Origin of the sequence: Streptomyces sp. NPDC001796, from assembly GCF_042892355.1 — a bacterium.
GTDB lineage: Bacteria > Actinomycetota > Actinomycetes > Streptomycetales > Streptomycetaceae > Streptomyces.
On the sequence record NZ_JBIAUC010000025.1, the window covers coordinates 57,672 to 102,998 of the forward strand.

The window sequence follows — 45,327 nt, forward strand, 5'->3', positions numbered from 1 at the left end:
GGGCTGCCGACTGCGCGGTCGGGAGGGCGTACCCCGGCGGCGCCTACGCCGAGGAGCGGCACGGAGCGGTCATTCTTCGCGCGCCCGGGCCCCGGCACGGGTCCGATCCGCGGTGACGAGCCGCTGGGGATGGCGGCGGAGGTACTCCCCCTCCAGTTCGGCCATCCGGCGGGTGTGAGCCTCCAGCGCGTCCTCGGAGCCGTGCAGGAAGGTGTCGTGGCGGGTGCGGTGTACGGTCTCCAGTTCCCGCATCAGTCGGTGATCGTTGAGGGCCGAGGGGTCCAGGCCTGCCTGGTCGCCCTCGGAGCGCTCGCCGTCCGCCTGGGAAGGGGTGGTCTCGCTCATCAGCTGCCTCCGATGAAAACCCATGTCCTCACCTTGTCCGCAACGCCTTCTCGGCATGCTGAAGACGCAGTTCCTCCAGCGTCCGCAGCTGCCGCCGGGCTCGTTCGATCAGGTCGTCGAGCTGCTGCCGGTCAAGACGCCCGTCACTCTCCGCCAGTCGGCGCAGCATGCGCCATCCGGCGGCCTTTCCCTCGACTCCGAGCTGGAGGAACTCGAGCTCGACCACCGAGGTCAGCGGAGAGCGGCGTAGGAGGCGGCCGTTCGGCTTCAGGCGTCCCGCCTTCTCGGCCGCGTCCGCTGCCAGGATCTTGTACCGGCGTGCCGGAACGCCCAGTCGGCTCATGATGTCCAGCAAGGTCGCCCGGTCCTGGGCGATCTCGTCGGCGATCGGCCGCAACGCTTCGGCGAGCGGGGAGTCGCGCAGTGCCCGGACCATGTAGTGGATGCGCCGGCTGCCGATGGTCGACCCTGCCAGGTGGTCGTTGAGGTAGATACCGAGCAGGTCGATCCGTGCCTGCCTTTCGGCGTTCTGCGTGCCGGCGCCGGCGCCGGCGCCGGTGCCGGTGCCCTGGCCGACGTCACTCATCCCGGCTCTCCAGGGGCGACCGGACCGGCCGAGGGCCGCAGCGACAAGAACTGAGCATGGCTGGTTTCTCCCCGACTGTCGTACCCGCTGATGGCCATGAAAAAGACGAGTACCCGCATCGCGGCATCCCACGTGTGACGCCAGCGCGCCCGTCGCGTGTGTTCGACAGCAGCGGGCGGCGCGCGAGTGCGTCAGGCCGGCAGTGCGGCGAGCCAGTCGGTCAGGAGTCGGTTGACCTCATCGGGCCGTTCTTGCTGGATCCAGTGGCCGCAGCCGTCGAGAAGGTGGGAGGAGACCAGGCCCGGCAGGGTGACCGGGTACGCGTCGATCGCGTCGGCCAGCCATGTCGTGGAAGCATCCAGGTTGCCCCCGATGAACAGGGACGGCTGGGTGATGGGGGCACCGTCCAAGGCAGCGAGGTCCTCCCAGTCGCGGTCCATGTTCCGGTAGCGGTTGAGCGCTCCGATCAGGCCGGTCCGTTCGAACTCCCCGGCGTAGACGTCGAGGTCTCGCTCGCTGAGCCAGGCGGGCAGTCGGCCGATCGGGAACCGTTCACGCATCGTCCCCTCCCTGCCGACGAAGTGCGGATCGGGAGCACCGGGCGCGGGCATGGTGTCGCCGGACAGGGCCGCGTAGAGCCCCGCGAGCCAGCCGCGAACATCGGGTTCGATCTCGGCCTCGGCGCGGCCCGGCTCCTGAAAGTACGAGACGTAGAACTCCTCATCCCCGCCCATCCGAGCGAAGACGTCGCTGGGGCGGGGTCCGCCGCGCGGGGTGTAGGGCACGCTCAGCAGTCCCGCTGCGCGGAAGACCTCCGGCCTGAGCAGGGCAGAGTTCGCGGCGATGGCCGCGCCCCAGTCGTGGCCGACGACCACCGCCGACTCCTCGCCCAGGGCGTGCACCACCGAGACGTTGTCCTCCACCAGGTCGACCATCCGGTACGCATCTGTCGCGGACGGCTTGGAGGACCGGCCGTAGCCGCGGACATCGATGGCGACTGCCCGGTATCCCGCCGCCGCGAGCTCCGGCAGCTGGTGGCGCCAGGAATACCAGGACTCGGGGAAGCCGTGCACGAGCAGCACGAGCGGCCCAGTTCCCTGCTCCGCGATGTGAATACGGCCTCCCGGCGAGGACACCAACCGGTGTGTGACCTCAGCGACGTCTTCCGACATGCGTCTCCTCCAGGGCCGTTGGTCTGCTGTGCGCCCAACGATCATGCGCAGGACGCCGCCCTGAAGGCGAGTTCGTTTGCTGATTCAGCAAGCCCGGTCCTCTTCGCTGCCTCCGTATCCCGTGACGAGCCGTCAGTGGCCAAGAGGGCGTCGTGACATGCGGCTTCCAAGTCGGCCTCGAGCCCACGTCGACCGTGTTGCCCCCGCCCCATTGTGCCGTGCCCCGCACCCCCTTAATGTTCGACTTTGCCTGAGTCTGTTTGATGTTGATTGCTCAGACGGTATGGAGGCCGCAGTGCGAAGTAGTCGGATCGGTTCCGAGGCTGCGAGACCCGGCCGCTGTCGATGGTGGAGGGCGGTCCTCGCGAGTGCCGCGACCATCGCCCTGGCCACGGGCATGGCCGCGCCCGCCACGGCGCAGGACCCGGGCCGGCAGGCACCCGCCGCCGCGCCCGTCGCGGGCCCGGGGGCGCACACGGTGAGTCTCGACGGCTACTCGTTCCTCGTCGACGGCAAGCGCACATACCTGTGGTCCGGCGAGTTCCACTACTTCCGGCTCCCGAGCCCGGACCTGTGGCGCGACATCTTCCAGAAGATGAAGGCCGCCGGATTCAACGCCACCTCGCTGTACTTCGACTGGGGATACCACTCGCCGAAGCCGGGTGTGTACGACTTCAGCGGGGTGCGCGACGTCGACAAGCTGCTCGACATGGCCAAGGAGGCCGGGCTCTACGTGATCGCGCGCCCGGCGCCCTACATCAACGCGGAGGTCGACAGCGGCGGCCTGCCCGGCTGGATGACCACCAAGGCCGGGCACAACCGCAGTGACGACCCGCAGTTCCTGAAGTACGCGGACGAGTGGCTGACGCAGATCGACCGGATCATCGCCCGCCACCAGATGACCAACGGCACCGGGTCGGTCATCGCCTACCAGGTCGAGAACGAGTACTACAACGGCTCGACCGCCGGCCGCTCCTACATGCAGCACCTGGAGGACAAGGCCCGCGCCGACGGCATCACCGTACCGCTGACCGGCAACAACAACGGCACCTTCAACTCCGGAACGGCAGCGCTGGACGTCGACGGCCCGGACTCGTACCCGCAGGGCTTCAACTGCTCGAATCCCTCGAAGTGGAACGGCGTCCCCGACATCAGCTATGACCACCCGGCCGGCAAGCCGCTGTACTCGCCGGAGTTCCAGGGCGGCGCCTTCGACCCCTGGGGCGGGCCGGGCTACGACAAGTGCGCCCAACTCATCAACGACCAGTTCGCCAACGTGTTCTACAAGCAGAACATCGCCGTCGGCGCCACCGCGCAGAGCTTCTACATGACCTACGGCGGCACCAACTGGGGCTGGCTGGGCATGCCGGAGAACTACACGTCCTACGACTACGGCGCCGCGATCCGCGAGAACCGCCAACTGGACCCGAAGTACTACGAGGACAAGCTGATCGGGTACTTCACGCAGTCGGTCGCCCCGCTGACCAAGACCGAGTCGATCAAGGCCACGCCGCCGGACGACTCCGCGATCGTCGACACCGCCCGGATGAACCCCGACACCAAGACGCAGTTCCACGTCCTGCGGCACGGGAGCTCCACGTCCACGGCGGTCGACAAGACCCACATAGCGCTGGACTTCAACGCCCAGCCGTCCGCGGACACCACCTACACCTGGGACGACCCCGACTCCGCGCTGCAGTACACCGGTTCGTGGTCGCACGTGGCCGACCAGAGCTACACAGGCGGCGACTACAAGCACACCGAGTCGTTCTCCAACAAGACCGGTGACACGGTCACCGTCCCCTTCGACGGCACCGCGATCCGCTGGATCGGGTCGAAGACCAACAACCACGGCTACGCCGACGTCTACCTCGACGGCGCCAAGGTGGCGACGGTCGACGACTCCGGCAGCGAGAACCAGGCGGTGATCTTCCAGAAGACCGGCCTGACTCCCGGGGCGCACACGCTGAAGATCGTCGTTGACGGGAACCACAGCTCGGGGTCTTCGGACAACTACGTGGCCATCGACGCCATCGACGTGCCGACGGCGGACACCGCGACGCCGACGTACCCGGTCGTGCCGCAGCAGCCGGGGACCGCGATCACCCTCGACGGACGCGACTCGCATGTGATCGTGGCGAACTACCGGCTCGGGGACGCGCAGCTGCAGTACTCGACGTCGGAGATCATGACCAACGCGACGATCGGGAACCGGGATGTCGCCGTGCTCTACGGCAACCCGGGGAGCGACGGCGAGACCGTCCTTCGCTACTCCTCCAAGCCCACCGTGGTCACCAGCGACGGCTCGGCCACGACCACCTGGGACGCGGCCACCGGTGACCTGCGGCTGAACTACACGCACAAGGGCCTGATCCGCGTCAGCGTCAGCGGCGGCGGAAAGCGCCCGCTGCTGCTGCTCATCGGCGACAAGGACACGGCGAAGACCTTCTGGCGTCAGGACACGGCGACCGGCCCGGTGCTCGTGCGCGGCACCCATCTGCTGCGCACGGCGACCAGCCTGGACGGCGGCAACACCCTGGCGCTCACCGGCGACAACGCCGATGACGAGAACATCGAGGTGTTCACCTCCGCCGGCCGCGTCACCTGGAACGGCGGCGCGTTGGCAACCCGGGCCACCGACACAGGGAGCCTCACCGGGAAGATACCGGTGGCTGCGCCGGTACACCTGCCGGCGCTGACGAACTGGAAGCATGCCGATGAGTCCCCCGAAGCGGCCCCCGGCTTCGACGACTCCAACTGGCAGGTGGCCGACAGGACAACCACCAACAGCGTCTCCGGCGTCAACTCGCTTCCCGTGCTCTACGCGGACGACTACGGGTTCCACACCGGCAACACCTGGTACCGCGGCCGCTTCCGCGCCACCGGCAAGGAGACGGGCGTCCACCTGGTGTCGGACTCCGGCGGAAAGGCACAGGCGTTCTCCGCCTGGCTCAACGGCACCTTCCTGGGAAGTTCCACCACAGGCAGCGCCGACTTCGCCTTCCCGGCCGGTTCGGTGAAGTCGAAGGGTGACAACGTCATCTCCGTGCTCACCGTCAACATGGGGCACGAGGAGGACTACAACTCGACCAACGGCAACAAGACCGCGCGCGGCCTGACCAGCGCCTCCCTCGTCGGGGCGCCGCTGACCGCCGTCTCCTGGCGGCTGCAGGGCGTACGGGGCGGCGAGGACCTGCAGGACACGGTGCGCGGCCCGCTCTCGACGGGCGGCCTGTACGGCGAGCGGGCCGGCTGGTCCCTGCCGGGCTACCCGGACGGCGACTGGAACCGGGTGTCCCTGCCGACGACCGACACCCGCCCCGGCGTCTCGTGGTACCGCACCGACGTCAACCTGGACCTGCCGCACGGCCAGGACACCTCGCTCGGGCTGACGTTCACCGACGACCCGGCACGCAAGTACCGTGCCACGATCTTCGTGAACGGCTGGCAGGTCGGCAACTACGTCAACTACCTCGGCCCGCAGAGCGCCTTCCCGGTTCCCAACGGGATCCTGGATCCGAACGGCCGGAACAGCATCGCCATCGCCGTGTGGAACCTGGACGGCAGCACCGGCGGGCTGGGCAAGGTCGCGCTCACCGACTACGGCAGCTTCGCCTCGTCCCTGCGCGTCGCGCAGAACGACAGCCCCCGCTACAACCCCCGCACGTACGCGATGCCGAAGCGTCCGGGAGCGGATGTCACCCTGGACGTGCCGAACACCGCTCAGCCAGGAGAGGCCTTCACGGCCGAGGCGACGGTGCAGGTGCCGAAGGACAAACCGTCCGCCTCCCGGCTGACGGCCTCGCTCTCCGCGCCCGACGGCTGGAGCGTGAGTGCCACGAGCCCCATGTCCGTCCAGCGCCTGCAACCGGGCGGATCGGCCACCTTCACCTGGAAGGTACAGCCGCCGACCGGGGCGCTGCCCTCCTCCTCGGCCCTCACCGCCGCGGTGCACTACCTACAGCAGGGGCGACAGGCCGCAAGCGGTGACGAGCGCATCGTCGGCGGGATCCCGCCGACGCCGCCGGCCGGGAAGAACGCCGTGAGCGACCTGCCGTTCTTGTCGTCGACCAACGGCTGGGGTCCGGTGGAGCGCGACAGCAGCGTCGGCGAGCAGGCGGCCGGGGACGGCCGTCCGATCACCATCGCCGGTGTCGGCTACCCGAAGGGCCTGGGCACCAACTCGATCAGCGACGTCCAGCTCTACCTCGCCGGAAAGTGCTCGCGGATGACGGCGTACGTCGGTGTCGACGACGAGACAGGCGGTGCGGGAACGGTGACGTTCTCCGTGATCGCCGACGGCAGGACCTTGGTCACCACGCCGACGATCCGCGGCAAACAGGCCGCGGTGCCGATCGACGTGGACGTCAGCGGCGCGCAGGTGGTCGACCTCAGGGTCGGTGACGCCGGCGACGGCAACGGCAACGACCACGGCGACTGGGCCGTGCCGACGCTGACCTGCGGCTAGACGTGCGGCCGAGCGGACACCTGTGACAGTCGGTCCTGGCTGTTGTGGTCACAGGTGTCCGTCGGGGCCGGCCGGCAGGGCGCCGTGGGCGCGATGACCCGGCGGGCCCCGGGCAGCGCGGCGCGAAGGACATGGCGTCGCGGCTAGGCTCGGTGACGTGGAGCAGGTGGAAATCGTTCAGCTGCTGGTCTCTCCCGTGCATCGTCTCCAGGGCCGTCCGAGCGAGGGTGTCCCGGAACTGCCGCGGGAGGAACTGGCGGCCACGGCGCAGGTGCGCAAAGGGCTGGGCATCGTGGGCGACCGGTACTTCAACCGTCCGGCCCATCGCAGTGCGTCGGTCACCCTGATGGCGGCCGAGCGCCTGCCGCAGCCGGTCTCGGGAGAGGCCGACCTGTGCCTGACCCGGCGCAATGTCCTGCTGCGCGGCGTGGACATCGACGCGTACATCGGCGAGACGGTCTTCCTGGACTGCGGCACTGGACCCGTGGTGCTGGCGGTCCGCAGCGCCGCCAGGCCGTGCGCGTGGATGGACAGCACCATCGGGCCCGGCGCGCAGCGGGCGTTGCGCGGCGGCGGAGGCGTTCGCTGCCTGCCGCTGTCCGACGGGATCCTCACCGTGGGGCCTGCTGCGTTCGGGGTGTGCACGGACTCCGGCGAGGAGTGACGAGCACGGCTTCGGACGTATGGCGGCCGGGCCCGCCGATTTTCGGTCGGCGGGCCCGGCAGTCGGTGTGCTGTTGGTTCGGTGATCTGCCTCCGTGCTGGTCAGTTGACGCGCACGAGCTTCCAGAGCTGGTCGTCGACGCTGATGTCGTTCCATTGGATGACGGATGCGCCGTTGGCGGTGGAGGACTGGGCGACTCCGGCGAGCAGACCGCTGCCCCCGTTGACGAGTCTTGTAGAGCCGCCGCCTGCGCTGGTCAGGGTCCACCGTTGCGAGGCCGCGGTCGAGGACGTGTTCTGGAGGCCGAGTCCTTCTACCTCGCGTCCGACCCGAGCGTCGTCGCCGCCTCCAGCAACGCCCCGACCTCGTCCTACACGGCCCTGCAGAAGAAGGCGTACGACATGATCTCGGGCGCCAAGAACCTGACGCAGTTCATGGACCGCGACAGCCGCCCGGACTTCACCTCCACGGTGATGCAGCCCGCGCTGCAGAACTTCGTCCGTGACCCCAAGGGCGTGGACGGCATCATGTCGTCCATCGAGCGCCAGAAGAAGACGATCTTCGCGTCCTCATGAGCACATGGGTCGGCTCCTGGTGGTGATGTCGGCCCAGTGGATGGAGTGCCCGTCCTCCTGACGGTCACCGTATGCCTCGGCGAGCAGCTCGATGATCAGGAGTCCGCGGCCGTGCTCGCCGTCGGTGCGCTCGGTCGCCCGGCCGCCGTCCGGGACGGTGGGACCTCCGTCGGACACCTCGATGTGCACCTGCCCGGCGGTGGGGTCGCAGCACAGTGCGAGGGCCAGGGGCGGCTGGGCGTGCCGTACGGCGTTGGTGACCAGTTCGGAGACGGCCAGCAGCACCGAGTCGGCCACCTCGTCGGTGACCTTCCACTGGGTGAGCAGGTGCCGGGAGATCCTGCGGGCTTCCCGGGCGGCCTGTGGACGGTGGGCAAGGGACCAGGTGCGGCCGGGTGTCGACGTGTGCCGGGTTCCCGTCTGCTGGGGCAGGAGACCTGGAGGACAGACGTACATCGCGGCCATCACCTTCTTCGAGCACGTGGTGCCGTCGGTCTCGAGCGCTGGTTGGGTGGACGTCACCACCTTCCCGTGGATCCGTGCGGTGTGTCGTCGTGGCCAGCGCCCAACCTCTTTACCGGCCAGCGGGAATACACGGGCCGCAGTCAGCACCCAACGGGCAGTCGCCACCTTCGCCCCGGGGGAGTGCGGAAGGGCTGTGTGCGCGGAAGCGGGAGTGGCCCGGTGGCCTTCTCCGGAGTTCGCGCTCTCTCGTGGTTACTGGGGAACTGTAGGAGAGTGGCGATCGACCTGGAAGAACGCACTTCACGGTGACCGAGGAACCTGATGGTGACCGAACGACTGCTCAAGAGCCTGCCCGAGGAGGCGGACCTGAGGCGCGCGGACTCGCTGGCGCGGGAGATCTTCTCGGACGTCGCCAACAAGTGGGTGTTCCTGATCATCGAGGCGCTCGGCGAGCGCACCCTGCGCTTCAGCGAGCTGCGGAGCGAGGTCGAGGGCGTCAGCCACAAGATGCTCACCCAGAACCTGCGCATGCTGGAGCGCAACGGCCTGGTCGACCGGAAGGTGCACCCCACCGTGCCGCCGCGGGTCGAGTACACCCTGACCGAGCCGGGCCGGGCCTTGCGCACCACGGTCGACGCCTATGTGCGGCTGGACCCACGAATACCTCGGTCACATCGAGGACGCGCGCCGTCGCTTCGACGCCTGACGGGCCCGCATCACCACGCATACGTTCTGCGCGCTCCTTCGGTGGCGGGGGCGGGCCCGTGCCCGGCGCCTCCTCGATGAGATGGTCCGCCGAGGTCGCCGCGGGGTGCCCAGCGGCTGAAGGTCGCCGACAATGGGAGGCGTGACGGGAAGGGACCGGGACCCGCGAACCTGGGTCCGGGCGCAGTGCCGACTGACGGATCGGTGATGAGGGATCTGCGGGTGGTCCTCGCCGACGATGACGTGCTGCTGCGCGAAGGGCTGGCCAGCCTGCTGCAGGGCTCGGGCTTGGCCGTGGTGGGGCAGGCCGGCGACGCTGCGCAGCTGCTGGAGGTCGTCCGGCAGGAGGAGCCGGAGCTGGTGGTGGTGGACATCCGGATGCCCCCGGACCAGGCCACGGAAGGGCTCGAGGCGGCGCGCACCATCCGCCGGGACTTCCCCGAGACGGGCATTCTCGTCCTGTCAGCGCATGTCGAGGTGGAGCACGCGATGGAGCTGCTCGGCGACGGCCGCAGGATCGGTTACCTGCTGAAGAGCCGGGTCGGTGATGTCCAGGAGTTCCTGGAGGCGCTGGAGCGGATCGCCAAGGGCGGCTCGGTGGTGGACCCCGCGCTGGTCCAGGAACTGGTGTCCGCCCGCCGCCGGGAGGACCCGCTGGCGGTACTCAGTGAGCGTGAGCGCGAGGTCCTGGCCCTGATGGCCGAGGGCCGGTCCAATGCCGGCATCGCGCGCCGTTTGTGGGTCACCGAAGGCACCGTGGAAAAGCACGTGCGCAGCATCCTGTCAAAGCTGGGCCTGCCGGAGACCGACGACGACCATCGCCGCGTCCGCGCCGTGATCACCTTCCTGGAGGCCCGGTGACCGGGGCGTCCCGGCGACCGTCATCCCGTCCCGGCGAGCAGGTCGTGGATGGCCACGCCGGACAGCTCCGTCTTGGCGAGGAATCCCAGCGCGGGACTCGCCACAATCAGGTCGGCGTACTCGTCCTCCGCATGACTGGAGATCAAGATCACCGGGGGCGGCGAAGGGCCTGTCTCGTGGCGCAGCCGATCGGCCAGTTCCAGGCCGCTCTCGCCACCGAGGTCGATGTCCACCAGTGCGATGTCAGGCCTGAGTTGCGTTGCCTGCTGCAGCGCCTGTGCGCTGTCCGACGCCACGCTCACGACCATGATGCCCTCGCCCTCCAGCAGGCAGCGGGCAGCGTTGAGGAAGTAGGGGCTGTCATCAACGATCATGCAGCGCAACATGTGTCCAGGATCTCAGCGAGGACACCCGGCCGGCATTCCTGCTAGCTGTATTTCGTGACTCCTCCCCCTCATGGATGAGGGGGCTTCTCGCTATGCCGGTGCGGCTTCGCGACGGACCAGCCCGGCCCGTAGGACATTGACAGCGCCCACCGTGTCCGCGTGCGCGTTGTGGCCGCAGGCGACGCAGTGGAACTTCTCCTGTGCGGGCCGGTTCCCCTTGGCGGTGTGCCCGCATTCGGGGCACCGTCGGGAGGTGTTGCGGGGGTCCACGGCCATCACTTCCCGTCCGGCGCACTCTGCCTTGGCGGTGAGGATCTGGAGGAACACCCCCCATCCGGCATCGTTGATCGACCGGTTCAGCCCGGTCTTCGCGGCGGCCCCGTTGGGCAGGAAGCTGCCCGGCCGGTCGGGGTCCGGCTTCGGGGCCGGGGCCTTGCTCATGTTGCGGATCTTGAGGTCTTCGTGCGCGATGAAGTCGTGTTTGCGTACGAGGTCAAGCGCGGTCTTGTGCGCGTGGTCCAGGCGCTGTCGGCGAACCTTGCGGTGAAGCCGGGCCGCCTTCTCCACGGCCTTGTGACGGCGCTTCGAGCCGCGCTTGCAGCGGCTGAGCGCTTGCTGTGCGGCTTCGAGCTTTGCGGCGGCTCTCCGGCCGTGTCGGGGGCTGGGCACGAAGCCACCGTTTGAGTCGGCAAGGAAGTTGGCTATGCCCATGTCGATGCCGGCTACGCTGCCCGTCGCCGCAAGCGGCTCAGGGGCTGTCTGCTCGGCGGTCAGGATGACGTACCAGCGCTTGCCTTCGCGCTTGACCGAGACCGTCTTGACCTTGCCCACCACGGGCCGGTGCTGGTGCACCTTGACGTGCCCGACGCCCTGAAAACGGACACGGGTCACGGGGTCGTGCGGCGTGGAGTCCCACCGGCAGCCGTCCCCGTCCTTGGGGAACTCCACCGTGTCGAACCGCTTTCCCGGCCGGAAACGTGGATAGCCCGGCTTGTCTTTGGCCTTGATGCGGCGGAAGAACGCGGCGAACGCCTTGTCCAACCGGCGAAGCGTCGCCTGCTGCGACGAGAACGACCAACGGCCCTGACGCTCCGGATCGAACGCCCGGATGTCCTTGAGCTGCGCGGACTGCTGCCCGTACCGGATCGTCGTCTTCGAGACGTGCCGGTAGGCGTCACGGCGCTCCTGGAGCGCAGCATTTTAGAGGGAGCAGTGATCACGCAGCATCTCGACGAGTGCGCCTTGCTGGCCCACGGTGGGCCGCATAAGGAACTTGTACGCACGGATCATCCGGCCCACCCCCCCTTTTCGGCCAGCCTCGGCGATCATACGACGCTTGGTGTATGTCACCACGCTGGATCCCAAACCCCGATATGCGCACGGGACGGCACGTCGCCCACAACCTCCACGCTCACTTGGTGTTCGTCACCAAGTACCGGCGAGGCGTCTTCGATGACGCCTTGCTGAAGCGGTGCGAAGAGATCATGCGGGAGGTGTGCGGCAAGTTCGTGGTGGAGCTACGGGAGTTCAACGGGCGAAGCCGATCACGTACACCTGCTCGTGCACTACCCGCCGAAAGTCGCCCTGTCGAAGCTGATCAACAGCCTCAAGGGCGTCAGCTCCCGGTACCTCCGGGCCCAGTACACCGGCCGGATCAACCGCATCGGGATGGGATCGGTGTTCTGGTCCCGCTCCTACTTCGCGGGTTCCTGCGGTGGTGCACCGCTGACCGTCATCCGGCAGTACATCGAGGGCCAGAAGCGGCCCGTCTGACCGTCACCACGGAGGCGGAGCGCACTCCGGCGCTGCGCGCCTCCGGGCCGAGGATGCGTTTCCCTCCCCGGCTGAAGCCGGGGATACCCACGCAAGATCAACGGATGGCCGGTTGCCCACCTGCCCGTCCTGCACGGGCGGCCACGTGGAACACCGCCCCGCGGTTCGGCGCACGGTGCGCCTCGGAAGTTCAGTCACCGGCTTCGGCCGGCTGCACGGAGTCGCGGTCGGCCTCGGTGAGGGGGAGCTCCGCACGCAGGGTGGTTCCCGCTCCGTGCGGACTCTCGACGGAGATCCTGCCGCCGAGCGCCGCGACGCGGTCCTTGAGGCCGACGAGACCGGTGCCGCGGACGAAGTCGGCACCGCCGACGCCGTCGTCGTGTACGCACAAGCCCAGTACCCCGTCGGTGGCCTCGACCGTGACCCGGACGGCCGAGGCCTGCGCATGCTTGACGGCATTGGTCAGTGCTTCGCAGACGACGTAGTACGCGCTGACCTGGATCCGCATGGGAATGCTGGTGTCGGTGTGCACCACGAGATCGACCGGCAGGGAGGAACGCCGAGCGAGCGCCTTGAGCGCGGGAGTGAGACCTCCTCTGGCGAGGATCGAGGGGTGGATGCCGCGCGCCATCTCGCGCAGCTCGTCCAGCGCATCCGTCAGCTCGGTGGTGACATGGTCCAGTCTTGTTCGCAGTTCCTCCGACTCGGGCGGCACTTTCGTCCGCGCCGCGCCCAGGAGCAGCACGAGCGAGACCAGCCGTTGCTGGACGCCGTCGTGGAGGTCGCGCTCGATGCGCCGACGGGTCTCGTCGGCCGCGCTGACGATGCGGGCGCGCGAGGCGGTCAGCTCGGCACGGGCTTCGGCGTTCTCGACGGCGGTGGCGACGAGCTCGGTGAAGCTGGTGATCTGTGACTCCGTGTTCGCCGGGAAGGGCTCCTCGCTGTTCCTCGACGCGGCGATCACGCCCCACAGCCGCCCGGCAACCCTGATCGGGCAGCCGACCGACGAGCGGATACCGAGCGCACGCGCCTCCTGCGCGATCGCGCCTGTGGCGTCCGCGAAGGTCTTGATCCGGGCCGCACCGCCGTTGTGCCGGACCTCCCGGGCGATGCTCGGCCCGTTCAGGTCGAAGCGCTTGCCGACAGTCAGGGGGTCCGGCACCCCGCTCCGGCTCCAGGCGGCGACGCCGGTAACGGTGCCGTCCGCCTCGTAGCGCTCCATACGGGCGAGATCGGCACCGCAGAGCCGGCCGACCTCGCGGGTGACGGCCTCGAAGACCTCCGAAGCCGGAGCCGACCGGGCGACCAGTGTCGCGACCCGGCGCAACGCGGACTGCTCCTCCGTCAGGCGTGCCGACGCCAGTGCCGCCCGCCGTAGTCGGGCCGCCAGCTCTCCCACCACCGCGGCCGTGAGGAGGAAGACACCCAACGCGACTGCGCTGTCGGAATCCGCAAGCTCGAACGAGTAAAACGGGGGGACGAACAGGTACGCGTAGGCCAGCACGCTCAGCACCGACGTGAGCAGTGCCAGCCCTGTGCCCCATATGACGGCGACAGGGAGAACCGCCAGCAGGTAGAGCACCAGGAGGTGCAGCGGCGAGATGTGTCTCCCGAGGAGCGCGACGATGGCGGTTGTCGCAGCCACCAGCGCGACGCCGGCGAGCAGACCGTCCAACCACCGCCGAGCCGGCAAACGCACCCGGCGCCGAGCCATCGCGTCGCTTCCTTGGTCGAACCTGACGGACACGGTTAACCAAAGTGTGACATATCGCACTGGCGGGCGGAGGCGGCGTGATCGGGCGCGGCCGTCCTGGACTGCGCACTGCCCGCCCGGTTCGACAGGCCCCAGCTGGATGCGGCAGGTCCCACCGGGATGTGGACGGTGGCACCGGAGCCGGCCCTTCGTCCGCGTGAGCGGGGCTTGCGCGCCGAGTTCGCCCATCGGCGCCAGTCCTTCGGCACCGTGTCGCTGTCCGGCCGTGGACGGTGCGGTCAGCGCAGCACGAGCAGAACGGCCAGCGCGATGAGCAGCGAGTCGATGCGGTCCAGCAGACCGCCGGAGCCGGGCAGCCAACGGCCGGCGTCCTTGGCCTGTGCACCTCTTTTGATCATGGATTCCAGAAGGTCGCCCATCGGGCCGCCGACCGCCACGGCAACCGCCATCGGCCAGCTCAGCGCGGACAGTACGGCGAGCACGCCGAGGCCGGCTGCGGACCCGGTCAGAGTCCCGCTCCACCTTTTGGCCGGCGACAGTGGTGACAGCGCCGGTCCGCCCAGCCGGCGACCGGCGAAGTACGCCACGATGTCGGCGATCGAGACCGCGACGAACAACACGAGCGCGCTCGCCCCGAGCGGCACCAAGGCGGCCAGCACACTCAGCCAGGCCAGCCCGAGCAGGCCGGCGGAGAGCCGTCGCAGGCCGTGGTCGGCGTCGCCGGCCAGGAGCGGCACTGCGGCCACTGCGAGAGCCCCGATGGCGACCATCCGGAGCACGGATCCGGGCGCCAGCCAGGCGGCCATCACCACGCCTGTCACCGCCGCGGCCAGTACCAAGCGGTCTGCCCGGCCCAGCCGCATCAGCCCGCCGAACTCCATCACCGCAATCACCCCCACCATGACAGCGACGGCCGCGGCGCCCGGACGGCCCAGCCAGAACGCACCGGTGACCAGAGGCACTCCGGCTGCCCAAGCGCACCACCGGACCATCAGCTCACGCCGCCGGGACACGGCCACCGCGATGCCGCCCAGCGCCAGCGCCCCACCGAGGTGGGGCGCCAGGGAAGCCACGGTGATCACCGAGCGGATCCGGTGGCGGGAACGCCCGCAGACGTCGCAGCGAGCGAGGCCGAACCCGTCCGCAGAACCTGCAGGGCGCTCTGGCACGCGGCCACGATGCGCGCGTTCTCGGCGGTGTCCCTGACCGCGATGCGCACGGTGCGCCCCTGGTACTCCGGTGACAACGGTGACAGGTCGCGCAGGTATACGTCGTGGCGGCGGCACTCGTCGACGAGTTGGGCGGCGCTCGGTCCGCCGGGCGGCAGAGTGACGGTGAGGAAGTTCGCCACGGACTCCTCGACCACCACGCTCTCGTCCAGCTCGGTCAGGGCGGCGGCCAGTTGCCGGCGCAGCGCGTGGGTGCGAAGCCAGCAGTCGCTGTAGTACGCCGGGTCACGCAAGGCTGCCACCGCGGCCAGCTGCGCCGGGAGGCTGACCGGCCAAGGTGGCGTCCATCGGCGTAGCCGCGCCGCGGTGATCGGCTCGGCAACCAGGTACGCGGCCCGCATACCGGATAGTGCGTACATCTTGGACAACGAGCTGCAGACAACCACCCGGGGGTCCGTCGCGGCCAGGCCGACGAGTGACTCCGTCAGACCGGCATAGCCCAGGTACGCCTCGTCGATCCACCAGCGGGTCCGGCCCGGTGCGGCGGCGATCAGCGAGCGCAGCTCTGCGGCCGGCGCGTGGCGTCCGGTCGGGTTGTTCGGGTTGACCACCACCACGAGGTCGTATCGGCCGCTCTTGACGGCAGCCGACAGCCGGGCCGGATCGATCCGCCAGCCGTCTTCGCGACGCAACCGGAACCGGTCCACCCGGCAACCGATCACCCTCTCCGTGACATGGGCGTACTCGCCGTAACCGGGGTCCGTGAGAAGCACCCTGCTTCCCGGGGTCAGCCACTGCCCGAACGCCCTGTAGATCAAGTCGGACGAACCGGCGCCGACCGCGAGAGTCTGAGCCGGCAGCGCCCGGGCCGTGGCGATTTCCGCCAGCAGGCCCTCGGCGCCGGCCGGTGGCGAGGTCCGGGCGGCCCAGGCCGGATCCTCCGCGAGCGCCGCCCGCACCCCGGGTGCCGGCGGGAACCATGCGTCCAGTACGTCGGCGGCGACTACCTGGTGGCGCCGGCGCAGTGTGCGGAAGTCCGTGCCGATGGCGGTGAACGAGGCGCCGCCGTGCTCGCAGCCGTCCGGCCCAGGTGCGAACGGCATGTCCAGCCGCCAGTCCACTGCGGACCGCAGACGCTCCAGCAGGGTTCGGTAACGGCCCGTCGTCACCTTCGTCAGCTCGGTCACGCTGCCGGTCAGCACCTCGAACGTCAACGCACCGCTGTGCACGGTACGGCCGACCGGGCGCAGGCCGGCGGCCAGGTACATGGTGAGCAGCTCGGTGCGTCCCATCGCCACCACCCGGCGACCGCCGCGGGCGGCGATCCAGCGCAGCGCCGCGTACATCAGCAGGGGCGCCGCTGCGGTGGTCCGCCAGCGCGGCTCGACGGTGAGGATGCGCACCTCGAACAGATCGCTCTCGATAAGCAGCGGCAACTCGTCGCGGGTCAGGTACTTGTCCAGCGCGTACCGCCCCAACCAGGGCGGAGTCAGGCTGACAAAGCCGATACGGGCCGCCCCCCGCGCCGCGACCAGGTAGACGTTGTCGCCGTCCAGCCCGTCGCGAAGCCGCCCGGCCGGGTTCGGCTCATGCTGGCCCAACTCCTGTGCATACACTCGGTGACGCAGGTCGTGGATCCACTCGAGATCCTCCGGAGTGGCAGTACGCAGCTGTAGGTCGCGGCCCATAAGCACCTCTCTCGCGGGGCACTCCATCGTGGGCGACACGGACCGGCCGGGTGAGGGGCCAAGTGACGCAGTCGGCTGAGTACGCGTACTCAGGCGCAGCCGCGCTCCACGTGCCGGCGTGCGCGGGACCATTCGGACGCCTGATGGTGGCGCCGCACTCCGCCGGTCCGCACGCTGGACATGGACGGGCCGCCTGCACAGCGTGGCGGCAGGACTCCGGGAGGATCTGTGACCGCTTCTTCGCCCGCCACCGACACACCGCCCGCCCGCTACGACGATCTGCGGGCCCTGGTGATCAACTGCACGCTCAAGCGGTCACCGGAGCCCAGCAACACCCAGGGACTCATCGACCGCAGCACCGCCATCATGGACGCACAGGGAGTGCGGACCGATGTGGTACGGGCCATCGATCACGACATCGCCACCGGCGTGTGGCCCGACATGACCGAGCACGGCTGGGAGACGGACGCCTGGCCCGACCTCTATCAGCAGGTCCTGGCGGCCGACATTCTCATCCTGGCAGGTCCCATCTGGCTGGGTGACAACAGCTCCGTGATGAAGCAGGTGATCGAACGCCTTTACGCATGCTCCAGCTTGCTCAACGAAACCGGCCAGTACGCCTACTACGGGCGAGTCGGCGGTTGCCTGATCACCGGCAATGAGGACGGTGTAAAGCACTGTGCCATGAACGTCCTCTACAGCCTGCAGCACCTGGGCTACACCATCCCTCCCCAGGCCGACGCCGGCTGGATCGGCGAGGCGGGCCCCGGTCCCTCCTACCTCGATCCCGGCTCGGGCGGTCCGGAGAACGACTTCACCAACCGCAACACGACCTTCATGACCTGGAACCTGCTGCACCTGGCGCGGGCGCTGAAGGACCTTGGCGGCATCCCCGCCTACGGCAACCAGCGCACCGCCTGGGACGCGGGCTGCCGCCGCGACTACGAAAACCCCGAGCACCGGTAGGACGCCGGCGGTGAGTGAACGCGCCGGCGGCCCGCCGGGCGGCAGGGGTCCGGTCGGTCCTTTGCTGCGGACGATGGTCCGGCGGGACCCGACGGAAGCGCACCGCGTCGCGACACCGCTGGAGCTCTTGTTCGATCTCTGTTTCGTGGTGGCCGTCGCGCAGGCCGGTGGCAGGCTGGTGCACGCCGTGGCGGCGGGGCATGCCGGGCAGGGCGTGGCCGGCTACGCCATGACCTTCTTCGCCGTCTGGTGGGCCTGGATGAACTTCACCTGGTTCGCCTCCGCGTACGACACGGACGACGTGCCCTACCGGCTCACCACGTTGGTGCAGATCGCGGGCGTCCTCATCCTGGCTGCCGGGGTGCCGCGCGCCTTCGACCGCACGGACTACTCCATCGTCCTGATCGGCTACGTGGTGATGCGGCTGGCCTTGACGACCCAGTGGGTCAGGGCGGCCCGCAGTGAGCGAGGCGGCGCCCGAGTCACCGCCCTGCGGTACGCCGTCGGCGTCGTCCTGGTACAGATCGGCTGGGTGGCGTTCGGGTTCCTGCCGCACACGGACGTCAAGGTGTGGGTGTTCGTTGTCCTCGCGGCCGCGGAACTCGCCGTGCCCATGGTGGCCGAGCACCGCAGGCCCACTCCCTGGCATCCCCACCACATCGCCGAGCGCTACGGACTGTTCACCCTGATCGTCCTGGGCGAGACGGTCGCCGCCGCGACGGTGGGCGTCCAGGGGGCTCTCGACAGGGGCAGTTCGACGAGACTGCTTCCGATCGCCGCGGGGGGCCTGCTGATCGTGTTCGCCGCCTACTGGATCTACTTCGTCGTGCCCATCCACGAGCACCTGCGGACCGGCCGACGTGCTTTCCTGTGGGGATACGGGCACTACCTGGTCTTCTCCACGGCCGCCGGTATCGGCGCCGGACTCGAAGTGGTGATCGAGCAGGTGATCGGCCAGGCCCACGTCGGCGCCACCAGCGCCGCCGCCTCGGTCACCGTCCCGACGGCAGGATTCGTCTTCTTCACCTGGCTTCTGCACGCGCGCCACCACCAGCCGTCACCGCGGCAGCAGGCTGTCCTCCCGCTGACCGCGGTCGCGATCCTGGCCTGCACGTTCGCAGGCTCGTGGGCGGTGCTGCTCGCCGGATTCGTCGCGGCGCTCAGCGTGGCCGTCTCCTTGATCCAGCACCACCGCATCACCCGGTCATCAGAGGCTGCAACCATGCCCTGAGCTTGTTCCAAGTGGCCCGACGGAGATCCGTCAGGTCTTCCCACCGCTCCCATCGCTCCCACCGGGCCGCTCGAGCGAGCCGCCCGCCGGTGCCGCAGCAAACATCACGTCTCGAACCCTCGTAGCGCACGCGGTGAGGCTCCGAGTTCGCGTCGGCACGCCTTGTTGAACGCCTGGAGGTCGGGGATGCCGACGGAGGCTGCGACGGCGGAGATGGAGAGGGTCGAGGCGCGCAGCAGATGATGGGCGCGGTCGAGTCTCCGGCTGCGGATGTAGCCGACGACCGTGTCGCCGGTCGCGGCGCGGAACAGCCGCGTCAGGTGGTTGTGCGAGACCCCCGCGGCCCGGGCGACACCGGGCACGGTGAGCGGCGTGGCCAGGTGCGACTCGATGTAGGCGATGGCCGTGCTGACCGCAGGGTGTGGATGGGGTCTCTCGGTGGCCGGAGCCAGGTGGGCGATGCGCCACAGAGCGGTCCAGATCTCGGCTCTGGTGCGCTGCGGATCGCGGGGCAGAGCGGTGACCGCCTGCCGCAACAGGGAGTCCAGGGCCGGGAGTTCCGGGCCGGCGTCCTGGACGACGGGCACGGTGCGGGAAGGCCCGGCGGCCACGATGCGCAGGTGTGCGTAAAGATGCTCGGAGCGGCCCCGGTAGCGGTAGCGGACCGTGACCCCGGGCGGTACGAGACTCACGCGGCCGGGTCGGATGGTGAACGGAGAGCCGTCGACGTCGAGTTCGGCGTCGTACCGGTACAGGTGCAGCTGCCACAGCTCAGGGAGCCGGAAGACGTCGGTACGGCTCACGACACCATGGACGCCGACGCCGGCGTTCGCCACGACGGGCGGTTCACCGAGCTGGAGCTCCGTCTCGAGCATGGTGAAAAGCTACCAGTAGTGGTGAGCTGCGCCCACGCGTCGGGCGGCGATTGCTCCCTACGGTGGCGGCATGGCAGACATCCCATTGCTGAGCTCGGTCGAGATGGCCCACTTCGTCGCGCACGGCTCGTTGCGCCTCGACGCCGTCGTGCTCCCGGACATGAACGAGGAGGGGATCGGGGTCCTTCGCAACGGTGTCCCCGATGTGCCCTACGGCAGCAGCGTTCAGGACGCCTATCCGGACGGATCGTTCGTCCGGCGTCTGATCGAGCTTCCTGCCGTGGCCGGGGCGCTGTATTCCCTCGTCGGCCCCGGGCCGAGCGTCGACCACCACGCCGTGCACGTGCGCGAGCCCCACGAGGGGCGGGCCCAGCCGCTCCACGGCGACGCGATCATCGATGTGCGCACGGACGCCTTCGACGTCCAGTTGATGTACTACCCACAGGACGTGACGCTTGCCATGGGCGGCACCCTCAGCGTGCCCGGCAGTCATCTGCGGCGTACGAACGAGTCGGACACCGGCCGCTACCAGAACCTGCGCGGTCAGTCCAGGCTCGTCTGTCCGGCCGGCACTGTGGTGTTTTTGCACCACGGACTCTGGCACGGTGGGCGGCGCAACGACAGTGACGTGAGCCGCTACATGTTCAAGATCCGTTTCAATCCGACGGTGCGGCAGCGCCGCCTCTGGGATACCTCAGACCTCGACGACCCACGTGTCGCCGAGAACCTCAGCGCCCACTTCCCCTGGTACGAGCCCGCCACCGCACGCCTGGAGTTCTACAACCGCGTCCTGCTGTGGCGCGCCCTCACCGGGGACGACTCCTTCGACCTCGAGCACTGGGTGACCCGGGTCTCCAACCGTCCTCAGAAGGATGCAGTATGAACGTCCGTCAGCAGGTTCTGGTGCTCTACCTGGCCACCTCGGCGCTGGATTCCGAGACCGTGGGCTGGGCGCGTTACGACGGCACGGCACGGACGTCGCCCACGACCGGGGACGGCGACGAACCGCCGTACAAGTCGGGCGTGCATGCCCTGGAGGACGGCTGGCGGCTGTTCCAGGCCGCCCAGTTGATCCCGCCCTATCCGGGACACGAGTACGACGTGTCGTTTCTCAAGCACGAGTTCTTCTTCGAGAAGCTCCTGGAAGCGGACGCGGGAGAGGGGACTGCGCGGACGGAGTCCTCCCGGTAGTGTCCGCGTCTCGTGCCATGAGGGCCGGGTGCGACCGCGGCACCGATCAGCTGATTGCGCTCGGCCGTGGTCTCGCTCCGTCCGCCGCCATCACAGCACCGCCACCGGGGTGACCGGTGAGCCGGTGCCGCCGGGGATGTTCAGGGGGGCCACGACCAGCAGGAACTCGTAGCGACCGGCGTGCGCGCAGGCAGCGGAGAGCGCTTCGAGATCGAGGTTGTCCAGCAGGGGGACGCCCATGGCGGTGATGGCCAGGGCGTGCACGGGGGAGTGCAGCCCCTCGACGGGCGAGGGCCGCACGTCGCTGTCGCCGTCGCCGCCGAGCAGGGCGATCCCGCGTTGGGCCAGCAGGGGCATCGCGTCCACGTGGAGCCCGGCGCTGGCGGCGTCGGGGTTCCAGGCGCCCAGTTCGGCGCGGCGGCGGAAGTGACCGGAGCGCAGCAGGACCGCGTCCCCGTCGCCGATGGTCACCCCGAGGGCCTTCTCGGCAGCGCGTACGTCTCCGGCGCGGACAGCCGTGCCCGGCTCCAGCCAGTCGATGCCGAGCACGGCGGGCATGTCCAGCAGGACCCCCTTGGCGACCAGGGGGCCGAGGGCCGAGACCGACCCGAAGCGGGCGCCGGCGGTGCCGACGACTTCCCGGGCGGTGTGCCCGTCGTAGAGCTGCCCGCGGTAGGCGATGTGGGAGAGGGCGTCGAGGTGGCTGACGCCCTTGCCGTGGTAGTCGGCGGCGATGAAGTCCTTGTGGCAGGACGGCTCGGGGGCCTCGACGTCCCCGAGGTCGGACATGTAGTGCAGGGCCGGCTTGCCGTTGTCCGGGCCTGGCACCGTGTTCCAGGGCAGCGCCAGCGGGACGGTGGTGCCGGTGCGCACGAGGCCTGTGGCCCGCCGGGTGTGCTCCGGGGTGACCCGGTTCCAGGCGCCGCGGTCGGCGTCCTCCGGGGACCAACGGCCCCAGGCGCGTACGGTGTCGAAGAGGGTGTCGAACTCCTGCCGGGTGAGGGCAGGGCCGTTGTCCGGAGCGGATTTCCGCAGGGAGTCCGGGGCGGGGCCGGATGCCGAGCGGGAATCGTGCGGGTTGCTGTTCATTGCTCGGCGCTCCAAGGCTCAGAGGGGTGTCGTCGGCCTGCCCGGCGGGCGCTCTACGGTCCAAGGGCCCTCGGGGGACCGGGGGCCCGGTCAGGCTCGACGTTGCATGTGCGTACGCCGACGGCATTGTCCACGTCCGGTGACGCGCCGGCGGCTCAGGACGCGTGGGACTCGAGGGTCGAGCCGAGGGACATGGCGAAGTTCAACGAGTAACTGGTACCGCGGTTGTCGCCTGTCCGAACAGGTGGATCGTCTCGCCTGCTCGTCGAACTCCGTCGTGCAACCATGACGGCTGCTCAGGGCAGCGAGAGATCACCGGACTTCTCGCGGTGGCGGCGATGCCTGGCCGCCTTGGTGCTGTTGCCGCAGCGCTGCATCGAGCACCATTTCCGGGGCCTTCCCTGCGCGGAGTCGAGATAGAGCATCCTGCAGATCTGGGAGTCGCACTCGCGCAACCTCTGCCGTTGTATCGGATCCGAGATCAGCGTGATCAGGTCTCGGGCGATCAGCGAGAGCAGCGCCGGAGCCGACAGCCCGGGACTGCTTGCCGCGGTGGGAAGGCCATCGGCGTCCGACTCGAGCTGGGGGGCCGGCGGGGGCACCCGGGCCAACTGGTTCAGGAGCCGCACCGACTCCTCCCGGGGGGCGTGGCGGTGGAGGTGTCCCACCGCGACGTCGTACGCGCAGGCCCGCAGTTCGTGGAGGGCCTCGAGCAGCCCCGCCAGGTCTTCGTCCGGGTGAACGGCGACCCGGACCCCCTCGCACCAGGCCCTGAGCCGCTCGATGTCGCCCATCCGTTCGATCGGCGTGAACGGGCGGCGCCCGACCGTGGCGATGAGGTTCAACGACAGGGATCCGGCGTCGAAGCGGAGTTCGCGGAGTTGTGCCGTGACCCGGGTGCGCCGGCCGTCCTGTGCTCCTTCGACCATGGGACTATAGTAACCCTGTAAAAGGTTACTAAGGGAGGTGGAGCCGTGGACACGCGTCGCCCCGCTCCCGGCTTTTTCCGGTCCACCGCGCCGGGGAGCGGTCCGGGAGTCCGTGGTGAGCACGGCCTTCGCGCTGCAGCAGGCTTCTACCGCCCGCGACACCTGGGATCTTCGAGTCCGATTCCTTGCGACCGCGACAGATCGACGGCAAGAGGCGCGGCCGCGCCGGTCGGCGAGCAACGAGCGGCCCTGCCAGGAGCGGGAGCCCGGCACGATGTACGTCATCTCCGGTAGGGGAAGGGAACACGTCATGCGCATAGCCGTCGTGGGGGCAGGCGGTGTCGGGGGCTACTTCGGCGCCCGGCTCGCCGCAGCGGGCCACGAAGTCACCTTCGTCGCTCGGGGCCGTCATCTGGAGGCCATACGGGAACGCGGTCTGCTGGTACGCAGCCCGCTCGGTGACCTCAAGGTCCCGGCGACGTCGGTAGTCGCCACCATCGCGGAACTGGAACCCGCCGATGTGGTGCTCGTCGCCGTGAAACTGTGGGACACCGAGGACGTCGCGGCCCAGCTGGCCGATGTCGTGCACGAAGGGACCCGTGTCATCTCCCTGCAGAACGGTGTCCGCAAAGACGCAGTCCTGCGCCGGCACCTGCCGACGCAGGCCGTGTGGGGCGGCGTCTGCTACATCTCCGCCGTCATCGAGGAGCCGGGAATCGTCTCCCACCGCGGCGCAATGCAAAAGGTGGTGTTCGGTCCCTACGACGGCGTGGACACCCCTCGGGCCGGCGACTTCCTCGACGCGTGCGTCTCCTCCGGCATCGAGGCAGAGCTCAGCTCGGACATCGAACGGGTCATCTGGGAGAAATTCGTCTTCCTGGTGGGGCTTTCGGCGACGACCACCGCCGTACGTCAGCCCATAGGGGTGATCCGCTCCGACGTCCACTGCCGGGAACTGCTGCGCGATGTGATGGCCGAGGCCGTACAGGTCGGCCGTGCCGCCGGAGTGGGTCTCGATCCGCAGTTCGCCGACGAGCGGCTGGCGTTCTGTGACACCCTGCCGGCCGCGATGACGTCCTCGATGCACAACGACCTGACGCAGGGGAACCGACTGGAACTGCCCTGGCTCAGTGGCAGCGTCGTCACCCTCGGCCGCGAGTTCGGGATCCCGACACCGCGCAACCGGACGATCGCCGATATTCTGGCCCCCTACGAGCTGGGACGACCCGATTCGGAGCGCTGACCCGCACGGCTCGAGCAGTCGCGGATCCGGCGCCCGCCGGCTCTGGTCGACCTGAGCCGCCGGCCGGTGGGTGGCTCCGTGCCGCCGGGCCCGGGCGGCGGCCGGGGCCGGGGGCACGGAGTGTCTCAGCCGCGCAGTGTCGCGACCGGGCTGTTGTACGCCTCCGCCGTCAGTACCGGGTGCCGCGACGAGCAGGCCCCGTCGGCCAGGACAGGCGGACCGTCCGGGACTCGCCGGGCAGCAGCCACAGGTAGTTGTCGCTGTACAGCGTCGGCAGCACGCGTCGGCCGTGCGCGTCCTCCAGCAGCGAGAGCCGGACCATGGCGGCCACCACCGAGCCCTGGTTGCGGATCACCGCCGTCAGCTTCTGACGGTCACTGGAGGGCTTCCCGGCCGCCCCCCGGTGATCGCGCCTGTCAGCCTCACCTGCTTCACCTTGTTCAGAGCCCGCAGCGCGGCGGCCTCGCGGTAGCGCCAGTAGGTGTTCCGTGACAGCTCCCTGCCCCGGGAGTCCTCCAGGGTCAGCCGCAGCAGGTGCAGGTCCGGCAGGTCATCCGTTCACGCGGCGGTGAACACCTCAGCGCGCGGTGGCCTTCTGGTGCAGGGCGAGGTCGGTGCCGGGGTCACCGCTGTCGATGACACCGAACGACCACAGGGAGTTGCCCCAACTCGTGTTGCGCAGCCAGCAGTCGAGACGCACATGCCGTGCGGTCCGCCGGTCGAAGTCCTCGACCTGAAGGTCGGCGTTGCCGTTGTTGAACGGCGGCGGCACCGCCCCGTTGTCCACCGACTTCACGTCGGTCCAGTCCGAGCCGTTCCAGGAGACCTGGATGACGAAGGACTTCGCGTACGCCTGCTCCCAGGTCAGGTCGACCCGGTCGAAGGACTGGACGGAGCCGAGGTCGACGCTGATCCACTGGTCGTCCTCGTAGGCGGAGGGCCAGCGGGTGCCGGCGTCACCGTCGGTGGCATTGGCCGCGCCGTTGCTGTCCTGATCGGTGCTCGACGCGTCGGCGTGGGCATGCAGCGCGAGGTCGGTGCCCGGCCGGGTGCTGTCCCCGACGGACAGGGTCCACAAGGAGCAGCCCCAGGCCGTGGCCCGGGTCAGGCATCTGATGCGGACGTGCTGGGCCTGCTGCCGGTCGAACGTCACGGTCTGCGTGTAGGCGTCGCCGGACGCGGTGAACGCGAGCGGCACCTCGTACTCGTAGCCGAACTGCCGGATGCCGAAGCGCGTGGCGCGCCGGTCGCTCTCCTGGCCGGCCACCGAGGCGGTGAGCGTGAGATCGTGCAGGTCGGCCTCGCCCAGACCGTTCGGCCACCACAGTCGGGGGTCGCGCAGCCTCAGCTGCTGGAAGGCGTCCGGGGCGAAGACGACGTCCGGGCTCTCGCCCGCCTTCACGGTGACGTCCTCGACACTCGCACCCCGTCGAAGGCGGCCGTGACCGTCGCCCGGTGGTCGGCGGTGTCCGCGTTGCGTACCGGGACGACGATGGTCAGCTCGGCCACCGACACATCCGGCAGCGCGGGCAGCACGGTGTCCACGCGTGGGTCGCCGATGACGACGTGTCCGACGCCTGCCGCAGTAGGAATGACAACGCGTTGCCAAAGGCTGGGTTGTGCGGCGCCTCATGTCAACCCCTGGTGCGTGGATCCACGTTGTGACCGCCCCGGCGTCGGCGTCGGACCTAGATAATAAATTAGGAATTAATATTGACAGGGTTTCGGACACGGGCCACAGTCTTCGCCGTGGTGCCGGGCCTCACCTCTCAGGTGCAGTCCGGCCACGTCTTCGCGCTTCCAACTACCGGGAGAGGCACTTGACTTCCCAGTTGTCGACACAGAGACCCCTGCGGCACCGGTCCTCGAGGTTGGTTCTCGCGGCTGCGACAGCGGTCGTACTGACCGCCTCCGCAACCTCCCCGGCCATGGCGGACACTTCCGCCGACCAGGGGGCGCCCGCCTACTACGACAGCGGTCTGGCCCCAACGCCCTACATGGGCTGGAACACCTACTACGGGCTCGGCGCGCCGACCGAGAAGGAGGTGCGCGCCGTCGCCGACGAGATCGTCAGCAGCGGACTGCGGGACAGCGGCTACGACATCGTCTGGCTGGACGGCGGCTGGCAGGCCGACAACCCACGCGACGCGCAGGGCCGGTTGGTCGCCGATCCCGAGCGCTTCCCCTCCGGCATCCCCGCCCTGGTCTCCTATCTCCACAAGCGGGGCCTGCGGGCGGGCATCTACACCGACGCCGGCACCTACGACGGCGGCAAGAGCTGCGGGCTGGGCAGCAGGGGCCACTACGACGAGGACGCACGGCGGTTCGCCGACTGGAGGATCGACGCCATCAAGGTCGACTTCCTGTGCGGGATCGGCGCCAAGCTTGATCCGGGGCCCGCGTTCAAGGAGTTCAGCGACGCCGTCGCCAAGTCGGGCCGCAGGATGCTGCTGAACCTGTGCAACCCGCTCACCGACGACTGGGGGCTTCCGCACACGCCCGAGCAGGACGCGCACAACACCTACGCCTACGCCCCGACGATCGCGGACTCCTGGCGCACCGGCACGGACATCGCCTGGGGCACGCCGAGCCCGGGGGAGTGGCCCAACATCCTGCGCAACATGGACGCCAACGCCTGGCACCCCGAGGCACAGGGGCCCGGCCACTACAACGACCCCGACTACCTCATCCCCATGCGCCGCATGGCCGACGGGAACCTGGAACTGACCCAGGAGGAGTCCACCACCCAGTTCGTGATGTGGGCCGAGATGGCCTCCCCGCTCATCCTGGGTTCCGACCCGCGCACTCTGTCCCCGTCGATGATCGACACCCTGCGCAACCCCGAGATCATCGCCGTCGACCAGGACCCGCTGGGCATCCAGGGAGTCCGGGTCGCCACGGATTCCGTCGGCGACGTCTACAGCAAGGTGCTCGCCGGTCAGGGCCGGCGCGCGGTGGTCCTGCTCAACCGGTCCGACCGGCCCGCCGAGCGCACCGTGGAGTTCGCCGACGCCGCCCTCGGCGGGCCCGTCACGGTACGTGATCTGCGGGCACGCGCCGACCGCGGTACACACACCGGTTCGTACACCGTCGAAGTCCCCGCCCACGGCGCCGCGTTCCTCGCGCTCACCGGGCAGGATGCGCTGCCCGGCACGAGCCTGGGGCAGAAGTCCTCGGCCGGCCCGGCCGTGGTGCGCGACGGCGACACGCTGACCACCTTCTTCCGCGGACCGCGCGGAACACTCGTCCAGCACACGGCGGAGGGCACGCGTCCCGCCCGGACCAGGGACCTCGCGGGCCCGGTCGCGGGACGGATCCTCGGCCAGCCCGCCGCCTACGCCTCCGCCGGGGGGCGTATCGACGTCTTCGTCCGCGGAGCCGACGACCACGCCTACCGGAGGGTCTTCTCCAGCGGGCGCTGGGGTGACTGGCAGGACCTGGGCGGGCGGTTGACCGACGCGCCGACCGTGGCCTTCACCGATCCCGCGCACTGGACGCTCGTCGCCCGCGGTGCCGACGGACGCATCGTGCAGCGCGGACCCTCGTCCGGCTGGTCGTCGCTCGGCGCGCCCGGTGACCGGCCGACGTACGGCAGGCCGTCCGCGGCCGTCGACAGCGATGGGCGCGTCCATGTCGCCGTACGCACCGCCGCCGACGATGTGTGGACCATGTCACGGGACGCGTCGGGACAGTGGTCGGGCTGGACCTCGCTCGGCGGCACGGTGAGCGGCAGCCCGACGCTCGTCGCCGTGGGCGACGGCGTCGTGCTGTACGCGCGGGCGGCCGACTACACACTGTGGCAGCAGCGGTACGACGGCGGGGCGTGGCAGGGCTGGACCAAGCGGCAGGAGTTCCCCAGTGCGGCCTTCGACGGCGCGCTCGGGGCGGTCGCCGGCCCGGACGGCTCGGTCGACGCGGTGTTTCGTGGCGTCGACGGCTACGTCCACACAACACAGTTCAAATAAATTACTAATAGATCTTGACGTGGCGAGTCCGCCACGCGACTCTGGTTCCGCCGCGGGTGGGGCCCGGCCGTCAGGAGGGCCGGGCCCGCCGTGCGGAGCCGCAGGGAGCCTCCATGACGAACCACCTGCCCAGCCGCCGGCGCTTGCTCGCCGGACTCGGAGCCGCCGGGGCGACGGCACTGCTCAGCAGCTGCGTCACCTCCACCTCCTCCGCCAAGTCCTCCTCCCAGGGCGCGGTGACCCTCCAGTCCAACCTGTCCGCACCACAGGCCAAGACCGCGATGGAGGACCTGGTCGCCGCCTACGGCAAGAAGGGGTCCGGGCGCGTCAGTCTGAACACCGTGGCCGCGGAGACCTTCCGCACCCAGCTGCCGACCTATCTGACCTCCGCCAACCCGCCGGACGTGTACACCTGGTACCCCGGCTCGGTGGCGGATGCCTACGCGAAGAAGAACCTGCTGCTCGACCTCGACGACGTCTGGAGCTCGTCGCCCGACCTCAAGCGGTATCCGAAGGCGCTGAACAGCCTGTGCACCGCGAGCTCCGGCAAGAAGGTCTTCGTGCCCGCCACCTACTACTGGTGGGGCATGTTCTACCGGAAGTCGAACTTCGCCAAGTGGGGCGTGAGCGAGCCCACCAACTGGGACGAGTTCCTTGACCTGTGCGACAAGCTGAAGGCCAAGGGCGTTGCACCGATCGGGCTCGGCGCGGGCGGCGGCACGGCGTGGGTGGCCTCGGCCTGGTTCGACTACCTCGACCTCCGCATCAACGGCGCCACCTACCACCGGGAACTCCTCGCGGGCAAGCACCGCTTCGACGACCCCGAGGTGCGCAAGGTCTTCGACCGCTGGCAGGAGGTGCTGCCGTACTTCGATCCCAACGGCACCGCCGTGGCCTTCCAGGACGCCACGACCTCCCTGCTCAACGGCCGCAGCGGCATGATGCTCATCGGCACCTTCTTCGCCGACGCCGCTCCCAGGAGCGCCCTGGACGACATCGACTTCTTCCGCTTCCCCGTCATCGACAGCAAGATCCCGCTCGCCGAGGAAGCCCCCACCGACGGCTACTTCGCCACCGCTCGCACCGGACACCGCGACCAGGTCTTCGACCTGATGCGCTACCTCGCCACCGCCGAGGCGCAGGAGATCTACATCAAGGGCTCGTCCGGGACCGTGCTGCCCTGCAACCCCGGTGCGAAGGACGCCGGCACCGCACTGGTGAAGAAGGGGCGCGAGCACATCGAGCAGGCGGCCGAGGTCACCCAGTTCTTCAACCGCGACTCCAGCGACGCCCTCCAGCCCACCGCCGACACCGCGCTCACCAAGTTCATCGCCAAGCCGAAGGACGTCGGCAGCATCCTCACCGACTGGCAGCGCGACGCCGAAAAGATCTGGAACGCCTGACATGGCCGTCCTGACCGCCCCGCACCGCAAGTCCCCGGCCCCGGCACCATCACGGGGCGGCACGGCCGGGGGCCCCCGTCGCACACCCCCGCTGGTCCTCGCCTTCGTCCTCGTTCCCCTGCTCGCCGAGGCCCTGTGGGTCTTCTGGCCCGCCCTGCATGGCTTCTACCTCGCCCTGACCAGCTGGGACGGCGTCTCGGCGCCGAAGTTCGTCGGACTGGGCAACTTCCGCGAGATGGCGGGCGACGACACCTTCCTCGGCGCGGCCGGCCACACCGTCCTGTGGCTGCTGCTCTTCGGCGGCCTGTCCGCCCTGCTCGGTCTGGCCGCCGCACTGCTGCTCCAGCAGGAACGCCGGGGCGTCGGCTTCTACCGCGCGGCTCTCTTCCTGCCCGTCGTCTTCTCCCTCGTCGCCACCGCCCTGGTCTGGCAGGCCATCTACCAGCCGGACGGCGTACTCAACCGGCTCCTTGAGTCGGTCGGTCTTGACAGCCTGCGCCACGCCTGGCTCGCCGACCAGGACACCGCCCTGTACGCGGTGATCGTGCCCGCCCTGTGGCGGCAGATCGGCTACGTGATGGTCCTGTACCTCGCGGGCCTGAAGGGCATCGACCCGGCACTGTACGAGGCGGCCGAGGTCGACGGCGCCGGACGCCTGCAGCGCTTCCGCCATGTGACGCTGCCCCAGCTGCGCAGTGTCAACGCCGTCGTGCTGTCCGTCATAGTCATCGACTCGCTGCGCTCCTTCGACGTGGTCTGGTCGCTGACCCGCGGCGGCCCCTACCACTCCTCCGAGCTGCTGAGCACCTACATGTACTCCACCGCGTTCCAGTCGCTGCGCCTGGGATACGGCTCCGCCCTGGCCGTCGTCATCTTCCTGCTGGCCTTCGGGGTCATCGCATCCTACCTGGTCCGGGCCTTCCGGGAGGCCGACTGATGTCCGCCGTCCACGTGCCTGTCTCCGCCACCCACCCCCGCACGTCCGCCGGCGCGCTGCGCCGCCGGCGGGCCGCCACCGCAGGTTTCCACCTCGGCGCCGGAGTCCTGGCCCTCCTGTGGCTGCTGCCCATCCTCCTGGTCCTCGTCACCAGCGTGCGGTCCTTCAACGACATCGCCGCCCACGGCCTGGGCAGCCCGCCCCGCTCCTTCACACTGGACAACTTCCGCCAGGCCTGGGTCGACGGCGGCCAGCAACGCGCCCTGATCAACAGCCTGACCGTCACCGTCCCCTGCGTCCTGCTGACCCTCGCGCTGGCGGCCATGGCGGCGTTCGCCCTCAGCCGCTACGAGATGCCCTTCCGCCGCTTCCTGCTGCTGCTCATGCTCGGCGGCAACCTGCTGCCACCGCAGATCCTGCTCATCCCGGTGTCCAAACTCAGCGAGATGATGGGCATCTACGACACCCTGCCGGCCCTGATCGGCGTGCAGATCGGCTTCGGCGTCGGCTTCTACGTCTTCGTCCTGCACGGCTTCATGCGCGCGATCCCCGCCGAGATCCAGCAGGCGGCGGTCATGGACGGCGCCGGCCCCTGGCAGATCTTCTGGCGCATCATCCTCCCGCTCACCCGACCCGCGCTCGCCGCGCTCAGCGCACTGTCCTTCACCTGGATCTTCAACGACCTGCTGTGGGCCATCACCGTGCTGCGCAGCGACACCAAGATGCCGATCACCGCCGCGCTCATCGGACTTCAGGGACAGTACGTCTCCATGTGGAACGTGATCGCCGCCGGATCCGTCATCGCCGCCGCCCCCACCGTGGCCGTCTTCCTCCGCTTCCAGCGCCACTTCGTGGCCGGCCTCAACATCGGAGCAGTGAAGTGACGTCGCAGCAGCGCTGGACCCTGCGCACCGATCACAGCAGCTACACCGTTCGGCTCTCCCCGGACGGCCCCTGGGCCGAACTCGAGGCCTGGGGACCGCACGGCGTGGAAGAGGGACCCTCGGCGCTGGACTGGTCCCACCGCACCCACTTCATCACGCCCGCCGACGCCGCCCCCGCGGAGTACCTGCCCCATGGGCTGCGTCCCTTCACCGGCGCCGACCTCGTCGCCGCACGGCCCGGCTCCGAACGCGGCGTGTGGTGGACCTTCGGGGGAGCACAGCACGAGAGCGACACCCTCCGGCTCACCTTCACCGACGACGTCTTCGGCCTGCGCACCACCCTGTGCTACGCCACCGTGCCGGGCACCGACGTCCTGCACCGCTGGACCGAACTGACCTGCACGGGCGAGGCGGAACTGCGCCTGGAGCGGCTGGACTCGGCCGCCGTGAACATCCCGGTCACCACCGGGGCCCGGCTGACGTACCTGACCGGCCAGTGGTTCCAGGAGTTCCAGCGCACCCAACTCGACCTGGAAAGGGGGACGTTCACCATCGGCAGCAGTCAGGGGGTGGTCGGCCACGCGTACGCGCCCTGGCTCGCCGTCCAGGACCGCCCGGCACCCGGGCAAGGTCCGGGACCAACCTATGGTGTGGCACTCGAATGGCCCGGCAACTGGCACATCACCGCCGAGGCCGAGCCCGGCGGGGCGCTGCGGGTGCGGGCCGGCCGCGTGCCGCACGAAGGCGCGGTGCACCTGGCACCGGGACAGACCCTGACCACCCCCCGCCTCGCCTGCGCGTTCAGCCCCGACGGGCTCGGCGGACTCACCCGCGTCTGGCACCGCTACGAACGGCACCTGAGCGGAAACCGGCTGCAGCGACGTCGCAAGGTGCTCTACAACTCGTGGGAGGCCACCGGCTTCGACGTCGACGCCGCGAACCAACTCGAACTGGCAAAGGCAGCCGCGGACATCGGCGCCGAGCTGTTCGTCGTGGACGACGGATGGTTCACCGGCCGCGCCGACGACACCGGGGGACTGGGGGACTGGTACCCCGACCCGGCGGCCTTCCCCCAGGGCTTCGACCGGTTCGTCGACGACATCCGCTCCCTCGGGCTCGACTTCGGGCTGTGGGTGGAACCCGAGGCCGTCAGTCCCACGAGCCGCCTGTATGCCGAACACCCGGACTGGGTCTACCGCATCGATCACCGCCCGGCCCGGCTCGTGCGCAACCAGCTGCTGCTGGACCTCGGCCGCGCCGACGTCCAGGACTTCGTGATCGCCACCCTCGACCGGCTGCTCACCGACCACGCCATCAGCTACCTGAAGTGGGACATGAACCGGCCGCCCACCGAGCGCGGCCGGCCCGGAGCCGGCCGCGCCGACTGCCTCGACCTCGACGCCGGACACGTCGCCGGCTACCTCCGCGTCCTGGACCACCTGCGCGCCAGCCACCCCGATGTCACCGTCGAGGGCTGTGCGGGCGGCGGCGGGAGGGTCGATCACGCCACGCTCGCCCGCACCGACGTCGTGTGGCCCAGCGACAACACAGCCCCCCTGGACCGGTTGCTCATCCAGTTCGGCTTCCTGCACGCCCACGCGCCCCACGTCATGAGCTCCTGGGTCACCGACGCCCCCGGCGTCTTCGACCCCCGCCCCCGCAGCCTCGCCTTCCGCTTCGTCACCGCCCTGTGCGGCGTCCTGGGCATCGGAGCCGACCTGCGAGCATGGGAACCGGAACAGCGTGCCGAGGCCGCCCGGTGGATCACGCGCTACAAGGAGGTCCGCGATGTGATCCACCACGGCGAGGCACATCTGCTGGGCACGCCCGAGGACCCGACCTGCGGCGTCCAGTACGACGCACCGGACGGCCGCCGCACCGTGGTCGCCGCCTTCAGCACCGGACGCCTGGACGGTGCCCCGCTCGTTCCCGGTCGCGCCGCCCGGCTCCGGTTGCGGGGCCTGGACGCGGCCGCGCGCTACCACGACGCCGCGAGCGGCACCACGTACGCCGGAGCCCATCTGCTTCACTACGGGCTGCCGTTCGCCTGGAGCGCCGCTGACGACGCCGACTTGGTGGTGCTGACCCGGCACTAGGATCCCCGACCCGCATCCGTGCCCACCGCGGCCGACGAGGCGCCGCAACCGCAAAGGAGCCCGACCCCACGATGTACCAGTCCTCACCAGGCCACGGCGCCCGTTTCGCCGGCCGCACGGCCGTGGTCACCGGCGCGGCCTCCGGCATCGGAGCCGCCACGGCCCAACGCCTCGCGCAGGAGGGAGCCGCCGTCGTGCTCGCCGACATCGACGGCGAACGGGGAGCGGCCGTTGCCCGGAGCATCACCCGGGACGGCGGTACGGCCCGGTCCGTCACCGCCGACGTCGCCGCCGAGCAGGACTGGGAACGGGTCGCGGCTGCCGCCCACGCGTTCGGACCAGTGGACGTCCTGGTCAGCAACGCCTACACCGTCGATGTCACGCCCGCACACGCCATGTCCCTCGACTCGTGGCAGCGGCAGCTCGACGTCAACCTCACCGGCAGCTTCCTCGGCTTCCGCGCCGTCCTGCCCGACCTGCGCGAGCGCCGCGGCGCGGTCGTGCTGACCTCCTCCGTCCACGCTCACAAGGGCATTCCCGGACACCCCGCCTACGCCGCCGCCAAAGGCGCCCTGCTGTCCCTGTGCGGGCAGTTGGCCGTCGAGTACGGCGACGTCCGCGTCAACGCCGTCCTTCCCGGCCCCATCCTGACCGCCGCCTGGGACAGGGTTCCACCCGAGGAACGCGAGCGCAGCATCGCCGAGACAGCCGCCCGCCGCTTCGGCACCCCCGAGGAGGTGGCCGCCGCCATCGCCTTCCTCGCCTCCGACGAGGCCTCCTACATCACCGGCTCGCACCTCCTCGTCGACGGCGGCTGGAGCGTCGTGAAGGCCTCCGCATGACCGAGCCCCCCAATCAGCAGCAGAAAGGCAGCACGACATGACCCCCTACGCCCGTCGCGGCGTGCACGGCCAGACCGTGGAAGCCCTGGCCCGCCGCATCCTGGGCGGGGACATCCCGGCAGGGGCGACGCTCGACCTGGTCGCCCTGCAGAGCGAACTCGACGTGAGTCTCACAGCCCTGCGCGAGTCGCTGAAGGTGCTCGCCGCCAAGGGCATGGTCGACGCCCGGCAGAAGCGCGGCACCTTCGTGCGCGCCCGCTCCGACTGGAACCTGCTGGACGCCGACGTGCTGCGCTGGCAGTTCGAAGGCGGCGGGGCCGATGAAGCCGACCGGGCACTGCTGCGCAACCTCGCCGAGGTCCGCGCCATCATCGAACCGGCCGCCGTGCGCCTCGCCGCCGAGCGGCGCACCGACGCCGACGTGGCCGCCCTGGACGCCGCCCTGGAGTCCATGGATCAGCACACCGACGCCACGCACGCGGTCGAGGCGGACCTCGCCTTCCACCGCGCCCTGCTCGCAGCCACCCACAACGAACTGCTCGAACGCATGGAGATGGTCATCGAGTCGGGCCTGGCCCACCGCGACCGCATCGTGCACAGCGCACCGCACAGCGAGGACCCCGTGCCGGCCCACCGCGCCGTCCTGGACGCCGTGCGCGATCAGGACCCCGACGCCGCCGAGGCCGCCATGCGCGCCCTGCTCGACCAGGCCGGCCGCGACCTGGAACGGCTCAACGGCGACGACGAGACGAAAGGCCCCCGCCACAAGTGAAGATCGCCCGCATCGAAACCTTCCTGGTCCCGCCGCGCTGGCTGTTCTGCCGCATCGAGACCGACGACGGCCTCGTCGGCTGGGGAGAACCGGTCGTCGAGGGGCGCGCCGAAGTGGTGCGCAGCGCCGTCGACGTGCTCGCCGAGCATCTCCTCGGCCAGGACCCGCTGCGCATCCAGGACCACTGGCAGATTCTCACCAAAGGCGGCTTCTACCGCGGCGGCCCGGTGCTGTCCAGCGCCGTCGCCGGACTCGACCAGGCACTGTGGGACATAGCGGGCCAGGCCTACGGCGCACCGGTACATGCCCTGCTGGGCGGCCCGGTGCGCGACCGGGTGCGGGTCTACGCCTGGGTCGGCGGCGACGAGCCGAGCAGGCTGCGCGAGCAGATCGCCGCCCAGGTGGAGGCGGGTTTCACGGCGGTGAAGATGAACGCGGCCGGCGCGACCTCGCCGATTCCCACCGCCGCTGAGACCGCGGCGGTCGTCGACCGCGTCGCCGTGGCACGCGAGAGCCTGGGACCCGACCACGATGTCGCCATCGACTTCCACGGCCGTTTCTCCGCTGCCGGTGCCCGGCGGGTCCTCGCCGAGATCGCTCCGCTGCACCCGCTGTTCGTGGAGGAACCCGTACTCCCCGAGCAGAGCCACCTGCTGGCGGGTCTCGTCACCGCCGGCCCGGTCCCCCTCGCCACGGGGGAACGACTGTACTCACGTGCGGAGTTCCTGCCCGTGCTCACCGCCGGAGTCGCCGTTGTACAGCCGGACCTGTCCCACGCGGGCGGCATCTCGGAGGTGCACCGCATAGCCTCGCTCGCCGAGACGTACGGCGCCCTCCTCGCCCCGCACTGCCCGCTCGGCCCCATCGCCCTGGCGGCCAGTCTGCAGATCGCGTTCGCGACACCGAACTTCCTGATCCAGGAGCAGAGCCGCGGCATCCACTACAACAAGGACGCCGACCTGCTGTCCTACGTCGTCGACCCCGAGCCGTTCCGCTTCGTCGCAGGGCACGCACACCGCGGTGACAGGCCGGGCCTGGGCATCACCGTCGATGAGGCCGCCGTACGCGCCGCCGACCGCGACGGGCACGCGTGGCGCAACCCCGTGTGGCGGCACCCCGACGGCTCCTTCGCGGAGTGGTGAGCCGGTGCCGACGGAGATCGTCACCGACCTGAGCCACGGCGGCCGCTGGACCTCGCTCAAGGCGGGAGGCCGGGAATGGCTCTGGCACCGCGACGCACCCGAACGCACCCGCGTCTCACCCGGCGACTCCTTCGTGGACGCCGGCGGGCTGGAGGAGTGCGTCCCGACCGTGCGCGGCAACCCGGACCATGGAGACACCTGGTCACGCCCCTGGAGCCGCGACGGGGACACGGAACGGGTGCGCTGCGAGCGCTTCGCACTCGCCCGCACGATCCGCCACACCGATGACGGCGCCGAGGTCGACTACACCCTCGCCGCCGATCCCGGCTTCCGCTTCGTCTGGGCCGCCCACGCCCTGCTCGACCTGTCCGAGCACGCCACGCTCCACGCCCGCCGCGGTGCCCGCACCCGCCTCTTCCCGGAAGCTGCCCCGCTGCTGCCCCACGCCTGGCCCGGGGACGCCCCCTGGATCGAGGGCCGTTGGCCGGCGCCCCGCGGACTGAGCCTGGACCGGTTCGGACCGGACGACGGCACCGCCGTCGGAGCGGTCGTGGACACCACCCGCTGCTGCGTCCACGACGGCCCCGACCGGCTGGCCCTGGCCCTGGAGGCGGACGGACAACCGACGTCGATCGCGCTGTGGCGCAACCTCGGTGGCTTCCCCACCCCGGCTCCCTACCGCAGCACAGGCGTCGAACCCATGCTGGGCCGCGTCTTCGACCTCGCCGACGCGGACCATGGCGACGCCGCCTGCGTCCCGGCCGCCGGCGAGGTCCGCTGGCGGCTCACCCTCACCGCCGACTGCCATTGCCCCTGAGCTCTGCCGGAAGGAACATCCTGTGGACCTGCGGGCCGCCCCGGCCGCTCACCGCCTGGTCGCCATCGTGCATTGCGGTGACCACTCCTCCGGCGCGTTCCCCGGTGGTGCGAGCGGCGCTCCGTCCTTGTCCCACGGCGGGCGTGAACGGCTCAGCGACAGACGAGCAACCCCGCATCGTGCTTCGCGGCGAGGACCCGGTGCACGCTGTCGTCCACCTTGGCTCGGAAGGAGGCGTCCTGCTGCACCGGGTCCGGATCGCCTGCGCCATCGCCGGTACCGTGCTCGGCCGCTGATCGCTTCGGTCCGCGGGGCTGGGAGCCGCTTCCGGCACGGCGATCTTGGGCCGGCTGTTTCCATCACACCGTACGTCGATCCGCATCCGGCCGGGGTCCCTGATGACTCGGGCCCGCGCACCGCTGCCCGCCGTGGCAGCTTGCGGCTGGTCTCCTCCCGGTTCCGGCGCCTGGGCAACCCACCGGCCGGTGATCAGCTCGGGAAGCACGGACGGAACGCTGCACGACCACGGATTCATCACTGGCGGGTATGGCGTGGTGCCACCCCAGGTGTGCGAGTCTGACAACAGGGCAACGGGGGGGAATGGTCGGCGAACACACGATTGGACGGTGAGGACCCGATGCGGGTGGCCTACCACGAGGAATTGGGTGCGATCAGTGATGGGCTCGTGGAGATGGCGAACCTGGTCGGCTCGGCCATCGGTCTGGCCACCACTGCGCTCCTGGACGCGGATCTCCAGCTTGCCGAAAGCGTGATCTCCGCCGACCAGAGGGTCGACGACCTGCAGCGTGACCTGGAGAACCGGGCGATCGCGGTGCTGGCGCGACAGCAGCCGGTCGCCACCGACCTACGCGTCGTGGTCACCTCTCTGCGCATGAGCGCGGACCTGGAACGCTCGGGAGACCTCGCTCAGCATGTCGCCAAGCTGGCCCGGATGCGTTATCCCGAACGTGCCGTGCCCCGCGATCTGCGCCGCACGATCCTGGAGATGGGCCAGCTCGCGCAGCGCCTGATGGCGCAGGCAGCCGAAGTGATCCTCACCCAGGACGTCAAGGCGGCCCTCCAGCTGGAACAGGACGACGACCGTATGGACGAGCTCCACCGCGCGACCTTCCAGCACCTGATGGACGAACGTTGGCAGCACGGAGTGGAGACAGCCGTGGACGTCGCGCTCGTCGGCCGCTACTACGAGCGGTTCGCCGACCACGCGGTGTCCGTGGCTCGGCGTCTCGTCTACTTGGTCACCGGTGAGCACGCCGACCAGCTGCCCACCGACCGGCCCTTGACCTGACCCGGCGAGTGCGTGATCTTGGCGCTACGCCCTGGTGGCGCGATCACTCCACGCGGCGAGGCACTGCCCGCCCTCAGTGAGAACTCAGCTGTCAGCCCAATCGGATGCGTGCCTTGGGTGAGCGTGCCGGACGACCGCCTCCACGGATCGGCGAGCCCGCGCTGCAGATCAGCGTGCTTCGGTGTCCGGCGTCCGAGATCGCCACGGTTCCGGCCCGGTGCCGTCGCTCCACGCCTGCAGGTCCTCCCGGTCCCAGCACACGATCCCGCACTGCTCGGCGTACTCCAGCGCTGGAGCGGTGAAACCGCTGGTGGTGACGACGATCGCTACATCCGCCCCGTGGACGGTGAAGCATGTGCCGCCGAAGCGCTGGAGGTCCTGCGAGCCGACCCGATGGGTGTCGCCGTAGCGCTTGCACTGGATGACGACACGCCTTCCGTCCGGAGCCGTGGCCACCACGTCGGCGCCGAGGTCCCCGGCTCCGCCGACGACCTCCACCTCCGTGCATCCGTCGCGCTCGCACAGGGCGGCGGTCGCCTGTTCGAACTCATCGGGACCCAGGGTCTCGAGGTCGAAGGGCCCGATCGTCGGAGACGGGGTCACCACGCCGGGCGCGAACGTGACGTACTCCTCGACTTCACGGGAGGCGGCCGGTGCCTCGTGGGGATCCGTCCGCCCCACGGGTGCGACGAGCGGTTCGTCGGCCGTCGCCGATGCGGCGGGGGCCCGGACAGGAGAAGGGTCGTGATCCAGCACGTCGAGTGCCGTCCTGGTGGCCTCGTCCAGCGCGGCGGTGGCCTTGCGCGCGGTCCGTGCCACGGAGAACGGATGCCGCCGACGCCGCCGCAGGAGCAGGGTGGCCGTAAGAACGAGAACTCCGAGGACGACGGCCCAGGCGGGGCGGTGCTCGGCGACACCGATCGCCGTGCGGGCGGTCAAGCCCACGAGGCTGACGACAGCGGCCAGGAGACCGAAGAACAGGGCCGTGTAGCGCAGATCGAAGGCACGCCGACGGATCACTGGTTGCCTACGGCGGACGGGCGTTGCCACGATGTTCACTCCCCCCAACGGGACCGACACGAAGATCACTTCCCGTCTGCCCTCGATCTTGGGGTTCACCACCGATGTGGCGGCCCAGCCCGCGTGATGCGGGGCGAATCCAGCACCGGCACCTGCTCGCCAGAACCCGCCGCCACCTTGCCTCGTGCTGCGCGGTCGCGCCCCGAACCGGCTCGGACGTGTTCGACGTACTCGTCCCTGACCCTGCGGAGGCTGGGAGTTCGAGATTCACCAACGCACTGTCGGGCCGACTGGTGTGTCTCTCAACTTCAGGCGGAGCATGAGGGGTTGCGCCGATGCCCGTAGACTCATGGTGTGGCATTCATGAGCACCCCGCACTGCTGCTTCCTGTGATCGGAAGGCGTTGAGGGCGATGCCGGACGGCGTCGCCCTCCTTGGTGTGCCTGCTGCGTGACCCACGTTCCCGACGCTGCCCGCCCCTTCCTGAGGCAGTGAGGTCTTGAGCGCGCGTGCAGGCACGGACTCTTCCCTTCGCCCTTGCCAGGAGTGCCTCGTGCCCGTGTCGCTTCCCCCTGCCCTCGAACTCTCCCTCGACCTGCTGCGCTGCCCAACGTGCCTCACGCGCCCCCTGCACCCCGACCACGGCGCACTGCGCTGCCCGGTGGGCCACACCTTCGACATCGCCCGCCACGGCTACGCCGGCCTCCTGACGGGCACCCGCGCCACCAGCGGCGACGACGCGGCCATGGTCCAGGCCCGGGGGCGATTCCTGTCCACCGGCGCCTACGCGCCCATCCGCCAAGTCGGGGCCCACCTGGCGGCCGACGCGGTGTCCGAGCGGGCCACGGTTGTGGACGTGGGGTGCGGCACGGGCTACTACCTGGCCGGCGTACTCGACCAGTTGCCCGCCGCCCGTGGTCTGGGCCTGGACACATCAGTGCGCGCACTGCGCTCGGCAGCCCGAGCCCACGAACGAGCCGCCGCAGTGGCCTGGGACGTCTTCCGTCCCCTCCCGCTGGCCGACGGGGTGGCCGATGTCGTGCTGAACGTGTTCGCCCCGCGCAATCCGGCCGAGTTCCACCGGATGCTGCGCCCAACCGGCCGGTTGATCGTGATCCGTCCCACCGGGCGGCACCTGGCCGAGCTGCGCGGACGGTTGCCTGCGATGGTCACGATCGACCCGGCCAAGGAACAGCGCCTGCACCGGGCGCTGGACCCCTTCTTCGAGGCCGCCGTCACCGACGCAGTGGAGTACCCGGCCACCCTGAGCAGGCGGGATGCCCTGGACCTGGTTGCGATGACGCCGAGCGCACGCCACGTGAGCCCCGCAGATCTGAACGATGCCGACCTCCTGCCCGATCAGGTCACCGTCTCCGTGCTGGCCACCGCCTACCGGCCTCGGTGACCACCAGCGGGCGCATGCGTCTGCTGCACCGGCGGTGAGGCGCTCGAAAACCAGTGGAACAGCGCCGCCGTGCGCGATTACCGTGCTGTCGAACCAAGTCGTCTGGTCAAGGACGTGCCGTTGTACACCGTGTGAGACCTCCCGAGCGCTGATTCGTCGCGCGTCGCGCATCTGCGCCGCGCTCCTTTCTGCTGCGGACTTCTCACTGAAACCGGTGTACTTCTGTGCTCAATAATTGGGTGGTCGTTCCCACCTGCCTGCCGCTCGTTCTCCGCCGTTGCCACACGTGCGCGTCCGAGCGCTTCCGGGCGAGCGGTAGATTTCGCGTCAACGCAAACCACAAGCTCCTCGACGCCTGGCTCCTCGTGCTCTGTACCGCCTGCGGGGAAACGGCGAAGCTCACGGTCCTGGAGCGGATGAACGTGCGCTCCGTACAACCTGAGCTGCTGGACCGGCTGTATGACAACGACCTCGGCCTGACGGCTGAGCTGCTCCAGGATCCGGTCGTGCGGCGCCGTAATCACATCGCCCTCGACTGGGACAACGCCTGGCGCCTCGACACCGGCGGATCGGATCACCTGGACCGCGAGGCGATCGACGTCTCGGTCCGCTTCGCGGCGCGTATCCCTGTCCGGCCGGTGCGACTGATCGCCGAGGGCTGCGGTCTTTCACGGGCCGAGGTCGAGCGGCTGATCACGGAGGGAAAACTCGTTTCGGCAGTCCGGCTGAGCGGCAAGCTCTCCGGTGACTTCACCTTCATGCTCAAGCGCTGAGCCCTCCTCGGGACCAGGGCCTGTCCGGCAAGGCCACGCCGGACAGGCCCTGATCCTGCTCTTCGACCCCCACCAAGTCGCCGGCGGTCGAAGCCGGTCTGCGACGCAGGAAGCTCACCCATCAGCGCACTGCCCTTTCGCAGGCCGAACGCCAGGTCGGTTTCCCGCCAGCGCCCGACGCTGGGGTCCGCAATGCTCGACGCCATGAATCGACTTGAAGGAAACGTCGCCCTGATCACGGGCGGAAGCCGGGGCATCGGTGCCGCTGTCGCGTTACGCCTGGCCGAAGAAGGTGCCGATGTCGTCCTGACCTTTCAGAACAGCGCGGAACGCGCCGCCGAGGTGGTGGAGCAGATCAAGGCCGGCGGGCGTCGGGCACTGGCCATCCAGGCCGACAGCGCGGTACCTGAGGCGCTCACCGCCGCGGTGGACGAGGCGGCCGCGACATTCGGCAGACTTGACATCCTGGTCAACAACGCCGGCGTCTTCCTCGTCGGCCCACTTGAGGACTTGGGACTGTCAGAGATCGAGCGCACCCTGGCGGTGAACGTCCGGGCACCGTTCGCCGCGTCTCAGGCGGCAGTTCGTCATATGGGCGAGGGCGGCCGCATCATCAGTATCGGCAGCAACGTCGCCGAACGCGCGGTGTTCCCCGGACTGGCGCTGTACTCGATGAGCAAGACGGCTCTCATCGGGATGACCAAGGGCTTGGCCCGAGAACTGGGCCCACGGGGAGTCACCGTCAATCTGGTGCACCCGGGCCCCACGGATACGGACGCCAACCCCGCCGACGGGCCGAACGCCGAGACGATCGCCGGTCTCACCGCTGTGGGCCGCTATGCGGAAGCGGCCGAGATCGCGGCCACCGTCGCCCACTTGGCAAGTCCGGACGGCAGGTACATCACGGGAGCCTCGATCCACGTCGACGGCGGCTTCACCGCCTGAGCCACACGAGGTTGACTTCACAACCAAGTTGAGAGCGGCCCGGCAGGGGGACGGCCGCCGCGTGACCATCGGAGGTTCTTGCCCTCGAATGGTCCGGTCCCGGGTCCGGCAGCGTCTGGAGGACGTCACGGCAGCGTCAGGATGCGGGGGCCTTGGTCGGTGATGGCGACGGTGTGTTCGATGTGGGCGGCCCTGCTGCCGTCGGTGGTGCGCAGGGTCCAGCCGTCGATATCGGTGCGGTAGGTGTTCTGCCCGCCGGCCATGAGCATGGGTTCGATCGCGAGGACCAGGCCGTGGCGGAGGGGGAAGCCACGGCCGGGGCGGCCGCGGTTGGGGACATGAGGGTCTTCGTGCATGCGGCGGCCGATGCCGTGGCCGCCGAAGTCGGCGGGCATGCCGCAGCCCGCCTTGCGGGCGACGGTGTCGATGGCATGGGAGATGTCGCCGATGCGATTGCCCACCTGGGCGGCGGCAATGCCGGCGTCGAGGGCTTGCTGGGTGGCGTCGATCAGATCGAGGTCGCCGGGGCGTGGTGTTCCGACGGTGAAGGTGATGGCCGCGTCGCCCGTCCAGCCGTCGAGCTGGGCGCCGCAGTCGATGCTCACCAGGTCGCCGTCGCGAAGCCGGTAGCCGGTGGGGATGCCGTGCGAGACGGCGTCGTTGACGGATGTGCAGATCACGGCAGGGAAGGCGACCGGGGCGAAGGACGGCCGGTATCCGAGGAACGGAGAGCCGGCTTTGGCCTCGGCCAGAACCGACCGGGCTGCTTCGTCGAGTTCTCGCAGGGACACTCCCACGCCGGCTGCTTCTTGCACTGCTGCCAGGGCGCGGGCCACCACACGTCCGGCTTCCCGCATCGCGTCCAAAGCGGCGTCGGTCTTGATCTCCACCATGCGCTGCGACTCCCCACCTCGAGTAGACCCAATACTTATACCGGTATTAGTATCACGGTCATGGTGAGAACTCCTCTGACCCCGTGGGAACGGGAACGCGGCGAGCGGTTCGGCGCGCTGCTGCGTCGAGCTCGCGGCAGCCGGAGCATGGCGGAGGTCGCGGCCGCGGCGGGGGTCTCCGCGGAGACCCTGCGCAAGATCGAGACCGGCCGGGCCCCGACCCCCGCCTTCTTCACCGTCGCGGCCCTGGCCGCCGCGCTGCACGTGTCGCTGGACGAGTTGGCCGCCGCATGCGCCTATGACCCGGACGGGCAGGAACCGGCGCTCTCGGCTTGAGGAGTGGGCGGCGCCGCACCCAGCCCACTCTGGGCGAGGGCGTGCGCCCGACCGCCTCTCAGGCCCCGGTCATGAATTCCCGCAGGTCTGCGGTGAGTTGGTCGGCGTGCGTGACGAACAGGCCGTGGCCGGCGTTCTCGTAGACCTTGAGTGTGGCGCGTGGGGCGAGGGCCGCGGCGCGGCGGCCGGTGATGTCCAGGGGTGCGGAGACGTCGTGCGTGCCGTGCAGGACGAGGACCGGCAGGTCGAGCTTGGCCAGTTCCGGGGCGACGTCCACGGTGACCACCGTCTCCTGGACGGCGCTGGAGGCGCGGGCGGTGGAGACGAGGCAGCGGTCGGACAGGTAGCGGATGTAGGCGGAGGACACGTCGTTGCCGGGCAGTTGGAGAGCGAAGAAGTCGCGCAGCGCATCGGGGTCGTGGAAGAACGCCGCTCGGTCCCGCAGGTAGGCGGCGTTGCCGGCCCGCATGACCGCCGGGTCCCAGCCGTCCGGGTTGTCGGCCGAGCGGGACACGCCCGGGGTGATGCCCGCGACGAGCGCGACGCGGGCCACCCGGTCGGTGCCGTGTCGCGCCAGACAGCGCACGATCTCGGCGGTGCCGACCGAGTGTCCGATCACAGTCGCCGCGCGCAGGTCCAGGTGGTCGAGCAGGCCATACAGATCGTCGGCGAGCGAGTCGAGGTCATAGCCGCCCCACACGTCGTCAGAACGCCCGTGCCCACGCCGGTCCAGCGCGACGCAGCGATGGCCTTCCGTGGCGAGCGGCAGCGTCTGGTACTCCCACATCTCGGAACCGAGGTAGGCGCTGGAGGCGAAGACGGCCACCGGGCCGTCGGCCGGTCCGTAGTCCGTGTAGTGAAGGCGGGTTCCGTCGACGGGGCTGGTGAAGTACGGCATGGGAGACCTCCCGGAATCCGGACGCCGGCGAAGGGGTACGCCCTTGATGGTTCCGCAGGACTGCGCGGGGGGCGATTACCTCCGGGGTCATGCTCGGGACGATCGCTCCCGCCGGCGGACCGGTGCGCCCGCGCGCCTGTACGGGGCTCAGCATGGCCGTCGGTCCGGCCACGGGCGACGGTCCGGTCCCGGGATTCGGAGGGCGGTCGCCGTTCTGGACCAACGCCCCGGTCATAGTGACCGCTCCGGCACTGGGCGCGGTGTTCGTGCCCGAGGCCCGGGGAGGGGGCGGACGCAGCGGCTCGACCTGCTGGGGCAGGTCCTGTTCACCGAGGTCATCGGGTCCGGCTCGTCACCGGTCCCGGTGCGCATCCTGGTTCGGGGTCCACCGGCTCAGCTGCGCTGCGCGCCGAGGCCACAGCCTGACGGGCGATCGTACGGCGCATTTCGATGGACGCGGCATGCTTCGCGATGCGCTGGATGCCTCAGGCGCGGCCGCACCGTCCTGGGGCGGCTGAGCGGTGGTGACGCACATGCAGGCGTCGCGTCGCCGGCAGGCCGCCTTCCCTTCGCGACCGTCACGGACCAGTCCTACTTGCTCTGCCTGTCCATGATCGTTGCCCCTTTGAAAGACGGTTGCCCTCCGGCGTCAGGAGGGCCCGCCGGCTGTCCAAGGCAGTGATGCGGTTCCCGGTCGCGGTGAGCTGACCCCGGATTCGTGGAGTCCCTGAAACCAGGCTTATGATCCTGGCCCGAAGGAGAACCACGAGCAGTGCCAGCACCACGCAAATACCC

39 protein-coding genes and 5 pseudogenes are annotated in these 45,327 nt (G+C 69.9%); 26 read left to right on the forward strand and 18 right to left on the reverse strand.

Translation table 11 applies throughout. From position 1 onward, the window contains the following. Positions 1-69: 69 nt before the first annotated feature. From ACFYZE_RS32495 to ACFYZE_RS32505, 3 genes are all read right to left on the reverse strand, one after another. Positions 70-345: a DUF6158 family protein gene (locus tag ACFYZE_RS32495; RefSeq protein ID WP_389002072.1), complete on the reverse strand. Its 276-nt coding sequence runs from the start codon at positions 343-345 to the stop codon at positions 70-72. Between the two features lie 28 nt (positions 346-373). After that, positions 374-931, reverse strand: a complete 558-nt coding sequence (locus ACFYZE_RS32500; protein WP_389002075.1) for a hypothetical protein — start codon at positions 929-931, stop codon at positions 374-376. 191 nt (positions 932-1,122) lie between these two features. Further along, complete coding sequence (locus ACFYZE_RS32505; RefSeq protein ID WP_389002078.1) at positions 1,123-2,103, reverse strand: alpha/beta fold hydrolase; 981 nt, start codon at positions 2,101-2,103, stop codon at positions 1,123-1,125. A gap of 397 nt (positions 2,104-2,500) precedes the next feature. On the opposite strand from ACFYZE_RS32505, the gene ACFYZE_RS32510 reads away from it, so the two are divergent. After that, positions 2,501-6,571 carry a beta-galactosidase gene (locus tag ACFYZE_RS32510; protein WP_389002081.1) on the forward strand — a complete coding sequence of 1,357 codons (4,071 nt, stop codon included), beginning with the start codon at positions 2,501-2,503 and terminating at the stop codon, positions 6,569-6,571. A gap of 157 nt (positions 6,572-6,728) precedes the next feature. Beyond that, complete coding sequence (locus ACFYZE_RS32515) at positions 6,729-7,235, forward strand: molybdenum cofactor biosysynthesis protein (RefSeq protein ID WP_389002084.1); 507 nt, start codon at positions 6,729-6,731, stop codon at positions 7,233-7,235. Between the two features lie 101 nt (positions 7,236-7,336). Here the strand turns inward: ACFYZE_RS32515 and ACFYZE_RS32520 are convergent, their stop codons facing one another. Further along, positions 7,337-7,621: an RICIN domain-containing protein gene (locus tag ACFYZE_RS32520; protein ID WP_389002185.1), complete on the reverse strand. Its 285-nt coding sequence runs from the start codon at positions 7,619-7,621 to the stop codon at positions 7,337-7,339. Between ACFYZE_RS32520 and ACFYZE_RS32525 the strand changes: the two are divergent. Continuing rightward, a pseudogene (locus ACFYZE_RS32525) lies at positions 7,535-7,810 on the forward strand (carbohydrate ABC transporter substrate-binding protein); the annotation flags it as partial. The gene ACFYZE_RS32520 and the pseudogene ACFYZE_RS32525 sit on opposite strands and share 87 nt — an antisense overlap. On the opposite strand, the gene ACFYZE_RS32530 reads toward ACFYZE_RS32525, so the two are convergent. Then, positions 7,805-8,332, reverse strand: coding sequence for an ATP-binding protein (locus tag ACFYZE_RS32530; protein ID WP_389002087.1), 528 nt, complete (start codon positions 8,330-8,332; stop codon positions 7,805-7,807). The pseudogene ACFYZE_RS32525 and the gene ACFYZE_RS32530 overlap by 6 nt on opposite strands. A gap of 264 nt (positions 8,333-8,596) precedes the next feature. Here ACFYZE_RS32530 and ACFYZE_RS32535 point away from each other — a divergent pair. Both ACFYZE_RS32535 and ACFYZE_RS32540 read left to right on the forward strand, forming a co-directional pair. Further along, positions 8,597-8,981 (forward strand): annotated as a pseudogene (locus tag ACFYZE_RS32535) (winged helix-turn-helix transcriptional regulator). Between the two features lie 206 nt (positions 8,982-9,187). Then, entirely contained in the window at positions 9,188-9,841 is a 654-nt protein-coding gene (locus tag ACFYZE_RS32540; RefSeq protein ID WP_389002090.1) for a response regulator, read from the forward strand. Positions 9,842-9,861: 20 nt separating this feature from the next. Here ACFYZE_RS32540 and ACFYZE_RS32545 read toward each other — a convergent pair whose 3' ends face one another. Both ACFYZE_RS32545 and ACFYZE_RS32550 read right to left on the reverse strand, forming a co-directional pair. Next, entirely contained in the window at positions 9,862-10,215 is a 354-nt protein-coding gene (locus ACFYZE_RS32545; protein ID WP_389002093.1) for a response regulator transcription factor, read from the reverse strand. A 102-nt stretch (positions 10,216-10,317) separates the two neighbouring features. Continuing rightward, positions 10,318-11,517: pseudogene (locus ACFYZE_RS32550) on the reverse strand (RNA-guided endonuclease InsQ/TnpB family protein). 53 nt (positions 11,518-11,570) lie between these two features. Between ACFYZE_RS32550 and tnpA the strand changes: the two are divergent. Then, positions 11,571-12,000: pseudogene (tnpA, locus tag ACFYZE_RS32555) on the forward strand (IS200/IS605 family transposase). A gap of 190 nt (positions 12,001-12,190) precedes the next feature. Here the strand turns inward: tnpA and ACFYZE_RS32560 are convergent. From ACFYZE_RS32560 to ACFYZE_RS32570, 3 genes are read right to left on the reverse strand one after another with little or no spacing between them, the layout of a single operon-like run. Further along, on the reverse strand, positions 12,191-13,942 hold the full coding sequence (locus ACFYZE_RS32560; RefSeq protein WP_389002096.1) for a DUF4118 domain-containing protein: 1,752 nt from the start codon (positions 13,940-13,942) through the stop codon (positions 12,191-12,193). A 50-nt stretch (positions 13,943-13,992) separates the two neighbouring features. After that, positions 13,993-14,796, reverse strand: a complete 804-nt coding sequence (locus tag ACFYZE_RS32565) for a phosphatidate cytidylyltransferase (protein ID WP_389002099.1) — start codon at positions 14,794-14,796, stop codon at positions 13,993-13,995. Beyond that, positions 14,793-16,571 (reverse strand): aminotransferase class I/II-fold pyridoxal phosphate-dependent enzyme, encoded by a 1,779-nt coding sequence (locus tag ACFYZE_RS32570; RefSeq protein WP_389002102.1) that lies wholly within the window; start codon positions 16,569-16,571, stop codon positions 14,793-14,795. Before ACFYZE_RS32570 ends, ACFYZE_RS32565 begins: the two co-directional genes overlap by 4 nt. Positions 16,572-16,799: 228 nt before the next feature. Between ACFYZE_RS32570 and ACFYZE_RS32575 the strand changes: the two genes are divergently transcribed. Beyond that, entirely contained in the window at positions 16,800-17,537 is a 738-nt protein-coding gene (locus ACFYZE_RS32575; protein WP_389002105.1) for a flavodoxin family protein, read from the forward strand. A gap of 10 nt (positions 17,538-17,547) precedes the next feature. Then, complete coding sequence (locus tag ACFYZE_RS32580) at positions 17,548-18,768, forward strand: low temperature requirement protein A (protein WP_389002108.1); 1,221 nt, start codon at positions 17,548-17,550, stop codon at positions 18,766-18,768. Between the two features lie 104 nt (positions 18,769-18,872). Here the strand turns inward: ACFYZE_RS32580 and ACFYZE_RS32585 are convergent, their stop codons facing one another. After that, positions 18,873-19,643, reverse strand: coding sequence for a helix-turn-helix domain-containing protein (locus ACFYZE_RS32585; RefSeq protein ID WP_389002111.1), 771 nt, complete (start codon positions 19,641-19,643; stop codon positions 18,873-18,875). Between the two features lie 70 nt (positions 19,644-19,713). On the opposite strand from ACFYZE_RS32585, the gene ACFYZE_RS32590 reads away from it, so the two are divergent. Together ACFYZE_RS32590 and ACFYZE_RS32595 are read left to right on the forward strand one after the other, a co-directional pair. After that, the gene (locus ACFYZE_RS32590; RefSeq protein ID WP_389002114.1) at positions 19,714-20,526 is read left to right on the forward strand and encodes a phytanoyl-CoA dioxygenase family protein; all 813 of its coding nucleotides are present in this window, start codon (positions 19,714-19,716) and stop codon (positions 20,524-20,526) included. Further along, positions 20,523-20,834, forward strand: coding sequence for a hypothetical protein (locus ACFYZE_RS32595; protein WP_389002117.1), 312 nt, complete (start codon positions 20,523-20,525; stop codon positions 20,832-20,834). The genes ACFYZE_RS32590 and ACFYZE_RS32595 overlap by 4 nt, the downstream gene beginning before the upstream one ends. Positions 20,835-20,924: 90 nt before the next feature. Here the strand turns inward: ACFYZE_RS32595 and ACFYZE_RS32600 are convergent, their stop codons facing one another. After that, positions 20,925-21,923: a cyclase family protein gene (locus ACFYZE_RS32600; RefSeq protein ID WP_389002120.1), complete on the reverse strand. Its 999-nt coding sequence runs from the start codon at positions 21,921-21,923 to the stop codon at positions 20,925-20,927. A 296-nt stretch (positions 21,924-22,219) separates the two neighbouring features. Next, positions 22,220-22,852, reverse strand: coding sequence for a CGNR zinc finger domain-containing protein (locus tag ACFYZE_RS32605; RefSeq protein ID WP_389002123.1), 633 nt, complete (start codon positions 22,850-22,852; stop codon positions 22,220-22,222). Positions 22,853-23,162: 310 nt separating this feature from the next. Between ACFYZE_RS32605 and ACFYZE_RS32610 the strand changes: the two genes are divergently transcribed. After that, positions 23,163-24,095, forward strand: a complete 933-nt coding sequence (locus tag ACFYZE_RS32610; RefSeq protein WP_389002126.1) for a 2-dehydropantoate 2-reductase — start codon at positions 23,163-23,165, stop codon at positions 24,093-24,095. Positions 24,096-24,264: 169 nt separating this feature from the next. On the opposite strand, the gene ACFYZE_RS32615 is transcribed toward ACFYZE_RS32610, so the two are convergent. Further along, complete coding sequence (locus tag ACFYZE_RS32615) at positions 24,265-24,450, reverse strand: glycoside hydrolase family 2 protein (RefSeq protein ID WP_389002129.1); 186 nt, start codon at positions 24,448-24,450, stop codon at positions 24,265-24,267. Positions 24,451-24,678: 228 nt separating this feature from the next. Then, positions 24,679-25,685, reverse strand: a pseudogene (locus ACFYZE_RS32620) (discoidin domain-containing protein); the annotation flags it as partial. Between the two features lie 338 nt (positions 25,686-26,023). Here ACFYZE_RS32620 and ACFYZE_RS32625 point away from each other — a divergent pair. From ACFYZE_RS32625 to phoU, 11 genes are all read left to right on the forward strand, one after another. Then, positions 26,024-28,060: a glycoside hydrolase family 27 protein gene (locus ACFYZE_RS32625; RefSeq protein WP_389002132.1), complete on the forward strand. Its 2,037-nt coding sequence runs from the start codon at positions 26,024-26,026 to the stop codon at positions 28,058-28,060. Positions 28,061-28,173: 113 nt separating this feature from the next. Next, positions 28,174-29,463 carry an ABC transporter substrate-binding protein gene (locus tag ACFYZE_RS32630; protein ID WP_389002135.1) on the forward strand — a complete coding sequence of 430 codons (1,290 nt, stop codon included), beginning with the start codon at positions 28,174-28,176 and terminating at the stop codon, positions 29,461-29,463. Between the two features lies 1 nt (position 29,464). Then, the gene (locus ACFYZE_RS32635; RefSeq protein WP_389002138.1) at positions 29,465-30,400 is read left to right on the forward strand and encodes a carbohydrate ABC transporter permease; all 936 of its coding nucleotides are present in this window, start codon (positions 29,465-29,467) and stop codon (positions 30,398-30,400) included. Then, positions 30,400-31,284 carry a carbohydrate ABC transporter permease gene (locus tag ACFYZE_RS32640; protein ID WP_389002141.1) on the forward strand — a complete coding sequence of 295 codons (885 nt, stop codon included), beginning with the start codon at positions 30,400-30,402 and terminating at the stop codon, positions 31,282-31,284. The genes ACFYZE_RS32635 and ACFYZE_RS32640 overlap by 1 nt, the downstream gene beginning before the upstream one ends. After that, positions 31,281-33,380, forward strand: coding sequence for an alpha-galactosidase (locus ACFYZE_RS32645; protein WP_389002144.1), 2,100 nt, complete (start codon positions 31,281-31,283; stop codon positions 33,378-33,380). The genes ACFYZE_RS32640 and ACFYZE_RS32645 overlap by 4 nt, the downstream gene beginning before the upstream one ends. Before the next feature lie 71 nt (positions 33,381-33,451). Beyond that, entirely contained in the window at positions 33,452-34,222 is a 771-nt protein-coding gene (locus tag ACFYZE_RS32650) for an SDR family NAD(P)-dependent oxidoreductase (RefSeq protein WP_389002147.1), read from the forward strand. Positions 34,223-34,259: 37 nt separating this feature from the next. Then, positions 34,260-34,994 (forward strand): FadR/GntR family transcriptional regulator, encoded by a 735-nt coding sequence (locus ACFYZE_RS32655; RefSeq protein WP_389002150.1) that lies wholly within the window; start codon positions 34,260-34,262, stop codon positions 34,992-34,994. After that, positions 34,991-36,136 carry a galactonate dehydratase gene (dgoD, locus tag ACFYZE_RS32660; RefSeq protein ID WP_389002153.1) on the forward strand — a complete coding sequence of 382 codons (1,146 nt, stop codon included), beginning with the start codon at positions 34,991-34,993 and terminating at the stop codon, positions 36,134-36,136. The genes ACFYZE_RS32655 and dgoD overlap by 4 nt, the downstream gene beginning before the upstream one ends. A gap of 4 nt (positions 36,137-36,140) precedes the next feature. After that, entirely contained in the window at positions 36,141-36,953 is an 813-nt protein-coding gene (locus ACFYZE_RS32665) for a hypothetical protein (RefSeq protein ID WP_389002156.1), read from the forward strand. A 143-nt stretch (positions 36,954-37,096) separates the two neighbouring features. Continuing rightward, entirely contained in the window at positions 37,097-37,249 is a 153-nt protein-coding gene (locus ACFYZE_RS32670; RefSeq protein ID WP_389002159.1) for a hypothetical protein, read from the forward strand. A 341-nt stretch (positions 37,250-37,590) separates the two neighbouring features. After that, complete coding sequence (gene phoU / locus ACFYZE_RS32675) at positions 37,591-38,262, forward strand: phosphate signaling complex protein PhoU (protein WP_389002162.1); 672 nt, start codon at positions 37,591-37,593, stop codon at positions 38,260-38,262. Between the two features lie 168 nt (positions 38,263-38,430). On the opposite strand, the gene ACFYZE_RS32680 is transcribed toward phoU, so the two are convergent. Beyond that, positions 38,431-39,312, reverse strand: a complete 882-nt coding sequence (locus tag ACFYZE_RS32680) for a restriction endonuclease (protein WP_389002165.1) — start codon at positions 39,310-39,312, stop codon at positions 38,431-38,433. Positions 39,313-39,835: 523 nt separating this feature from the next. Between ACFYZE_RS32680 and ACFYZE_RS32685 the strand changes: the two genes are divergently transcribed. The 3 genes from ACFYZE_RS32685 (at position 39,836) to ACFYZE_RS32695 (ending at position 42,405) form a co-directional block, all read left to right on the forward strand. After that, positions 39,836-40,687, forward strand: coding sequence for a methyltransferase domain-containing protein (locus ACFYZE_RS32685; protein WP_389002168.1), 852 nt, complete (start codon positions 39,836-39,838; stop codon positions 40,685-40,687). Positions 40,688-40,911: 224 nt separating this feature from the next. Next, positions 40,912-41,460, forward strand: a complete 549-nt coding sequence (locus ACFYZE_RS32690) for a DUF1062 domain-containing protein (protein ID WP_389002171.1) — start codon at positions 40,912-40,914, stop codon at positions 41,458-41,460. 204 nt (positions 41,461-41,664) lie between these two features. Then, entirely contained in the window at positions 41,665-42,405 is a 741-nt protein-coding gene (locus ACFYZE_RS32695) for an SDR family NAD(P)-dependent oxidoreductase (protein ID WP_389002188.1), read from the forward strand. Between the two features lie 125 nt (positions 42,406-42,530). On the opposite strand, the gene map is transcribed toward ACFYZE_RS32695, so the two are convergent. Beyond that, on the reverse strand, positions 42,531-43,298 hold the full coding sequence (gene map / locus ACFYZE_RS32700) for a type I methionyl aminopeptidase (protein WP_389002174.1): 768 nt from the start codon (positions 43,296-43,298) through the stop codon (positions 42,531-42,533). Between the two features lie 60 nt (positions 43,299-43,358). Between map and ACFYZE_RS32705 the strand changes: the two genes are divergently transcribed. Then, complete coding sequence (locus ACFYZE_RS32705; protein WP_389002177.1) at positions 43,359-43,634, forward strand: helix-turn-helix domain-containing protein; 276 nt, start codon at positions 43,359-43,361, stop codon at positions 43,632-43,634. A 58-nt stretch (positions 43,635-43,692) separates the two neighbouring features. Here ACFYZE_RS32705 and ACFYZE_RS32710 read toward each other — a convergent pair whose 3' ends face one another. After that, entirely contained in the window at positions 43,693-44,532 is an 840-nt protein-coding gene (locus ACFYZE_RS32710) for an alpha/beta fold hydrolase (protein ID WP_389002179.1), read from the reverse strand. Positions 44,533-45,327 lie beyond the last annotated feature (795 nt).

Bases quoted from the DNA above. Each gene is read 5' to 3' on its own strand.
- ACFYZE_RS32495 (WP_389002072.1), bottom strand. From the start codon at position 345: ATGAGCGAGACCACCCCTTCCCAGGCGGACGGCGAGCGCTCCGAGGGC.
- ACFYZE_RS32500 (WP_389002075.1), bottom strand. From the start codon at position 931: ATGAGTGACGTCGGCCAGGGCACCGGCACCGGCGCCGGCGCCGGCGCC.
- ACFYZE_RS32505 (WP_389002078.1), bottom strand. From the start codon at position 2,103: ATGTCGGAAGACGTCGCTGAGGTCACACACCGGTTGGTGTCCTCGCCG.
- ACFYZE_RS32510 (WP_389002081.1), top strand. From the start codon at position 2,501: ATGGCCGCGCCCGCCACGGCGCAGGACCCGGGCCGGCAGGCACCCGCC.
- ACFYZE_RS32540 (WP_389002090.1), top strand. From the start codon at position 9,188: ATGAGGGATCTGCGGGTGGTCCTCGCCGACGATGACGTGCTGCTGCGC.
- ACFYZE_RS32545 (WP_389002093.1), bottom strand. From the start codon at position 10,215: ATGATCGTTGATGACAGCCCCTACTTCCTCAACGCTGCCCGCTGCCTG.
- ACFYZE_RS32560 (WP_389002096.1), bottom strand. From the start codon at position 13,942: ATGGGCGAACTCGGCGCGCAAGCCCCGCTCACGCGGACGAAGGGCCGG.
- ACFYZE_RS32570 (WP_389002102.1), bottom strand. From the start codon at position 16,571: ATGGGCCGCGACCTACAGCTGCGTACTGCCACTCCGGAGGATCTCGAG.
- ACFYZE_RS32585 (WP_389002111.1), bottom strand. From the start codon at position 19,643: ATGCTCGAGACGGAGCTCCAGCTCGGTGAACCGCCCGTCGTGGCGAAC.
- ACFYZE_RS32590 (WP_389002114.1), top strand. From the start codon at position 19,714: ATGGCAGACATCCCATTGCTGAGCTCGGTCGAGATGGCCCACTTCGTC.
- ACFYZE_RS32595 (WP_389002117.1), top strand. From the start codon at position 20,523: ATGAACGTCCGTCAGCAGGTTCTGGTGCTCTACCTGGCCACCTCGGCG.
- ACFYZE_RS32600 (WP_389002120.1), bottom strand. From the start codon at position 21,923: ATGAACAGCAACCCGCACGATTCCCGCTCGGCATCCGGCCCCGCCCCG.
- ACFYZE_RS32605 (WP_389002123.1), bottom strand. From the start codon at position 22,852: ATGGTCGAAGGAGCACAGGACGGCCGGCGCACCCGGGTCACGGCACAA.
- ACFYZE_RS32610 (WP_389002126.1), top strand. From the start codon at position 23,163: ATGCGCATAGCCGTCGTGGGGGCAGGCGGTGTCGGGGGCTACTTCGGC.
- ACFYZE_RS32625 (WP_389002132.1), top strand. From the start codon at position 26,024: ATGGCGGACACTTCCGCCGACCAGGGGGCGCCCGCCTACTACGACAGC.
- ACFYZE_RS32630 (WP_389002135.1), top strand. From the start codon at position 28,174: ATGACGAACCACCTGCCCAGCCGCCGGCGCTTGCTCGCCGGACTCGGA.
- ACFYZE_RS32635 (WP_389002138.1), top strand. From the start codon at position 29,465: ATGGCCGTCCTGACCGCCCCGCACCGCAAGTCCCCGGCCCCGGCACCA.
- ACFYZE_RS32640 (WP_389002141.1), top strand. From the start codon at position 30,400: ATGTCCGCCGTCCACGTGCCTGTCTCCGCCACCCACCCCCGCACGTCC.
- ACFYZE_RS32650 (WP_389002147.1), top strand. From the start codon at position 33,452: ATGTACCAGTCCTCACCAGGCCACGGCGCCCGTTTCGCCGGCCGCACG.
- ACFYZE_RS32655 (WP_389002150.1), top strand. From the start codon at position 34,260: ATGACCCCCTACGCCCGTCGCGGCGTGCACGGCCAGACCGTGGAAGCC.
- phoU (WP_389002162.1), top strand. From the start codon at position 37,591: ATGCGGGTGGCCTACCACGAGGAATTGGGTGCGATCAGTGATGGGCTC.
- ACFYZE_RS32695 (WP_389002188.1), top strand. From the start codon at position 41,665: ATGAATCGACTTGAAGGAAACGTCGCCCTGATCACGGGCGGAAGCCGG.
- map (WP_389002174.1), bottom strand. From the start codon at position 43,298: ATGGTGGAGATCAAGACCGACGCCGCTTTGGACGCGATGCGGGAAGCC.
- ACFYZE_RS32705 (WP_389002177.1), top strand. From the start codon at position 43,359: ATGGTGAGAACTCCTCTGACCCCGTGGGAACGGGAACGCGGCGAGCGG.
- ACFYZE_RS32710 (WP_389002179.1), bottom strand. From the start codon at position 44,532: ATGCCGTACTTCACCAGCCCCGTCGACGGAACCCGCCTTCACTACACG.